The organism is Aeromonas sp. QDB14, assembly GCF_027707845.1.
GTDB classification, from domain to species: Bacteria; Pseudomonadota; Gammaproteobacteria; order Enterobacterales; family Aeromonadaceae; genus Aeromonas; species Aeromonas caviae.
On record NZ_JAPCJD010000003.1, the window covers coordinates 56,773 to 111,921 of the forward strand.

The 55,149-nt window shown below is 61.3% G+C and carries 54 protein-coding genes (2 of these 54 cut by a window edge); 33 read left to right on the forward strand and 21 right to left on the reverse strand.

The genetic code is table 11. From position 1 onward, the window contains the following. Positions 1–257: the 5' portion of a peptide deformylase gene (gene def, locus PG887_RS01675; RefSeq protein WP_010672507.1), read on the reverse strand. The gene continues 256 nt to the left of window position 1, outside the view; only the first 257 of its 513 coding nucleotides appear in the window; it begins with the start codon at positions 255–257; the stop codon falls past the left edge of the window. Positions 258–365: 108 nt separating this feature from the next. On the opposite strand from def, the gene PG887_RS01680 reads away from it, so the two are divergent. The 7 genes from PG887_RS01680 to aroE all read left to right on the forward strand — a co-directional run bounded on the left by PG887_RS01680 (position 366) and on the right by aroE (position 6,423). After that, positions 366–1,454, forward strand: coding sequence for a LysM peptidoglycan-binding domain-containing protein (locus tag PG887_RS01680; RefSeq protein WP_270821061.1), 1,089 nt, complete (start codon positions 366–368; stop codon positions 1,452–1,454). Between the two features lies 1 nt (position 1,455). Then, positions 1,456–2,571, forward strand: a complete 1,116-nt coding sequence (gene dprA / locus PG887_RS01685; RefSeq protein WP_270821062.1) for a DNA-processing protein DprA — start codon at positions 1,456–1,458, stop codon at positions 2,569–2,571. After that, positions 2,564–3,037, forward strand: a complete 474-nt coding sequence (locus PG887_RS01690; RefSeq protein ID WP_010672510.1) for a DUF494 family protein — start codon at positions 2,564–2,566, stop codon at positions 3,035–3,037. The genes dprA and PG887_RS01690 overlap by 8 nt, the downstream gene beginning before the upstream one ends. A 55-nt stretch (positions 3,038–3,092) precedes the next feature. Further along, positions 3,093–3,650: a DNA topoisomerase family protein gene (locus PG887_RS01695; RefSeq protein ID WP_042015238.1), complete on the forward strand. Its 558-nt coding sequence runs from the start codon at positions 3,093–3,095 to the stop codon at positions 3,648–3,650. Between the two features lie 278 nt (positions 3,651–3,928). After that, positions 3,929–4,489, forward strand: a complete 561-nt coding sequence (locus PG887_RS01700; protein ID WP_039039520.1) for a Sua5/YciO/YrdC/YwlC family protein — start codon at positions 3,929–3,931, stop codon at positions 4,487–4,489. A gap of 100 nt (positions 4,490–4,589) precedes the next feature. After that, complete coding sequence (gene hemF, locus PG887_RS01705; RefSeq protein WP_103244068.1) at positions 4,590–5,498, forward strand: oxygen-dependent coproporphyrinogen oxidase; 909 nt, start codon at positions 4,590–4,592, stop codon at positions 5,496–5,498. Positions 5,499–5,601: 103 nt separating this feature from the next. Beyond that, a complete protein-coding gene (gene aroE, locus PG887_RS01710) occupies positions 5,602–6,423 on the forward strand; it encodes a shikimate dehydrogenase (RefSeq protein WP_216944933.1) in 822 nt (273 codons plus the stop codon). Between the two features lie 981 nt (positions 6,424–7,404). On the opposite strand, the gene yihA is transcribed toward aroE, so the two are convergent. Further along, the gene (yihA, locus tag PG887_RS01715; RefSeq protein ID WP_041212162.1) at positions 7,405–8,058 is read right to left on the reverse strand and encodes a ribosome biogenesis GTP-binding protein YihA/YsxC; all 654 of its coding nucleotides are present in this window, start codon (positions 8,056–8,058) and stop codon (positions 7,405–7,407) included. A gap of 143 nt (positions 8,059–8,201) precedes the next feature. Here yihA and PG887_RS01720 point away from each other — a divergent pair, with 143 nt between their 5' ends. From PG887_RS01720 to hemN, 4 genes are all read left to right on the forward strand, one after another. Then, a complete protein-coding gene (locus PG887_RS01720) occupies positions 8,202–8,819 on the forward strand; it encodes a c-type cytochrome (protein ID WP_042882257.1) in 618 nt (205 codons plus the stop codon). Positions 8,820–9,620: 801 nt separating this feature from the next. Continuing rightward, entirely contained in the window at positions 9,621–10,202 is a 582-nt protein-coding gene (gene yihI / locus PG887_RS01725; RefSeq protein ID WP_161653470.1) for a Der GTPase-activating protein YihI, read from the forward strand. A gap of 11 nt (positions 10,203–10,213) precedes the next feature. Beyond that, positions 10,214–10,654, forward strand: coding sequence for a DUF2489 domain-containing protein (locus PG887_RS01730; protein ID WP_043153541.1), 441 nt, complete (start codon positions 10,214–10,216; stop codon positions 10,652–10,654). A gap of 28 nt (positions 10,655–10,682) precedes the next feature. Beyond that, positions 10,683–12,056, forward strand: a complete 1,374-nt coding sequence (gene hemN, locus PG887_RS01735; RefSeq protein ID WP_041212163.1) for an oxygen-independent coproporphyrinogen III oxidase — start codon at positions 10,683–10,685, stop codon at positions 12,054–12,056. A 69-nt stretch (positions 12,057–12,125) separates the two neighbouring features. Here hemN and add read toward each other — a convergent pair whose 3' ends face one another. From add to glnA, 5 genes are all read right to left on the reverse strand, one after another. Next, positions 12,126–13,127: an adenosine deaminase gene (gene add, locus PG887_RS01740; protein WP_270821063.1), complete on the reverse strand. Its 1,002-nt coding sequence runs from the start codon at positions 13,125–13,127 to the stop codon at positions 12,126–12,128. Between the two features lie 141 nt (positions 13,128–13,268). Next, on the reverse strand, positions 13,269–14,687 hold the full coding sequence (gene glnG, locus PG887_RS01745) for a nitrogen regulation protein NR(I) (protein ID WP_010672523.1): 1,419 nt from the start codon (positions 14,685–14,687) through the stop codon (positions 13,269–13,271). A gap of 9 nt (positions 14,688–14,696) precedes the next feature. Continuing rightward, positions 14,697–15,752, reverse strand: a complete 1,056-nt coding sequence (gene glnL / locus PG887_RS01750; protein ID WP_103858173.1) for a nitrogen regulation protein NR(II) — start codon at positions 15,750–15,752, stop codon at positions 14,697–14,699. An 86-nt stretch (positions 15,753–15,838) separates the two neighbouring features. Then, positions 15,839–16,408, reverse strand: coding sequence for a DUF4124 domain-containing protein (locus PG887_RS01755; protein ID WP_010672525.1), 570 nt, complete (start codon positions 16,406–16,408; stop codon positions 15,839–15,841). A 192-nt stretch (positions 16,409–16,600) separates the two neighbouring features. After that, the gene (gene glnA / locus PG887_RS01760) at positions 16,601–18,010 is read right to left on the reverse strand and encodes a glutamate--ammonia ligase (protein WP_010672526.1); all 1,410 of its coding nucleotides are present in this window, start codon (positions 18,008–18,010) and stop codon (positions 16,601–16,603) included. 350 nt (positions 18,011–18,360) lie between these two features. Here glnA and typA point away from each other — a divergent pair, with 350 nt between their 5' ends. From typA to dtd, 3 genes are all read left to right on the forward strand, one after another. Then, positions 18,361–20,172 (forward strand): translational GTPase TypA, encoded by a 1,812-nt coding sequence (gene typA / locus PG887_RS01765; RefSeq protein ID WP_039039512.1) that lies wholly within the window; start codon positions 18,361–18,363, stop codon positions 20,170–20,172. 177 nt (positions 20,173–20,349) lie between these two features. Then, entirely contained in the window at positions 20,350–21,222 is an 873-nt protein-coding gene (locus tag PG887_RS01770; RefSeq protein ID WP_039039511.1) for a virulence factor BrkB family protein, read from the forward strand. Between the two features lie 126 nt (positions 21,223–21,348). Further along, positions 21,349–21,786 (forward strand): D-aminoacyl-tRNA deacylase, encoded by a 438-nt coding sequence (gene dtd / locus PG887_RS01775; protein ID WP_039039510.1) that lies wholly within the window; start codon positions 21,349–21,351, stop codon positions 21,784–21,786. Positions 21,787–21,834: 48 nt separating this feature from the next. Here the strand turns inward: dtd and PG887_RS01780 are convergent, their stop codons facing one another. Beyond that, a complete protein-coding gene (locus PG887_RS01780) occupies positions 21,835–22,515 on the reverse strand; it encodes a methyltransferase domain-containing protein (protein WP_103259330.1) in 681 nt (226 codons plus the stop codon). 173 nt (positions 22,516–22,688) lie between these two features. Here PG887_RS01780 and PG887_RS01785 point away from each other — a divergent pair, with 173 nt between their 5' ends. Further along, positions 22,689–23,597, forward strand: coding sequence for a bifunctional GNAT family N-acetyltransferase/hotdog fold thioesterase (locus tag PG887_RS01785; RefSeq protein ID WP_010672532.1), 909 nt, complete (start codon positions 22,689–22,691; stop codon positions 23,595–23,597). A gap of 46 nt (positions 23,598–23,643) precedes the next feature. Here PG887_RS01785 and PG887_RS01790 read toward each other — a convergent pair whose 3' ends face one another. From PG887_RS01790 to PG887_RS01805, 4 genes are all read right to left on the reverse strand, one after another. Beyond that, on the reverse strand, positions 23,644–25,704 hold the full coding sequence (locus PG887_RS01790; protein WP_270821064.1) for an AsmA-like C-terminal region-containing protein: 2,061 nt from the start codon (positions 25,702–25,704) through the stop codon (positions 23,644–23,646). A gap of 254 nt (positions 25,705–25,958) precedes the next feature. Then, complete coding sequence (recG, locus tag PG887_RS01795; protein ID WP_270807214.1) at positions 25,959–28,028, reverse strand: ATP-dependent DNA helicase RecG; 2,070 nt, start codon at positions 28,026–28,028, stop codon at positions 25,959–25,961. Positions 28,029–28,204: 176 nt separating this feature from the next. Further along, positions 28,205–29,554: a CDP-diacylglycerol--serine O-phosphatidyltransferase gene (gene pssA, locus PG887_RS01800; RefSeq protein ID WP_042015252.1), complete on the reverse strand. Its 1,350-nt coding sequence runs from the start codon at positions 29,552–29,554 to the stop codon at positions 28,205–28,207. A 152-nt stretch (positions 29,555–29,706) separates the two neighbouring features. Further along, entirely contained in the window at positions 29,707–31,068 is a 1,362-nt protein-coding gene (locus PG887_RS01805) for a GntP family permease (protein ID WP_223916553.1), read from the reverse strand. Positions 31,069–31,233: 165 nt separating this feature from the next. On the opposite strand from PG887_RS01805, the gene PG887_RS01810 reads away from it, so the two are divergent. The 4 genes from PG887_RS01810 (at position 31,234) to PG887_RS01825 (ending at position 35,082) form a co-directional block, all read left to right on the forward strand. Continuing rightward, on the forward strand, positions 31,234–31,740 hold the full coding sequence (locus PG887_RS01810; RefSeq protein ID WP_266142617.1) for a gluconokinase: 507 nt from the start codon (positions 31,234–31,236) through the stop codon (positions 31,738–31,740). Between the two features lie 63 nt (positions 31,741–31,803). Then, positions 31,804–33,600: a phosphogluconate dehydratase gene (gene edd / locus PG887_RS01815; protein WP_270821065.1), complete on the forward strand. Its 1,797-nt coding sequence runs from the start codon at positions 31,804–31,806 to the stop codon at positions 33,598–33,600. Positions 33,601–33,609: 9 nt separating this feature from the next. Then, positions 33,610–34,251, forward strand: coding sequence for a bifunctional 4-hydroxy-2-oxoglutarate aldolase/2-dehydro-3-deoxy-phosphogluconate aldolase (locus tag PG887_RS01820; protein WP_039039502.1), 642 nt, complete (start codon positions 33,610–33,612; stop codon positions 34,249–34,251). Between the two features lie 138 nt (positions 34,252–34,389). Beyond that, the gene (locus tag PG887_RS01825) at positions 34,390–35,082 is read left to right on the forward strand and encodes a helix-turn-helix domain-containing protein (protein WP_270821066.1); all 693 of its coding nucleotides are present in this window, start codon (positions 34,390–34,392) and stop codon (positions 35,080–35,082) included. Between the two features lie 55 nt (positions 35,083–35,137). Here the strand turns inward: PG887_RS01825 and PG887_RS01830 are convergent, their stop codons facing one another. Both PG887_RS01830 and PG887_RS01835 read right to left on the reverse strand, forming a co-directional pair. After that, positions 35,138–35,527: a nuclear transport factor 2 family protein gene (locus PG887_RS01830; RefSeq protein WP_270821067.1), complete on the reverse strand. Its 390-nt coding sequence runs from the start codon at positions 35,525–35,527 to the stop codon at positions 35,138–35,140. A gap of 110 nt (positions 35,528–35,637) precedes the next feature. Continuing rightward, positions 35,638–36,645 carry a substrate-binding domain-containing protein gene (locus PG887_RS01835; protein ID WP_039039499.1) on the reverse strand — a complete coding sequence of 336 codons (1,008 nt, stop codon included), beginning with the start codon at positions 36,643–36,645 and terminating at the stop codon, positions 35,638–35,640. 88 nt (positions 36,646–36,733) lie between these two features. On the opposite strand from PG887_RS01835, the gene PG887_RS01840 reads away from it, so the two are divergent. After that, positions 36,734–37,384 (forward strand): Qnr family pentapeptide repeat protein, encoded by a 651-nt coding sequence (locus PG887_RS01840; protein ID WP_041214078.1) that lies wholly within the window; start codon positions 36,734–36,736, stop codon positions 37,382–37,384. 206 nt (positions 37,385–37,590) lie between these two features. On the opposite strand, the gene PG887_RS01845 is transcribed toward PG887_RS01840, so the two are convergent. Together PG887_RS01845 and gpmM are read right to left on the reverse strand one after the other, a co-directional pair. Beyond that, on the reverse strand, positions 37,591–38,994 hold the full coding sequence (locus tag PG887_RS01845) for a peptidoglycan DD-metalloendopeptidase family protein (protein ID WP_270821068.1): 1,404 nt from the start codon (positions 38,992–38,994) through the stop codon (positions 37,591–37,593). 9 nt (positions 38,995–39,003) lie between these two features. Then, positions 39,004–40,533: a 2,3-bisphosphoglycerate-independent phosphoglycerate mutase gene (gpmM, locus tag PG887_RS01850; RefSeq protein ID WP_039039496.1), complete on the reverse strand. Its 1,530-nt coding sequence runs from the start codon at positions 40,531–40,533 to the stop codon at positions 39,004–39,006. Between the two features lie 348 nt (positions 40,534–40,881). Here gpmM and PG887_RS01855 point away from each other — a divergent pair, with 348 nt between their 5' ends. The 3 genes from PG887_RS01855 to gpsA are packed head-to-tail and all read left to right on the forward strand — an operon-like array spanning position 40,882 to position 42,838. Further along, entirely contained in the window at positions 40,882–41,313 is a 432-nt protein-coding gene (locus PG887_RS01855; RefSeq protein WP_042864586.1) for a rhodanese-like domain-containing protein, read from the forward strand. 47 nt (positions 41,314–41,360) lie between these two features. After that, positions 41,361–41,831, forward strand: a complete 471-nt coding sequence (gene secB / locus PG887_RS01860) for a protein-export chaperone SecB (protein ID WP_010672547.1) — start codon at positions 41,361–41,363, stop codon at positions 41,829–41,831. A gap of 2 nt (positions 41,832–41,833) precedes the next feature. Then, positions 41,834–42,838 (forward strand): NAD(P)H-dependent glycerol-3-phosphate dehydrogenase, encoded by a 1,005-nt coding sequence (gpsA, locus tag PG887_RS01865; protein WP_010672548.1) that lies wholly within the window; start codon positions 41,834–41,836, stop codon positions 42,836–42,838. Positions 42,839–42,907: 69 nt separating this feature from the next. On the opposite strand, the gene nfuA is transcribed toward gpsA, so the two are convergent. Further along, positions 42,908–43,486, reverse strand: a complete 579-nt coding sequence (gene nfuA, locus PG887_RS01870) for a Fe-S biogenesis protein NfuA (protein WP_010672549.1) — start codon at positions 43,484–43,486, stop codon at positions 42,908–42,910. 148 nt (positions 43,487–43,634) lie between these two features. Then, a complete protein-coding gene (locus tag PG887_RS01875; protein ID WP_041212175.1) occupies positions 43,635–44,363 on the reverse strand; it encodes a ComF family protein in 729 nt (242 codons plus the stop codon). A gap of 38 nt (positions 44,364–44,401) precedes the next feature. On the opposite strand from PG887_RS01875, the gene bioH reads away from it, so the two are divergent. From bioH to PG887_RS01890, 3 genes are all read left to right on the forward strand, one after another. Further along, positions 44,402–45,166: a pimeloyl-ACP methyl ester esterase BioH gene (gene bioH, locus PG887_RS01880; protein WP_041212176.1), complete on the forward strand. Its 765-nt coding sequence runs from the start codon at positions 44,402–44,404 to the stop codon at positions 45,164–45,166. Between the two features lie 72 nt (positions 45,167–45,238). Next, a complete protein-coding gene (locus PG887_RS01885) occupies positions 45,239–45,472 on the forward strand; it encodes a flagellar biosynthesis protein FlgE (RefSeq protein WP_103858164.1) in 234 nt (77 codons plus the stop codon). Position 45,473: 1 nt separating this feature from the next. After that, positions 45,474–46,238, forward strand: coding sequence for a putative metalloprotease CJM1_0395 family protein (locus PG887_RS01890; RefSeq protein WP_104455102.1), 765 nt, complete (start codon positions 45,474–45,476; stop codon positions 46,236–46,238). Between the two features lie 58 nt (positions 46,239–46,296). On the opposite strand, the gene PG887_RS01895 is transcribed toward PG887_RS01890, so the two are convergent. Together PG887_RS01895 and greB are read right to left on the reverse strand one after the other, a co-directional pair. After that, a complete protein-coding gene (locus PG887_RS01895; protein WP_104455103.1) occupies positions 46,297–48,603 on the reverse strand; it encodes a Tex family protein in 2,307 nt (768 codons plus the stop codon). A 267-nt stretch (positions 48,604–48,870) separates the two neighbouring features. Further along, the gene (gene greB / locus PG887_RS01900; RefSeq protein WP_104455104.1) at positions 48,871–49,344 is read right to left on the reverse strand and encodes a transcription elongation factor GreB; all 474 of its coding nucleotides are present in this window, start codon (positions 49,342–49,344) and stop codon (positions 48,871–48,873) included. 202 nt (positions 49,345–49,546) lie between these two features. On the opposite strand from greB, the gene ompR reads away from it, so the two are divergent. Then, positions 49,547–50,266, forward strand: coding sequence for an osmolarity response regulator transcription factor OmpR (gene ompR, locus PG887_RS01905; protein ID WP_010672556.1), 720 nt, complete (start codon positions 49,547–49,549; stop codon positions 50,264–50,266). Continuing rightward, complete coding sequence (envZ, locus tag PG887_RS01910; RefSeq protein ID WP_010672557.1) at positions 50,263–51,573, forward strand: two-component system sensor histidine kinase EnvZ; 1,311 nt, start codon at positions 50,263–50,265, stop codon at positions 51,571–51,573. The genes ompR and envZ overlap by 4 nt, the downstream gene beginning before the upstream one ends. A gap of 35 nt (positions 51,574–51,608) precedes the next feature. Here the strand turns inward: envZ and PG887_RS01915 are convergent, their stop codons facing one another. Next, complete coding sequence (locus PG887_RS01915) at positions 51,609–52,523, reverse strand: DMT family transporter (RefSeq protein WP_104452026.1); 915 nt, start codon at positions 52,521–52,523, stop codon at positions 51,609–51,611. Positions 52,524–52,878: 355 nt separating this feature from the next. Between PG887_RS01915 and rpsJ the strand changes: the two genes are divergently transcribed. The 5 genes in view from rpsJ to rplB are tightly spaced (at most 22 nt apart) and all read left to right on the forward strand, a layout consistent with a single transcriptional unit that may run on beyond the window. Next, the gene (gene rpsJ / locus PG887_RS01920) at positions 52,879–53,190 is read left to right on the forward strand and encodes a 30S ribosomal protein S10 (protein WP_005307944.1); all 312 of its coding nucleotides are present in this window, start codon (positions 52,879–52,881) and stop codon (positions 53,188–53,190) included. 22 nt (positions 53,191–53,212) lie between these two features. Then, positions 53,213–53,845, forward strand: coding sequence for a 50S ribosomal protein L3 (gene rplC, locus PG887_RS01925; RefSeq protein ID WP_010672559.1), 633 nt, complete (start codon positions 53,213–53,215; stop codon positions 53,843–53,845). Between the two features lie 17 nt (positions 53,846–53,862). Continuing rightward, complete coding sequence (gene rplD / locus PG887_RS01930) at positions 53,863–54,468, forward strand: 50S ribosomal protein L4 (protein ID WP_005340616.1); 606 nt, start codon at positions 53,863–53,865, stop codon at positions 54,466–54,468. Next, positions 54,465–54,767, forward strand: coding sequence for a 50S ribosomal protein L23 (gene rplW / locus PG887_RS01935; protein WP_005307955.1), 303 nt, complete (start codon positions 54,465–54,467; stop codon positions 54,765–54,767). The genes rplD and rplW overlap by 4 nt, the downstream gene beginning before the upstream one ends. 15 nt (positions 54,768–54,782) lie before the next feature. Next, on the forward strand, positions 54,783–55,149 hold the 5' portion of the coding sequence (gene rplB, locus PG887_RS01940) for a 50S ribosomal protein L2 (protein ID WP_010672560.1). 455 nt of this gene lie beyond the right edge of the window; 367 of the gene's 822 nt are visible here — the first part of the coding sequence; it begins with the start codon at positions 54,783–54,785; the stop codon falls past the right edge of the window.

The following is a 55,149-nucleotide window of genomic DNA, read 5'->3' on the forward strand; positions in this document are numbered from 1 at the left end:
CCGGTGCTGCCGGACTGCTCCAGGATCTCCGGATTGATCAACACCAGCTGTTCTTCGCGGTTCTCGGAGACATCGATGACGATGATGCGCTGATGAATGTCGACCTGGGTCGCGGCCAGGCCGATGCCTTCCTCCGCGTACATGGTTTCGAACATATCATCTACAATGTGTTGTAACTCGGGTGTAAAGGCTTCGACAGGGGCCGCGACTGTGCGCAGACGCTCATCGGGGAAACGCAATACATCTAGAATGGCCATAATTTTTTCTTTAGTTTCATATAAACGCAGTCAATATTGACGTAATTCTAGTCATTTACGCCGACAAAAAACAGCAACACTTTGCGTGCAGAAGTAACAGGGAGTGTTATGTATCTGAAGCAAATCGTCGTCGCCTGCCTGGCGACAGCCCTGGCCGGTGGCGCCATGGCACAGCAGTTGACGCTCAAATCCGGTTACCCCGAGACTTATGTGGTGCAAAAAGGGGACACCCTCTGGGACATCTCGGGCCAGTATCTGGCCGAACCCTGGCTCTGGCCACGCCTCTGGAACATCAATCCGCAGATCGCCAATCCCCACTGGATCTATCCCGGTGACGTGCTGCACCTGAGCTGGGTCAATGGTGAGCCTCGGCTCGGCAAAGCCAGTCAGGGTGGCAAGCAGGTCATCCGTCTCTCGCCCAAGAACCGCTATGAAAACAAGGCCAATCCCATACCGACCCTGCCTCTGAGCGAGATAGCGCCCTTCCTGCAGACCGACCACATTCTGGCCAACAGCCAGCAGAGCAAGGACCTGCCCTATGTGCTCGGCAACAATGACAAGCATGTCGGGATGCTGGAGGGCGACATTCTCTATGTGAAAGGAGCCCTGAACCCGGGCCAGAGTTATGGCCTCTATCGCCCGGGGGTGGCATACAAGGACAAGCATACCGGCGAGTCGCTCGGTCAGGAGGCATTTTTTGTCGGCACGGTGCGGGCAGAGGAGTATCTTGCCCACGACACCACCAAAGTGACGCTGACCCATAACCGGCGTGAGGTGTATCAGGGCGACAAGGTGATGCCGCTGCCGTCGCAGGAGAGCATCTCTGCCGTGTTCATGCCAAAGGCGGCACCTTCCATTTCCCCCGGCTATGTGATCGAGCTGCCGAGCAAGGTACATGGTGGGGGCAAGTTTGATGTGGTACTCATCAACAAGGGGGAGCGTGATCAGGTGGCCCCGGGCGATGTGCTCGAGATCCTGCGCCCGGGAGCCGAGATGGTGGACAAGAATGGCAAGGTGTCATACCGGGAATATTCATCCGTCTATGACAAGGCGTTCTATTCTGCCGGCAAGTCATCGCTGCCTGCCGAGGCCGTTGCCAGAGTCATGCTGTTCAAGGTCTACGACAAATTGAGTTACGGTCTTATCCTGCAGAGTCAGGATCTGGTCGGCTCTGGTTATCAGGTCAGTAATTTCTGACGTGTCCTTGCCACTGGAGCGGTTGTCGCTATGGCTGACGCTGGATGCCGTTACAGGCATAGGCCCGGTCACCGCCGCTCGCCTGTTGGCGCATGTGGGTGGTGACATCACAACTCTGTTTGACTCAGACGATGGCGCCCTGCGAGCTCTTGGTCTGCAGAGTGCCCAGATTCAGCAGATGAGATGGCCTCTTCCTGTCGTGGAGCAGGGATTGAGCTGGGCCGCCGAGCCCGGCAATCACCTCCTCTGTCCCGATGACCCCGCATATCCTGCCCTGCTCAAAGAGATCCCCGGCGCCCCGCTCTTGCTCTACTGCCGCGGGAACGTCTCATCCCTCTCCCTTCCACAGTTGGCGATGGTGGGTACCCGCCACCCCACCTATGCCGGCAAAGACAATGCGACACGTTTGTGTGCCGAGTTGGTGGGCTGTGGTCTGGCGATCACCTCCGGCCTCGCGTTGGGCATCGATGGCGTTTGCCATCAGCAGGCGCTGGCATCGGGCGGAATCACCCTGGCGGTGCTCGGGTCCGGTCTGGATTGTCTCTACCCCAAGCGTCATCAGGGGTTGGCGATGCAGATCCTCGAGCAGGAAGGTCTGCTTGTTTCCGAGTTGACGCCCCAGCAAGGCCCCCTGGCTGAACACTTCCCTCGCCGCAACCGTATCATCAGTGGCCTGTCGCTGGGGACACTGGTGGTGGAAGCGGCAGAACAGAGTGGTTCGCTCATCACGGCCCGTTATGCGCTGGAGCAGGGCCGCGAGGTCTTTGCCGTTCCCGGCGCTCCGCAAAATGCACAGGCAGCAGGGTGCAACCGTCTGCTTCAACAGGGTGCCAAGCTGGTCTTGAATGCCGCCGATATCCTGGAAGAGTTTCCAAGGCTGGTCTTGCCCCCTGGACCCGCCAACGGTTCTTCCGAGGCGCAGCATAATAGCGAATTGCCTTATGCCGATTTGTTGGATAACGTAGATTATGAGACCACGAGCGTGGATACCGTTGCCGAACGGGCCCGGCTTCCTGTCGATATCGTACTGGGCAGGTTGGTAGAGCTGGAGCTGGTTGGTGCAGTGATGGCGGTAGCCGGTGGATACGTCAGAGCGAGGAGGGCGAATCATGTTTGATGTATTGATGTACCTTTTCGAGACCTACATCCACAGCGATGCAGATGTGATGGTCGAGCAGGATGAACTCACCGACGAACTGAGCCGGGCCGGTTTCGACAAGGACGAGATCGAGAAAGCGCTCAACTGGCTGGAGCGACTGGCCAACCTGCACGACAGCGAGCGGGAAGTCTATGTCACCGCAAGCCAGCAGGGCTCTATGCGGATCTATGCGCCGCAGGAGCTTGTTCGCCTCAGTACTGAATGTCGCGGTTTCCTGCTGTTCCTGGAGCAGGCGCAAGTGCTGAATGCCGAAACCCGTGAAATCTGCATCGAACGGTTGCTCGAGCTGGACAAGCCGGACATCGAGCTGGACGATCTGAAGTGGGTCGTCATGATGGTGCTGTTCAATGTGCCAGGCAGCGAAAACGCCTACCAGCAGATGGAAGAGCTGGTGTTTGACGAGTCGGACGGCGTCATCCACTGACAGCCCGGTGCCGCGCTGGTAGAATTCAGGCCATCTGGATTTCAAGGCGCGGCCCATGTCAAAGATCGATCACCACCTCTTCTCTGCCCACGAACATGCCTTCGAGCGCGAGCCGTGCCCGCAGTGTGGTGCTGAACTGGTGATCCGCCAGGGCAAGCACGGTCCCTTCCTTGGTTGTTCAGCCTATCCCGCTTGCGATTACATTCGCTCCCTCACGCCCTCTGGCCGCGACATAGAGAAAGTGCTCGAGGGGTCGTCCTGTCCGGATTGTGGCCATCCACTGGCCATCAAGAAGGGTCGTTACGGTCTGTTTGTGGGATGTACCCAGTACCCGGCCTGTCAGCATATCGAATCCCTTCAGGAGAGTGACGATACCCAAATCCTCTGCCCGGAGTGTGGCAAAGGTCATCTGGTGAGCCGCACGTCCCGTTATGGCAAACAGTTCTACTCGTGTGACGCCTATCCTCACTGCAAGTATGTGGTGAATGACAAGCCGGTTCCCATGCCCTGTCCCGAGTGTGGCTGGGGCATCATGATCGAGAAGAAGGTGCGGGGAAACCTGCGCTGGGTCTGCCCGCAAAAGAAATGCTCCCACCAGATTGAGCGGGTATAATCTCGCCGCCCATGATCAGGCAGGCGGATTGCTGGTCAGCGTGAGGTTGTGAGCCGATGCACATCGCCCAACTTGCCCTGATCCTGACCTGATCGCCATCTCAAGCTCCCTGCGGTTGCTCGGTTCACTGATGCACGCAAGCGTCTGAACCGAAATGCATGACTGAAGAGGAGCAGGGATATAGCCCATATCGCAGCAGTGATGGCCCCGATGCCGTCATGTCGGTTCAACATACAATCCAGTGATGAGAGGCGGCAGCGTGGCTGTCGCATGTGCTTATGCCAAATGAATTTGAACAAGCGGTTGCCGCCCTTCAAGGAGAAGGGGTTATCGCCTATGCCACCGAAGCCGTGTTTGGTCTGGGGTGTGATCCTGATTCCGAAGCCGCCGTGCAGCGGCTGCTGGCCATCAAGCAGCGGCCGGTGGAGAAGGGATTGATCCTGATCGCGGCAGATCTGGCGCAATTGCAGGACTACATCGACCTGAGCCAGCTCAGCGATGAGCAGCTTGCTCGCGTGCAGGCGAGCTGGCCTGGTCCCTTCACCTGGATCATGCCCGCTCGCGCGACGACGCCGTCCTGGTTGACCGGTCAGTTCGAGACCCTGGCGGTGCGGGTCACAGGCCATCCCCAGGTGCAAGGGCTTTGCCGGGCATTTGGCAAACCGCTGGTGTCCACCAGTGCCAATCTCACCGGTGAGGAACCCGCTCGCCGGGTGGCTGATATTGGCGATCTGCTGGCAAGCCAGCTGGCTTACATTCTGCCCGGCGAAGTCGGGGGGCAAGCCAACCCGTCCGAAATCAAGGACGCCCGCACCGGGGCCATCATTCGCCCATCCTGAGTTGGGCACGGCCCGGTTTCATGCAGGTTGTGCGATGAGGTCATGACAATACGAGAAGTGCAGGCAGTGCATGCATGATGCCTGTCTGACAGGAGATAAAATGAGCAAACCGGATGTGGCCCAGGTAAAAGCCTTCCTGCTGCAATTGCAGGATGATATCTGCCGTGGCCTGGAGCAGGCCGATGGATGCGGGCGCTTTGTGGAAGATGCCTGGAGTCGCGAAGGTGGTGGTGGCGGTAGAACACGGGTGCTGCGCCAGGGGGCGGTGATCGAGCAAGGTGGGGTCAACTTCTCCCATGTCTATGGCGATGCCATGCCGGCATCCGCGACCGCACATCGTCCCGAACTGGCTGGCCGCAGGTTTGAGGCCATGGGGGTGTCGCTGGTGATCCACCCGCATAATCCCTATGTACCGACCAGCCATGCGAATGTGCGGTTCTTCATCGCCGAGAAAGAGGGGGAGGAGCCGATCTGGTGGTTTGGTGGCGGCTTCGACCTGACGCCCTTCTATCCGTTCGAAGAGGATGTGAGGCATTGGCATCAGGTCTCCCATGAGCTCTGTCAGCCGTTCGGCACCGACATTTATCCCGAGTTCAAATCCTGGTGCGATCGTTACTTCTTCCTCAAGCATCGGGGCGAGACGCGCGGGGTGGGTGGTCTTTTCTTCGATGACCTGAACCGCTGGCCCTTTGCCGACTGCTTTGCCTTCATGCGTGCAGTGGGTGAGGGTTACCTGGCGGCCTACTTGCCGATTGTCGAGCGACGCAAGGAGCTTGCTTATGGGGAGCGGGAACGGGCGTTCCAGCTTTATCGCCGTGGCCGTTACGTGGAGTTCAATCTGGTCTACGACCGCGGGACCCTGTTCGGACTGCAGACGGGGGGGCGCACCGAATCCATCCTGATGTCGATGCCGCCGCTGGCGCGCTGGGAGTACGACTGGCAGCCGGAGGCTGGCAGCCCGGAGGCATTGCTCTACAGCGACTACCTCAAACCGCGCGAGTGGTTGTGACCAGAGGGGCCATGATGGCCTCTTCTTATTGGCCGATATTCGGCTTGTTCCTTCATGAGAAAACCCGTTAAATCGGGATATTGCTCTCAAAAGGAACGCCTTGATGGATCGTTATCTGGTTTTTGGCCACCCCGTGCGCCACAGCAAATCTCCCTTCATTCATACCCTGTTTGCCAGGCAGACCCAGCAAGCGCTGGAGTATGGTCTGGCAGAACCTGCTGTCGATGAGTTTGCCAGCGCTCTGAACCACTTCTTCGCCGAAGGAGGGAAGGGGTGCAACGTGACCGTACCTTTCAAGGAGCAAGCCTTCGGGCTGGTGGAGCGGCTGAGCCCCAGGGCCAAGCGGGCGGGAGCGGTCAACACCATCAAACTGACTGATGATGGTGTGCTGCTGGGTGACAATACCGACGGCGCCGGGCTGGTCGCCGATCTCAAGGCTCACGGAGTGAACCTTGCCGGTAGCAGGATCCTGCTTCTGGGGGCCGGTGGCGCAGCTCGTGGCGCCCTGGCCCCTCTGCTGGCGGAAGCGCCGGGCGAGATCGTCGTGGTCAACCGTACCCATGCCAAGGCGGAACAGCTGGCTGTGGAGTTCAGGGATCTGGGCAGCATCACTGCTCAATCCTATGAACCGCTGGTGGGGCCGTTCGATCTCATCATCAATTCCACCTCAGCCAGTCTGCAAGGTGAGTTGCCACCTTTGGCTCCAACCCTCATCCACCCGGACATCGCGATCTACGACATGATGTATGGCGCAACGGATACAGCCTTCATCGGCTGGGCCAAGCAACATGGTGCGCGCCATACCATGGATGGATTGGGCATGCTGGTCGAGCAGGCTGCTGAGGCCTTTACCGTATGGCGAGGGATCCGGCCCGGCACCAAGCAGGTATTGAGAGAGTTGCAGCGCAATCTGGGCGTCGTGTGAACCGGCTAGTGCGCTCTATTGGGCGGTCGGCAGATCTGATGTAGAGATTTTGCATCTCTGGATAAGGGCATCCCTCGTGATGCGGCACGGCACGTGTGATGTGAAACGGTCGTTCTGCGGTGGGTGTGTGGCAGAACAGGTGCCATTTTTATAAAACCATTGCGTAACAATAAGTTACTTTTACTTTGCCGTCACTCGCAGTATTTTTTTGAGTTTTTTCTCAAAGCAGCGGAACTTCTGTAACGGACTGCTGACTAACTGGATAGTTGAGGAAGTGCTAGCTAGTCACCTTTATAACTCCCCGGTATTCGTACTGGGGATTTTTTTATCTGCATGAAAATTATGAATATTTTTTCTTTTTTCTACCATTGAAACTAAATTACATAAATTACTTTCACTTTCTGCTGCTTTGCTGTACAGTTGTCGGCGTAGGGTACAGAGGTAAGATGTTCTATCTTTCAGACCTTTTATTTCACGTAATTGAATGTGGCTGAATAGCAGCCCCGATGAGTCATCGTCGGGGCGTTTTTTTATGAGCAACGTTTAGAGTAAATGCTTTAATTGTTGCCGTTCTTTGTTAGAATGAAGGCGTTTCTTGAGGAAAACCAATCGTCTTTGTTCTCGAGAACTCGCTTTTTCCCAAATTTTTGAACTCTTTTCTTCAGGCCGGTTTGCAATGGCAAGACCGGCCTCATTTTTATCCCTATATTGGCTCATCGTGTAATTAAATTTCAGTTTCGTTTGTTACAGCCTTCAATTTTGATTTTTTACTCGATATCCATGAAAACGGTATCATGTTGATGATTAGTTAATTCTTTTCGCGTCGAAATAGGCTATCAGTATGATTTAAATATATTTTTTGAGATTATTCTTCAGAGATGGCGAAGGCGGGGAGGAAGGGCTCGGAGATGGGGGGATCATGAAAGCCTTTCAATCAGCGGAGGTCCAACTCCGCCAATTGCAGCCAGGGAGAGGAGTCGTTTACTCCTCGTTCTGATGATCTTCGTCGTCTGCCTGGGCGTTGTCTGCTTCGGATAGATACCAGCCGCTTAGGGTCTGGGCCAGCTTCTCGACGCCGATATTGGTCAGAGAAGAGAATGCTTCAACCTGGATCTGCGGGCCCAGTTCTGCCACCGCCTGACGAACCTTGATCACCTGGTTGTTGCGGGGCCCCGGGCTTAACTTGTCCGCCTTGGTCAGCAACAGCATCACCGGCAGTTCACGGTGTGAACTCCATTCCAGCATGTTCATGTCGGTTTCCTTGAGCGGATGGCGGATGTCCATCAGGATCACCAGCCCTTTCAGGGACTCCCGTCGCTGCAGGTATTCAGCCAGTGACTTTTGCCACTTGAGCTTCATTTCCAGCGGAACCTGGGCATATCCATAGCCAGGCAAGTCAACCAGGCGTTTGCCCGGCTCCAGCTCAAACAGGTTGATCAGCTGAGTACGGCCAGGGGTCTTACTGGTACGCGCCAGGTTCTTGTGTTTGGTCAAGGTATTCAATGCAGACGATTTGCCAGCGTTGGAACGACCGGCAAACGCAATCTCGACACCCCCATCATTTGGCAGGTGGCGGATGTCGGGTGCGCTGGTCACAAAATGCACCTTATTGAAATTCAGAGTTTGTGTATCCAACGTAAATTCCCCATAGAGATAGAGGGTTATAGAGTTACTTTTTTGTGAAATAGTGTAAAATGGCGTCGCTTGAACGCGTTTATTTTAACATGCCTTCAGCGGCATGGGATCTGGAAGCCTAATAACGAGAAAGTTGGAACGCCATGAAGAACCTAGTCATTACACTTGCTCTGATGGTTGGCGTAACTGGGATGGCACAAGCCAAGGGCGATGCCGCTGCGGGACAAACCAAGGCTGCCGTCTGTGCGGCCTGTCATGGACCGGACGGCAACAGCCCAGTCGACATGTATCCCAAGATTGCTGGTCAGCACGCATCATATATCAAAAAACAATTAGTTGAACTGAAGGCTGCAGCTTCTGGCCAAACTGGTCGGGTTGCGCCCGTCATGGGACCCATGGCGTTGCCGTTGTCCGAGCAGGATATGGACGATCTTGCCGCCTATTTCTCCAGCCAGAAGGTGACGCCGGTTGCCGTGCCCGATGATGTGGTTGCCGCAGGCAAGGCGCTTTATATGGGGGGAGACATGGAGCGAGGCCTGGCCGCCTGTACCGCCTGTCATGGCCCACGGGGTTCCGGCGTCGAGCAAGCGAAGTATCCCAGCCTGTCAGGGCAGCATCCCGCCTATATCAAGGCCCAGCTCACCGCTTTTCGTTCGGCGACCCGCGACAACGATCCCAATGGCATGATGCGGGATGTGGCCAAGAAGCTGACGGATCAGGACATCGAGGCGCTCTCCAAGTATGTGGCGGGGCTTCACTGATATAGACTGTTAGTTATCTTGTTGAAAAGAACAGGGAACCATTGTGTTCCCTGTTCTTTTTTGAGGTTGTAGCGATCGCCCGTAAACAGCCTGCATTGCTGTAAGAGATCTTCTATATACGGGGCTGGTCGTGTCTGAAAGATTGCTCACGTATATTATTTTATTTTTTTGTTTTTCAATGAATTAAGAAATAGAACATTACTTTGTACCAGTTCGAAATGTGCTTTGGTTGATTGAGTCATCCAGCGAAGAAGTTACAGTAGGCAATCAGGATTGGCCGGAGAGAGGGTGCAAGACCCGTCTTCGGTTTGACAGGATGTCGGCTCGGAGCATGCGATGAGCAATAGATGCAAAAAGCCAGGATGGTGACCGCCAGGGATGAGCGGGGCTGCGGGAGGCAACCACCCCGATGGGAGGCAGGATGTCGCCGGTTTGGGTTAGACAAACAAACACACACACACTCAGGACTGGTCAATAAGGATCAGGATGATCCAACGAAATGATGCGCCGTGGTTCGCCCAGGGATAAGGCGATTGGCTACCAGGGAATGGCACTCGCATGATGGAAAAAGGCAGCTTCGGCTGCCTTTTTTCTATTGGGTCATTAACCCGCCAAGACATTCTGTGTCAAAATACCAGCAACATGCCCAGAGGATGCCGATCCTGCGGTGTTCAGCGGCCCAAAGTGGTCGAATTGGTGCGGGATCCCACTCTTGTTCCATATTTACTGTTCCCCGCTTCAGCATCCTCCCCGGACGACACGCTCCGGGGGTTTCCATTCAGTTATTTGTCGGAGTCATTCATGTCGGCCAAACAACCCAACCGCAAGCCTACCGGCAAGCGCAAAGAATCAGATGCCAGTGCCCAGGAAGGTCGTGAGCGCAAGCGCGCCGCCAAGCGCAAGGGCCTGAAGGCGGGCTCCCGCCAACAGGTCGAGCAGGCGGGCAAAAAGAGCGGCTCCAAGCAGGCCAAGGATCCACGCATCGGCTCTCGCAAGCCCATCGCGCTGATTGCCGACGAGAAGGGCAGCAAGCCGGTGGCGACCAAGCCTGCGAAAGAGAAGCGGGTGGTGATGACCCCCGAGCAGGAGCTGGCGTCCATCGAGAATGATGATCGCCTCAATGTCTTGCTGGATCGTCTGGATGCCGGTGAAACCCTGGAGGCCGCAGAGCAGGCATGGGTCGATCAGCGGGTTGACCGTTATCAGGAGCTGATGGACGAGCTCGGTATCATCGACAACGACGATGACGAAGATGGCGACATGGATTTTGATGATGCCGATTTTGACGAGCCGAGTCAGCCTGCCTCCGAAGAGGAGCTGTGGGAGCGTTTCTCTCAGGCAGACTACCAGCCTGAAGCCAAACCCGAGCCGAAGAAAAAGTGATGAGTGGATGGATGCTGGCCGCCCTGTTGGGTGGCCTGATTTTGCTGGGGCTTGCCGTCTATGCCGGCACCCTGATGGCGCGTCTCAAACGCCAGCAAGAGATGCAGCAGCATGCCATTACGGCCCGCAACGAGCGGATCCTGGAGAGTGTCAGGGTGATCGCCCACGCGGTACGAGATGGTCAGTGCGACTACTCAGAAGGTGCCATCCGGCTGACCAATCTGCTGGATGCCTTGCAAATAAAGGGGGGCCGCGCCTTTGCCACCGAGTTCCCGGGGCTCTACGGCCTCTATGAGAAGGTGAAAGAGATGCCGACCCATGAGGCGAGGCGGGCACTCAAGCGCAATGAAGTGATGAAGATGGATCTCGAACGCAGCGGCTACGAGGCCGAGCTGGAGGCGCAGATCCTTGAGGATGTCGCCAGACTGAAGGATTTTCAGTTAAGCCGGTGAGCCCATGACAAAGACAGAGGAAGCAAGCGTGCAAGCAGAACAGATTGTGTGGGATCAGGCCCTGATCGAAAAATACAACTACAGTGGTCCGCGTTACACCTCCTATCCCACTGCGCTGGAGTTCAACGAGGGATTCGGCTATCCGGACTTTGTCCAGGCAGCGGGCCAGTATCCTGCACGCAATCTGTCGCTCTACGTGCATATCCCCTTCTGTCACAAGCTCTGCTACTACTGCGGTTGCAACAAGGTCATTACCCGGCACCAGCACAAGGCAGATCAATACCTCGACTACCTCGAACAGGAGATCAAGGCCCAGGCCCCCCTGTTCAAGGAGAGACTGGTCACCCAGCTGCACTGGGGTGGCGGCACACCCACATATCTGAGCGAACCCCAGACTCGTCGCCTGATGGCCATGTTGCGGGAGCACTTCCACTTCGCCGAGGAGGGGGAGATCAGCATCGAGGTGGATCCCCGCGAGATCGAATTGTCCATGCTGGATGTGCTGCGGGAGCTCGGTTTCAACCGCATCAGCCTTGGCGTTCAGGACTTCAACAAGGCGGTCCAGGTCGCGGTCAATCGGGAGCAGGACAACGACTTCATCCGCGCCATGCTGGTCCGTGCCCGCGAGCTGGGGTTCCGCTCCACCAATCTGGATCTCATCTACGGTCTGCCGCACCAGAACCGGGAGAGCTTCCATCACACCCTGGAAGAGGTGCTCAAGACCGACCCGGCTCGCCTCTCCATCTTCAATTATGCCCACCTGCCGAGTCGTTTTGCCGCCCAGCACAAGCTGAAAGAAGCGGACATGCCGGCGCCGCAGGAGAAGCTGGCCATGCTGCAGGACACCATTGCCTTCCTGACCGGCCAGGGTTATCAGTTCATCGGCATGGACCACTTTGCCAAGCCCGATGACGAGCTGGCCGTCGCCCAGCGCGAGGGCAAGCTGCATCGCAACTTCCAGGGCTATACCACCCAGGGGGATTGCGATCTGCTGGGGCTGGGGGTCTCTTCCATCAGCATGATGGGGGATGCCTATTCCCAGAACCAGAAGGATCTCAAAACCTACTACGCCCAGGTCGAGTCACTGGGCCATGCCCAGTGGAAGGGGTGCTCCCTCAATCGGGACGATCTGATCCGTCGTGAGGTGATCAAGCGCCTCATCTGCGATTTTTCCCTGAACTTCGCCGCTGTGGAACAGGCCCACGGTCTGGTGTTCAAGGAGTATTTTGCCGAGGATCTCAAGCTGTTGCAGACCTTCATCGACGACGGTCTGGTGCGCATGACCGAAGAGGGGCTGGAGGTGGTCTCCACCGGTCAGCTGCTGATCCGCAACATCTGCATGTGCTTCGATGTCTACCTGCGCAACAAGGCGCGCCAGCAGCAGTTCTCCCGGGTGATCTAGGCCGGGCAATGTCGTTGGACAATAAAAAAACCGCCTTTCGGCGGTTTTTTTATTGGGTTTTACCCCTGCTCAGCGTTGAGCCGCACGGGCACTCAGCTCGGCCTTCTCGGCTTCGCTCAGGAAGGCCAGGGTCAGGCCGTTCTGCTGGGCGGTGCGGATCTCGCTCACCGTCATGCCGGCAGCCGGGGCCGCCACCTCGTATTCGTGAGGCAGGTCGATCCCCTCCACCGCCGGATCGTCGGTATTGAGGCAGGCCAGCACGCCGGCTGCCAAGAACTGGCGGATCGGGTGATCGGCCAGACTCGCCACCGTGGTGGTCTGGAGGTTGGAGGTGAGGCAGGACTCGATGCCGATGCGGTGTTCGGCCAGATAGGCCATCAGGGCCGGATCCTGGATGGCCTTGACCCCGTGGCCGATGCGCTCGGCTCCCAGCTCGCGAATGGCCTGCCACATGCTCTCGGGGCCGGCGGCTTCACCGGCGTGCACGGTGACCCGCATGCCTGCATCCCGCACCCGGCGGAAGTGGTCGGTGAAGAGATCGCCCGGGAAGCCCAGTTCGTCGCCGGCCAGATCGATGGCGACCAGGCGATCGCGATGAGCCAGACAGGCATCCAGCTCCTGCTTGCACTGCTCGGTGCCGAAGGTACGGCTCATGATGCCGATGAGATTGGTCTTGATGCCAAAGTCACGGCTGCCTGCGGCCACGCCGTCGATGATGGCTTCGACCACGCCCTGCGGGTGCAGTTTGTGGGTCATCGCCATGTAGGCCGGGCTGAAGCGCAGTTCGGCATAGTCGATCCCGGCACACAGCAGATCTTCCACGTTTTCGTAGGCGACCCGGCGGCAGGCATCGTAGTCGGCCAGCACGGCCACGCCCCAGTCCAGTTTCTTCAGGAAGGCCACCAGACTCGGCTCGTTCTCGACGATCTGCACGTGCGGGCGCAGGGCTTCCAGCTCATCGGCCGGCAGTCGGATGTTGTGCTGACGTCCCAGCTCGAGAATGGTCTGCGGGCGGATGTTGCCATCCAGATGGCGATGCAGGTCGGTCAGGGGGAGGGATCTGTCAATCATGGGGCACCTTCTGCGAGTCGGGTTGGAAAGCCTGCCATTCTAGGCGGGACGCCTGAAAAAGATACCCCGTTTGCAAGCAAACGGGGTGTGATTGGTCAGGCTTTCCCTCAAGGCGTGATGGGAATCGTTTTTCCCGCAGGCTCAGGGAATGTCGAGCTCCTTGAGCTTGCGGGTCAGGGTATTGCGGCCCCAGCCGAGCAGGCGGGCAGCCTCCTGCTTGTGACCGTGGGTGTGATCCAGTGCCGTCTCCAGCATGATCCGTTCGAACTGTGGCATGGCATCCGCGAGGATATCGGTCTCCCCCAGGGCCAGCTTGGCGGCCACCCAGTCCTGCAACTGCTGCTGCCAGCCACCGGTCAGGGCGGGCTGGCCCGGCTCGGCGGTGCTAGTGATGGGAGTCAGCAGCTCGGTGGGCAGATCGCCTACCAGCACCTCCTGGCCCGAGGCCATCACCGTCAGCCAGCGGCAGACGTTCTCCAGCTGGCGCACGTTGCCCGGCCAGGGCAGGCGGCTGATGTAGGTCTGGGTATCCGGGTGCAGGCTCTTGGCCTCCACGTTCAGCTCCTTGGCGGCTCGCAGCAGGAAGTGCTGGGCCAGCTGGGGGATGTCCTCCCGGCGCTCCTTGAGGGCCGGAATATGGATGCGGATGACGTTGAGGCGGTGGAACAGGTCTTCCCGAAACTCGCCGTCGGCGACCCGTTTCTCCAGATTCTGGTGGGTGGCGGCAATGATCCGCACATCCACCTGCACCGGTTGGTGGCCACCAACCCGGTAGAACTGCCCGTCCGCCAGAACCCGCAGCAACCGGGTCTGCACGTCCAGCGGCATGTCGCCTATTTCGTCGAGAAACAGGGTGCCACCATCGGCCTGTTCGAAGCGGCCGTGACGAATGTTGTTGGCGCCGGTGAAGGCTCCCTTCTCATGACCGAACAGCTCGGATTCGATGAGATCTTTCGGGATGGCCGCCATGTTGAGGGCGATGAAGTTCTTGTGGGCCCGGGGGCTGTGCTTGTGCAGGGCATGGGCAACCAGCTCCTTGCCGGTACCGCTTTGACCGTTGATGAGCACCGAGATGCTGGAGCGCGACAGCCGGCCGATGGCGCGGAACACCTCCTGCATGGCAGGGGCTTCGCCGATGATCTCCGGGGTGGTGGTGGCTTCCTGCTGGCGAGCCTTGCGCTTGGTCCGCTGCTCCTTGAGGTGGTTCTCGGCCCGGCGTACCAGGGTGACCGCTTCGTCGATGTCGAACGGCTTGGGCAGGTATTCGAAGGCACCTCGCTGGTAGGCGTTGACTGCGGAGTCGAGGTCCGAGTGGGCCGTCATGATGATGATGGGCAGATCGGCTTGGCGGCGATGGATCTGCTCCAGCAGGCTCAGGCCGTCGATGCCCGGCATGCGAATATCCGAGAGGATCACGTCCGGTGAGCGCATCTCCAGTGAACTCAGCAGGGCCTCGCCGTCGGCGAAACTTTCGCATTCGAAGCCTTCGCTGCCAAGGGTGCGCTCCAGAACCCACCGGATGGAGCTGTCGTCATCGACGATCCACACTTTTGCTGTCATGAGGTTCCCTTACTTGCGAAGTGGTAAATAAATGGTGAATTCGGTGTGGCCCGGCCAGCTGATGCAGTCGATGCGCCCCTTGTGCTGATCGATCAGGTTCTGGGCGATGGAGAGGCCCAGGCCCGTTCCCCCGTCCTTGCCGGTGATCATGGGATAGAAGAGGGTGTCGCGAATGGCGTCGGGAATGCCGGGGCCGTTGTCGATGATCTTGATTTCGGCCGCCAGGCGATAGCGCTGGCCATGGATGGTGATCTGGAAGGCGGTGCGCGTCTTGATGCGGATGAGGCCGTCCTGATCCCCAAGGGCCTCGGCGGCGTTGCGCACTATGTTCAGGAACGCCTGTTGCAGCTGGTCCGATTCCATCTCGAATTCGGGGATGCTGGGGTCGTAGTCCCGCTCGATGCGGATCTGCGGCGGCAGCTCCAGGTCCACCAGACGGCGCACCTGCTCCAGCACGGAGTGAACGTTGTGCATCTGGTGACGGCCGGGACGCTGGGGACCGAGCAACCTGTCGACCAGCACCCGCAGGCGATCGGCCTGCTCGATGATGATGCCGGTATATTCACGCAAGGCCGGGTCGGGCAACTCCTTTTGCAGCAGTTGAGCCGCGCCGCGCAATCCCCCCAGGGGGTTCTTGATCTCGTGCGCCAGGCCGCGCACCAGCTCCTTGGCGGCCTGCTGCTGGGCGTGTTGCTGCAGCTCCTGGCTGATCTTCTTCTGCTGATCGATCTTGCGCAGTTCTACCACCATCAGTCGCTGTTCATGATCGGCCATGGGGCTGACGCTGATCTCCACCAGCCTGGGCTCCCCCTCCACCACCAGGGTGACTTCGCTGTCGGTGAAGCCCTGCCCCGAAATGAGGCACTGTTTGAAACGCTGTAGATCGAGAGAGATGTGTTCCAGCAGGTGGGGCAGTTCGATGCCGATCAGTCGTCGTTCGCTGAGGGAAAGCAGCTGCTCTGCCGCCGGGTTGACGAATTGAATGCAGAGACGTTCATCCATGAGAATGACGGCGGTCAGCAGGTTGTCCAAGAGTGTCTTGGCGTTGTCCGAGCGGGTTGGCACAGGTTTCTCCCTAAAACGGTGCTGTACACCTAGAATGCACCAATGTAGTGCATCAAGTTTACCCGCATCGGTGCGTCACATCACCCCTAATTGGCCTTGGGGGCGGCTCTGGGAGCCTGATTCACCGACGCCCTGTGCAGGTAAAAGGTGGTTGGCTTAGATTTAGCAAGGATCGTACCGTCTTTGGCGAGCAACTCGAGCCGTGCCTCATAGGCGCCTCTATCGAGGTTTTCCACCCGTATGGCCAGGCTGTTGTGAACCAGGGGCACCGCCTTGCCGTTCAGGATCAGGCGCACATCGTATTGCACCGGGACCTGGGGAGAGATCTCGCCCTGGAAGACGATGTTGCCGGTATTGTCGCGCAATGTACTGCCCGGTTCCGGAGAGATGAGGTCGATCTCCAGAGGGGCGGCTTCCAGGGCTTTCCTGGCATCGACACCGGTCAGGCTGTTGAAGTTGTCCACCTGGACCGAGTGGGGGGCTGTGCCGATGAGCGGCGAGACCCGCAGGTCCACCTCTTTTGCGCTCTTGCCGGGAGGGGGGGCATCGGTGTAGTGGGTCACCCCCTGGGGATCGACCCAGGAGTAGACGCGGGCGGCCTGTGCGGAACAGGAGGCCATCAGCAGGAGGCTCAGCAGCCAGGGTACAGTGTTCATCCATCTCTCCTTGACGGGGTTCACCTTAATCCTATCAGAGAAAAACCATGGGGTCGGGGTGTGAACAGCCGAGGGTGGTACGGCTCCGTGAACGGGATCATCTTTCTGCACGATCGTGCCCGTTTGGCGGTATTTCCGTTGCCAGAATGAAAAAAAACCCGCCAGATGGCGGGTTTGTCATGGGAAAGCGGATTAGACGGAGTAGTACAGCTCGAACTCCAGCGGGTGCGGAGTCATGCGCACGCGGTCAACATCCTGCTGTTTCAGTTCCAGGTAGGAGTTGATGAAGTCATCGCTGAACACGCCACCACGGGTCAGGAACTCACGGTCTGCATCCAGTGCGGACAGCGCTTCGTCCAGGGAACCGGCAACGGTCGGCACTTCAGCGGCTTCTTCCGGCGGCAGATCGTACAGGTTCTTGTCCATGGCATCGCCCGGATGGATCTTGTTGATGATGCCGTCCAGACCGGCCATCAGCTGGGCAGCGAAGGCCAGGTACGGGTTGGCAGCCGGATCCGGGAAGCGTACTTCGATGCGGCGGGCTTTCGGGCTCGGCACGACCGGGATACGGATGGAGGCAGAACGGTTGCGGGCGGAGTAGGCCAGCATGACCGGTGCTTCATAGCCCGGCACCAGACGCTTGTAGGAGTTGGTGGTTGGGTTGGCGAAGGCGTTGATGGCCTTGGCGTGCTTGATGATGCCGCCGATGTAGTGCAGTGCCATCTCGGACAGACCGCCGTACAGGTCGCCTGCGAACAGGTTGACGCCGTCTTTGGCCAGGGACTGGTGGCAGTGCATGCCGGAGCCGTTGTCACCGAACATGGGTTTCGGCATGAAGGTGACGGTCTTGTTGTAGGCGTGGGCCACGTTGTGGATCACGTACTTCAGGACCTGTACTTCGTCAGCCTTCAGGGTGAGGGTGTTGAAGCGGGTTGCGATCTCGTTCTGACCGGCGGTCGCCACTTCGTGGTGGTGAGCTTCGACGACCTGGCCCATCTCTTCCAGCACCAGGCACATGGCGGCACGGATGTCCTGGGAGGAGTCAACCGGGGCAACCGGGAAGTAACCACCCTTGACGAATGGACGGTGACCCTTGTTGCCGTGCTCGTAGTCGGTACCGGAGTTCCAGGCAGCTTCTTCGGATTCGATCTTCACGAAGCTGTGGCCCATGGTGTTGGAGAAGGTGATGTTGTCGAACATGAAGAATTCCGGCTCCGGCCCGAACAGCACGGTGTCAGCGATGCCGCTGGACTTCAGGAAATCTTCGGCACGCTTGGCGATGGAGCGCGGATCGCGGTCATAGCCTTGCATGGTGGCGGGTTCAAGCACGTCACAGACGATGTTCAGAGTGGTCTCTTCGGTGAACGGGTCCAGTTTGGCGGAAGCCGGGTCCGGCATCAGCACCATGTCAGACTCGTTGATGCCCTTCCAGCCGCCGATGGAGGAACCATCGAACATCTTGCCGTCTTCGAAGAAGTCTTCGTCAACCTGGTGGGAAGGGATGGATACGTGCTGCTCTTTACCCTTGGTGTCGGTAAAACGCAGATCAACAAACTTGACTTCGTGTTCCTGGATCAGGGCCAAAACGTTCTGGGCTGACATGCTAAGTAACCTCCGGTGTTAAAACTCTTTGGGTGAATGCGTCGTCACATTCACATAAGCCAGTATCGTGCCAAGTTTGTGACAGCTTGATTTCAGGGCACTTGCACCGTTTCAGGCTGTCGAGAAACCCGTTCTCATGCCGGTTGCTGCATTAAAGTGGTGCAACCTTGGATCTTTTTGGTGCACCGAGATGGTGCGCCAGCGTATCCAGGCCATCTAAGCAGCCTTTTGCTGCGGGGTCCATGATCCTGATCCTTTGTTGTGCGTGAATGTGTTGCAATTCTGCTAGGCAGATCACAAAGGCGAGAGTACAATTAGCGCCCAATTTTACCCGGTGATTTGAGGCGAGAATGTTAGAGAATTTACGCAATATTGCGATTATTGCGCACGTTGACCACGGCAAAACGACTCTGGTTGATAAGCTGCTGCAGCAATCCGGCACTCTGGATCGCACCAGCGAAGGTCAGGAACGGATCATGGACTCCAATGATCTGGAACGGGAACGTGGCATCACCATTCTCGCCAAGAACACTGCGATCCGCTGGAACGACTACCGCATCAACATCGTGGATACCCCGGGTCACGCCGACTTCGGTGGTGAAGTTGAGCGCGTACTCTCCATGGTTGACTCCGTGCTGCTGCTGGTCGACGCCGTTGACGGCCCGATGCCGCAGACCCGTTTCGTGACCCAGAAGGCGTTCGCCCAGGGTCTGAAGCCCATCGTGGTCATCAACAAGATCGACCGTCCGGGTGCTCGTCCTGACTGGGTAATGGATCAGGTCTTTGATCTGTTCGACAACTTGGGTGCCACCGATGAGCAACTGGACTTCAAGGTTGTTTACGCCTCTGCACTGAACGGTTGGGCCACCCTGGATCAGGACGTCCCATCCGAGAACATGGAACCTCTGTTCCAGGCCATCGTCGACAACGTGGAAGCCCCGAAGGGCGACGTTGACGGTGCCTTCCAGATGCAAATCTCCCAGCTGGACTACAACTCCTACGTGGGCGTCATCGGTATCGGCCGCATCACTCGTGGTCGCGTCAAGACCAACCAGCAGGTCACCATCGTCGGTGCCAACGGCAAACCGCGTACCGGCAAGGTCGGTCAGGTGCTGGGCTACCTGGGCCTGTCCCGTACCGAAGTGACCGACGCGCAAGCGGGCGACATCATCGCCATCACCGGTCTGGGCGAGCTGAAGATCTCCGACACCATCTGTGACAACAGTGCCGTCGAAGCCCTGCCGCCGCTCTCCGTTGACGAGCCGACCGTGAACATGACCTTCCAGGTCAACACCTCGCCGTTCGCCGGTAAAGAAGGCAAGTTCGTCACCTCCCGCAACATTCTGGAGCGTCTGAACCAGGAACTGGTCCACAACGTGGCCCTGCGCGTGGAAGAGACCGAAGATCCGGACAAGTTCCGCGTCTCCGGCCGTGGTGAACTGCACCTCTCCATCCTGATCGAAAACATGCGTCGCGAAGGTTACGAACTGGCGGTATCCCGTCCGGAAGTTATCCTGCGTACCGTGGATGGCGAACTGCAAGAACCGTTCGAAACCGTCACTGTGGACGTGGAAGAAGCGCATCAGGGTTCCGTGATGGAGCAGCTCGGCCTGCGTAAAGGCGAGATGACCAACATGACCCCGGATGGCAAGGGTCGCGTCCGTCTGGACTTCATCATCCCGAGCCGTGGCCTGATCGGCTTCCAGACCGAGTTCCTGACCATGACCTCTGGTACCGGTCTGCTGTACCACACCTTCGACCACTACGGTCCGCACAAGGGTGGCAGCATCGGTGAGCGTCAGAACGGCGTGCTGATCTCCAACGCCACCGGCAAGGCCCTGACCTTCGCCCTGTTCGGTCTGCAAGACCGTGGTCGTCTGTTCATCGGTCACGCGACCGAAGTGTACGAAGGCCAGGTGATCGGGATCCACTCCCGCTCCAACGACCTGACCGTCAACTGCCTGAAAGGCAAGCAGCTGACCAACATGCGTGCCTCCGGTACCGACGAAGCCCAGGTGCTGACTCCGCCGATCCGCATGACCCTGGAGCAGGCTCTCGAGTTCATCGACAACGATGAGCTGGTGGAGATCACCCCCAAGGCCATCCGTATCCGTAAAAAGCTGCTGACCGAACTGGATCGCAAGCGCGCCGGTCGTGCTTGATCGATAGCTGTTCATCGACAGACCAAAGAGAGGCCTTATGGCCTCTTTTTTTATGGGCTCGACATGAGGGCGCATGGGGCCTGAGCTCGATGGAGGCGCATCCGGCCGGTCTGCGGGTGGCCAAATGACCACCCTATCTGACACAATGTCTGCATGATCACGCTTACGAGAAACAAGATGCAGCAGCAGATCCGCGGCCGTCTGGCCCATGCACTCTCCTTCTTGCGCCACGATGGTGCCCACTTCGCCCAGTTTGTCTGGGGCCGCTTCCAGCAGGACAGATTGACGGTGACCGCCGGTTACCTGGCCTATGTCACCCTGCTCTCCCTGGTGCCCATGATCGCCGTGGTGTTCGGCATGATGTCGGCCTTTCCGGTGTTCCAGAGCCTGAAGCAGGCGATGGAGCAGTTCGTCTATCACAACTTCGTCCCCACCGCAGGGGAGATGCTCAAGGAGTACATCGACGGCTTCGTGGCCAACGCCACCAACACCACGGCCGTCGGTATCGGTGCCCTGATCGTGGTGGCCCTGATGCTCATCTCGGCCATCGACAAGAACCTCAACTACATCTGGCGGTCCACCCGAAGCCGGCCCTTGGCCCAGGCATTCGCCATGTACTGGATGATCCTGACCCTGGGCCCCGTGCTCATCGGTGCCAGCATCGCCATCTCCTCCTACATTCTCTCGCTCAGGTTGTTCGCGGCTGACAGCCTGTTCGGTATCGGCTATCTGCTGCTGCGCAGCCTGCCGTTCCTCTTCTCCGTGCTCACCTTCCTGCTGATCTATACCGTGGTGCCCAACTGCCGCGTGCGGCTGACCCACGCCTTCATCGGTGCCCTGGTGGCGGCCACCCTGTTCGAGCTGGCCAAGCGCGGCTTTGCCATCTACATCACCAACTTCCCCTCCTACCAGGCCATCTATGGCGCCCTGGCGACCATTCCCATCCTGTTCGTCTGGGTGTATCTGAGCTGGCTGGTGGTGTTGCTGGGGGCCGAGACCACCGCCTGCCTAGGGGAGTACGAGAAGCCCGGTGCAGAGGAGCTGGCCTGACGCCGGCCGGCCATCACACCGGATCCCGACACAAAGGCGTTGGCCCGGGCAGGGCATTTATTGGTAGCATCGACGACCGCTCATCCCGCAGGATGGGTGGTCGTGCTGTTTTGAGAGGAGAGGGATGTGATTGCACTGATTCAGCGGGTCAGCGAGGCCAGCGTAACGGTAGAGGGAGAGGTGACCGGGGCCATCGGCCAGGGGTTGCTGGTGCTGCTCGGGGTGGAGCAGGGGGATGACGAGGCCAAGGCGGACAAGCTGCTGCACAAGGTGAGCGGTTATCGCATCTTCTCGGACGAGAACGGCAAGATGAACCTCAACGTCAGCCAGGTGGGTGGCAGCCTGCTGGTGGTCTCCCAGTTCACCCTGGCGGCGGATACCGGCAAGGGGATGAGACCCAGCTTCTCCGGTGGCGCCCATCCCGCAGATGCCGAGCGACTCTATGAGTACTTCGTGGCCCGCGCCAGGGAGAGCGGCGTGCCGACCGAAACCGGCCGCTTCGCCGCCGACATGAAGGTCAGGTTGCTCAACGACGGCCCCGTCACCTTCTGGCTGCAGGTATAAGGGTGGCAGGCAGGGCAGGACGCGATGCCTGCACACTTCGCAGGTTCTTCACCCTGCCGGTGCTCGCCCGCCCTGGCCATGCTGACGGGTCGCGTGCAGGATGACGTTGCGGTAGCCGGGCACGTCGTGGACGTGGGTCGGGCCTATCCACTCCTCTGCCAGTCGCAGAGCCTGTGCCTGTTCGAGCCGGGTGCGGGGCAGCAGATTGATGATGAGGGTGCCGCTCAGGCGTTTAGCCAGCGCCTGATAGAGCGGAGCCTGGAACAGCAGCAGGGGGTTGCCGTCCTGGCTGAACAAATCCAGCAGCACCAGATCGTAGCTCTCCTGGCTCTGGTGCAGGAAATGCAGCGCATCGGCGTGATGCAGCCGAGGCGAGCCCCCTGACGAGGGGAGGAAGAACTGCTGGAACAGGGTGAGGATCTCGGCATCCAGATCCACGCAGTCGTGGTGGGCATCGGGCCAGCGTGCCGCCAGGTGACGGGTGAGATCCCCTCCGCCCAGCCCCAGCTCCAGGATCCTGCTTGCCTGCTTTGGCAACTGCTCCGCGATGCTCCGTTGATGAGGCAGACAGAGGCGGGCCGGCTGGTGGAGGCTCATGGCGGATTGCACCACGCCGTCCATTTCCAGCCAGCGATGACGGGCATTTTCAAGCACCGAAACGCGGCGTTCGGGTTTGGCACTGAGGTGCAATAAGTGATCGGCTTGGTACGCTTGCAGATTGAAGTCCATGAATTTGCACGGCAAGATGGCTTTCGACCAGTGTAACTCAAGGATGTTGTTATGTACCGGGTGGTCACCCCCCAAACGGCAGCCGAGCTGGATACCTACTACAGGCTGCGCCGGGAGAAATGGTTGCGTCAGTCCTTCCATCTGCCAGTCGGCGCACACTCAAGGATCGCTTTATGTACCGGGTAGTCACCCCAGAAACACCAGCGGAGCTGGATGCTTACTATCAGTTGCGCTGGGAACTACTGCGCAAACCCTTCAATCTGCCCCTTGGCTCCGAGCGTGACGAGTACGATACCGTCGCCATTCACCGGCTGATGCTCTCACCCGACGGAACGCCCATCGCCGTGGGTCGCCTCTTTGTGGGCGGCGATGAAGCCCAAATCCGCTTTATGGCGCTGCGACCCGAATTTCGCGGCCAGGGGCTGGGCGCCCGCATGGTGGAAGATCTCGAGCAGCTTGCCCGCGACGAGAAGGTAAAACGGCTGGTGATGAACGCCCGCCAGGAGGCGGTGGAGTTCTATCGCCGCTGCGGCTTCCTCGAGGTAGGGGAAGGCCCCGTCTCCTTCGGCCGCATCCCTCACCGCCAGATGATCAAGTCCCTGAGTCCCATGCAGACCATCCAGTACCGTCCGGAGTGGTGCCAGGATCTCACCACCCGCTGGTCGCGGGGCATTCCCATCAGCGAGAAGATGGGGGTGCACATCACCCACTACGATGGCCAGACCTTCCACCTCAAGGCCAACCTGGCGGCCAATCTCAACGTCCACGACACCATGTTCGCCGGCAGCATCTACAGCCAGTGCGTGCTGGCGGGCTGGGGTCTCATCTGGTTGCAGCTCAAGGAGGCAGGGCTGGGAGGGGATACCGTGCTGGCCGAGGGCAACATCAAGTATTACCGGCCGGTGAGCGAAGAACCGGAGGCGCGGGTGGCCCGGGAGGGCATGCCCGCCGTGCTCGAGCCGCTGAGGGGCGGAGAGTCCGCCAAATTCAGCCTGCGGGTGCAGCTGTTCAGCGGCCGCAAGCTGGCGGTGGAGTTTGTCGGTCAGTACGTGGTACTGCCCATCAAGCGCGGCGCACGCTGATCCCTGATGTTCACAGCAACAAGGCCTCTTCGCGAGGCCTTGTTCGTTATTGGGCGGCCGGTGGCCGTGGGCGCCAGAGCGGGCCGCTTCGTCCCTGGGCGGGGTAGCGCACACCCGCCTCCCAGCCACAGGCGTCCTGTCCCGTGGGGAAACTCCAGCCCAGGTCGGGCGCATTGAGGGGGCCGCGCCAGCGGGCGAGCAGCTCGGCGCAGCGCCCCTTGTTCAGGACCCCGAGGTCGAGCTGCCACTGGTCTGCGGCCAGGTCGACACCCCCTTGCAGTGCCAGCAGGTGGGTGATGGTGGAGGCACCGCCTTGCTCGATCCGCACCTTGCCCTGCTCCGCCCTGGCATCCAGCCTGATCTGATAGAAGGGGGTGTCTCCGCGTTGCATCGCCTGCCACAGCATCTGCGGTGTCAGATCGGGGGGGGTCTGCTCCCTGAACCAGTCATCCAGCAAGGGGTCGATGCCGACCTTGTCCCAGAAGGGATCCTTGCTCTCCAGGCTCAGGCTGCCCTGAAGGGTCCGGCGCCAGTTGGCCGTCTGCGCGCCGGGCTGCCCGTTGAGGTCGGCCTGCAGATCTGCCGCCAGATCCACCTTGCCCGCGAAGGAGACGGGGGAGTGCAGCAACTTGCCCCACTGCTCCAGATCCAGCTGCTTGCCCTGCAACTGCAGGCGGCTCTCCTGCCCGGGCGTCCTGCCCCACTGGCCGCTCAGGTTGAGGGAGCCCTCGTCGGGCAGGGAGGTGGCGAGGGTGTTGAGCTGCCAGGAGCTGGGGGTCAGCTCGCCATCCAGGGTGCCGTTGCGAGCACTGAGACCGTCCCACACCAGCTCGAACCACTTGCTCTCGATGCGGGCGCGCCCCAGCAGGGGGCCTGGCTGGTTGCCCCGCAGGGCGAGATCGTTCAGGTAGAGTTGCCAGCCGGTCAGGGAGAGGGGCAGGGTGTCGTCGAAAGAGAGCACCTTGAGCTTGTCGAAGGCCAGTTTGCGGATGTCGATCTGTTGCGGGCGCCAGCCCTGCCAATCCTGCCACCACCCCTGGGGCAAACTGATGTCCATGCCGCTCAGGGCCAGATCCTTCAGGGTGAGCTTCTGCTGCTGGGTGTCGAGGGCCAGCTCGACGTTGAACTCCCCTTCGTATGCTTTGCCCCGCAGCTCGGCATCCAGCTGCCGGGAGGAGAAGGCGAGCTTGCCCTCGACGGCCTCAAGCTGGAACAAGCCGCGGCCCATGTCGCCTAGGGTGCCCGCCAGATAGCCGCTGGGCTGGCTGCCCGCCTGCCAGTCGAAGGCGGTGAGCTGGCCGTTGAAGTTGTTGAGGGAGAGCTCCTGATCGATGGCATTGATGCTCACCTGGGCAAGCTGACCCCTGTCCAGGGTGATGCGGCGCAGGGGGAACTCGCCAGGGGGGATGTCACCAAGCTCGAGTCGCATGGCGCGGGCCTTGAGATCGTGCAGTTGCAGGCTGCGCTCTGGCCAGTTCATCACCATGCCGGTCTCGAGCAGGCCGTCGAACAGGTTGGTGGTCAGTCTGTCGGTGCTGAGCACCTGCCCCTCCAGCCGCCCCTTGAGGCTGAGACGGGCCAGGGTGAACATGGGGGTCTCCAGCTGGTTGATGCCCAGGGTGAGGTTGGCCTGGGGCTGGCGTCTCGGGTCGATCAGTTCCCAGTCACTCAGGGATGCACTGAGGCCGCGCAGGGTCAGGGCCTCGCTCTGCAGGTTCAGGTTGTCGATGGTGCTGTCGCTGATGGTGAGGGAGTGAACCGGCAGGCTTGGCAACTGGTTGGGGAGCGGCAGCTTGATGACGGGACGGATGAGGTCCAGGTGGGCGATGCGCACATCCCGGTTCAACCAGTCGATGTGCTCGATCTCCAGATAGAGTTTTTCCAGCTGTACCGCATCCCCATAGCGCACCTGTTCCGCCAGCAGGGTGTAGGGGTGCAGCGGATTGAACACCAGCCGGCCTATGGTGACGGGCACCCCGGTCTGCTGGCTGAGCCAGTTGGCGATGGGGCCTTTGGCGCGCTCGGCATCGAACAGGCCGAGACCGACCCAGACAAAGAGCAGCAGGAAGGCAAAGGTGTAGAGCAGGCCGCGGAGCCAGGAATTCATCAGTGCTTTCCTCCTGTTTCTGTTGCTTGGTCAGGCATTCGAGTAGTGATCCCGTAGACCGAGCCAGTATCGTATCAAGGGTTCGACATGGCTCGGGGGTTTATCCATCAGGCAAGGTGACCATTTTCTGCATCTGCCTTGGTCAAGCATTGGAGTAGTGGTCTCGCAGGCCCAGCCAGCGGCGGATCAGGGGCTCGACATGGCTCGGGTGTTTATCCATCAGGCAAGTTGACCCTCTTCTGCATCTGCCTTGGTCAAGCATTGGAGTAGTGGTCTCGCAGGCCCAGCCAGCGGCGGATCAGGGGCTCGACATGAGCCGGGTGTTTGTCCATCAGGAAGCGCGCCATCTTCTGCACCTGGGGAATGAGCGGCTGGTCGCGCACCAGATCGGCGATCTTGAGATCGGCCAGACCGGTCTGGCGGGTACCGAGCAGCTCGCCTGGGCCACGCAGCTCCAGATCCCGCTGGGCGATGAGAAAGCCGTCGTTGGTCTCCCGCAGCACCCCGAGGCGGCTCTGGGCCGTCTTGGACAAGGGGGCATGATAGAGCAGCACGCAGTGGGAGGCCACCGAGCCACGCCCGACCCGGCCGCGCAGCTGGTGCAGCTGCGCCAGCCCCAGCCGCTCCGGGTTCTCGATGATCATCAGGCTGGCGTTGGGCACGTCCACCCCCACCTCGATGACGGTGGTGGCGACCAGCAGTTGCAGTATGCCCGCCTTGAACTCCTCCATCACCCGCTGTTTCTCGACCGGTCGCATCCGGCCGTGCACCAGCCCGATGTGCAGGCCGGGTAGCAGATTTTGCAGCTCGGCGGCGGTGTCCTCGGCGGCCTGGCACTCCAGCACCTCCGACTCCTCGATCAGGGTGCAGACCCAGTAGGCCTGCTTGCCCTCCTCGCAGGCGAGTCTGACCCGTTCGATCACGTCCTGGCGGCGGCTGTCGGGCAGTGCCACCGTGGTGATGGGGGTGCGGCCCGGTGGCAGCTCGTCGATGATGGAGGTATCGAGGTCGGCATAGGCGGTCATCGCCAGGGTACGGGGGATGGGGGTGGCGGTCATGATGAGCTGGTGGGGATGCACCCCTTCCCGCTCTCCTTTTTCTCGCAGGGCGAGACGCTGATGCACGCCGAACCTGTGCTGTTCATCGATGATGACCAGGGCGAGGCGCTGGAATACCACCTGCTCCTGGAAGATGGCGTGGGTGCCCACCACCATCTTGACGCTGCCGTCCGCGATGGCGGCCAGCGCCTCTTCCCGCGCCTTGCCCTTCTGCTTGCCCGCCAGCCAGCCCACCTTGATGCCGAGCGGCTCCAGCCACCTGGCGAAGTTGATGGCGTGCTGCTCGGCAAGCAGCTCGGTCGGGGCCATCAGCCCCACCTGGCAGCCGTTGCCGATGGCCTGCAGGGCGGCCAGTGCCGCGACCAGCGTTTTACCTGAGCCCACGTCCCCCTGCACCAGCCGCATCATGGGGTGGCTCTGTTGCAGATCCCTGGCTATCTCCGCCACCACCCGGCTCTGGGCGCCGGTGGGGGTGAACGGCAGGGCGCCGAGCAGCTGCCGGACCAGCTCGGGAGCGGGTTTGAGGGCACGGGCCAGCTGGGTCTGTGCCTGGGCGCGTACCTTCAAGACCGAGAGGTTGTGGGCCAGCAGCTCTTCCAGTACCAGCCGCTGCTGTGCCGGGTGCTGGCCGCTCTCGAGCAGGGCCAGCGCCACCGAGGGAGGCGGGCGGTGCAGCAGCTTCAGGGCCGCGGCCAGATCGATCTGCTGGGGATAGAGGCCGGCAGGCAGCAGCTCCTCGACCCCGTAGAGGTCGAGCTGGGCCAGGGCCTGATCCGTGAGGCTGCGCAGGGTGAGCTGGCGCAGCCCCTCTGTGGTGGGGTAGACGGGGGTGAGGGCCTCTTCGGTCTGGCCGGCCTGCTCCTCGCCGAGCAGCTTGTACTCGGGGTGGGCCATCTCCAGGCCGTACTTGCCGGGACGTGTCTCGCCGAAGCAGCGGATAAGGCGGCCTTGGGCCAGGCTGTTTTTCTGGGCAGCGGTGAAATTGAAGAAGCGCAGGGTCAGGCTGCCGGTGCCGTCGCTGATACGGCACACCAGCATGCGGCGGCGCCCCATCACCAGCTGGGTGTCCTGGATCTCGCCCTCGACGGCACCGTGCAGGCCGGGCGGCAGATCGCCGATGGGCCACACCTGGGTGCGGTCCTCGTAGCGTAGGGGGAGGTGGAACAGCAGATCCTGCACCGTGGCCAGCCCCAGCCGCTCGAGTTTCTCCAGCATCTTGCTGCCGACACCCTTGAGGCTGTCGAGGGAGATTTTATCCAATTTCATCAATTAGATGCCCGAAAACACTGTAAATATGTCCAGATGATAGGGGTTGTTGCGGCCTCGATGCAAGCCGCGTTGTGCCGTTCCGGGCTGGTGGGCAAGGGAGCGGGGTGAGGGTCATCCATGAAAAAGGCCTGCCGGAAACGGCAGGCCTTTTCACTGACGGGGCGCCCTGGCGGTCAGATGATGCGCTTGAGCAGCAGGTGAGCCTTGACCCTGTGGATCCGGGCCAGCAGCTTGCGCACCTGATCCGGGTAATCCTTGATCTGCTCTATCTGGTCGAAGTGACTGATGCGGCGGGTGTGGGCCAGGATGTTCTCCCGCTCCGCACTGAACTGCTCGCGCAGGTGATGGTGCTGGTCGTGTACCAGCAGGCCGTTCTCCAGATCCAGCGCCCAGGCTCGGGGATTGAGGTTGTTGCCGGTGAGCAGGGCCCACTCCTCATCCACGAAGATCCCCTTGAGGTGATAGGAGTTCTTCTCGCAGCACCAGAGCATGAGGTTGAGCCGGCCGTTGTCGATGTGGTGCTGGTTGCGCTCGGCAAACTTGCGCAGGTTGGTCTCGTAGAGATAGGGCAGACCGCCGATGGTGGAGAACTTCTCCTCCGGGGGGATAAAGAAGTCGTTGGCGGTCTTGTCGCCCACGACGATGGTCACCTTGCAGCCGCGTTTGAGCAGCGCCTCCACGTCCTTGTTCAACTCCTTGGGGGGGTTGAAGTAGGGGGTGCAGATGAAGATCTCCCGCTCGGTGGCCCGCACCAGGTTGCGGATCATCCGGTTGAGCTGGTTGCCCCGCTTGCCCAGGCCCACCATGGGGGTCACGGCGATCTCCCGATCGTTGGGCTTGATGCTCTCGAAGCGGTACTGGCAGAGGCGCAGGCGCTGCTTGAAGCGGCGGATCGGTCCCTTGAGCTGCTTGGCGCCGGGGATGCCGGTGCGATCCAGCCGCTGGACGGCCTCGCTGCCGAGGAAGACGTCATCCACGTAGTTGACCATGCTGCGGGTCAGTGCCGGGCTGTGGATCTGGTGATAGCGATCGAAGCGGTAGCGCTCCTGCTGGTGCAGGTAGATGTCGTTGAGGCTGGCGCCGGAGTAAAGCAGGGTGTCGTCGAAGATGAAGCCCTTGAGGTGCAGCACCCCGAGCAGCTCGCGGCCCTTGACCGGCACGCCGTAGATCTCGATCTGGTGTTGGTGGCTGGCGGCCATGGCCTGGTACATCAGGTGGTTGCCCCCCTGCTTGCCCTTGCCGATCAGGCCGCGCTGGGCGCGGTGGAAGTCGACGAACACCTTGATGTCGAGAGAGGGATTGCGCTGCTTGGCGGCATAGAGGGCGGAGAGGATCTCCCGTCCCGCCTCGTCATCCTGCAGATAGAGCGCGATCAGATAGATGCGCTGGGTCGCATGGGCGATGAGCGACAGGATCCGGCTCTTGAAGTCTTTGGCGCTGCTGAGTATCTGGAACTGATCCGCGGCAACCGCGATCTGGGGTAAGCGGGTCAGCAACTGTCGATAATGTGCCGATGAATGCATAGAGAAGCCTGAAATCACGGGATGAAGCGTTCCACTCGGGGCGAAGAATAGGCAATTCTAGCAATCTGTGGCGATGGGCCCAAGCAAGAATCCGTAAAAAGTCGGTGCAATATCACATCGGGGCCGACGGATGCGGCCCCGATGTGTTTCCGTCAGAGGATGGCGCTGGCCGTGGCCACGATGAGGAAGGCGATGGTGCCGAGCAGGGTCTCCATCACGGTCCAGGTCTTGAGGGTGGTCTTCTCGTCCATGTTGAGGAAGCGGCTGACCAGCCAGAAGCCGGAGTCATTGAAGTGGGAGAGCACGGTGGCGCCCCCGGCGATGGCGATGACGATGAAGGTCAGGTCCAGCTCGCTCAGGCCGGTGGTGGCGGCCACGGTCGGCGCCATCAGGGCGGCGGTAGTGGTCAGGGCCACGGTGGCGGAACCCTGGGCGACCCGCAGCGCGGCGGACACCAGGAAGGCTGCCAGGATCACCGGCATGCCGGTATCGGAGAGCACGTCGGCCAGGGCAGTGCCGATGCCGCTCGCCCGCAATACGCCGCCGAACATGCCGCCGGCACCGGTGACCAGGATGACGGCGCAGACCGGGGCCAGGGCGTCGTTGCAGAACTTCTCGAGCTGCACCTTGCCCTGGCTCTGGCGGAACATCCAGAGGGCGTACAGCACGGTGATGAGCAGGGCGACCGGGGTCTTGCCGACCATGCGCAGCACGTTGACCCAGTCCGCACCCTTGTCGATGACGCCCATGACGCTCAGGGTATTGAGGCCGGTATCCATGAAGATGAGCACCAGCGGCAGCAGCAGGATGGAGATCACCTGGCCGAAGCTCGGCGCCTTGTCGGAGAGCTGCTCGGCACTGGCAGTGAAGCTCGGGGGCAGGGGCAGCTCAAACTTCTTGCCGGACCAGAGCCCGAACAGGTAGGCACCCAGATACCAGGTGGGCAGCGCGACCAGCAGACCCACGACGGTGAGCAGACCGATGTTGGCACCCAGCAGCTCGCTGGCGGCCACCGGGCCCGGGTGGGGCGGCAGGAAGGCGTGCATCACCGCAAAGGCACCGGCGGAGGGCAGGGCATACTTGAGGACGGAGCCGCCGAACTGCTTCGCCACGCTGAAGATGATGGGCAGCATGACGATGAGGCCGGCGTCGAAGAAGATCGGGAAGCCGAACAGCAGGGAGGCCACACCCAGCGCGAAGGGGGCGCGGTGGGAGCCGAAGCGGTTGATCAGGGTATCGGCCAGTACCTTGGCGCCCCCCGTCATCTCCAGGATCCTGCCTATCATGGCGCCGAGGCCGACCAGCAGCGCGACCGAGGCCAGGGTGCCGCCGAAACCGGTCAGCATGGTGGGGATCACCTGGTCATAGGTGACCCCGGTGGCCAGGGCCGTCAGCATGCTGACCAGGGTCAATGCCACGAAGGCATGTACCTTGAATCGCATGATCAGCACCAGCAACATGACAATGGCTCCGCCCGCTACCGAGAGCAGATAGGCGACATCGGGTGTGTTCATTGCTCCGTCCATAAAATTGTCCTCAAATGGTTCTAGTTGTTGTTCTGCACATTTCTGTGCTGCACTTCACATTGCGAAAAGTTACCGGTAACATGTTACCGGTAACGTGGTAGCTTAGAACCCATCAGGCGAACGTTTTTTGAAAAGTGAGAGAGAGGTCAAATAATGGCGGGCAAGTGCATTATCGTGATGGGTGTGTGTGGCAGCGGCAAGTCCAGCATCGGCCTCAAGGTGGCCAATGCCCTGGGGGCCAAGTTCATCGACGGCGATGATCTGCACCCTCGCGCGAACATCCAGAAGATGGCGGCGGGCAACCCGCTCAACGACGAAGACAGGGCCCCCTGGCTGGAGCGGATCCGCGATGCGGCCTACAGCCTGGAGCGCAAGAACGAGCTCGGCGTCATCGTCTGCTCGGCCCTCAAGAAGCAGTACCGCGACCAGATCCGCGAGGGTAACGACTCGGTGAGTTTCCTGTTTCTGGATGGCAGCCAGTCCCTCATTCTCGAACGGATGCGGGCACGGCAGGGCCACTTCATGCGCGAAGCCATGGTACAAAGCCAGTTTGATACCCTGGAGCGACCGGATGGCGAGCCCGGCGTGTTTCGCATCGATATCGACGGGACCTTCGAACAGGTGGTCGACCGTGCCGTCACCGCGCTGACGCAGGCGTAATGAGCCATGTCGCGCGCCCGGCTGCGGCCGACCGCGCCCGTATATAGAGTTGGAGAGAAAGCTATGACCCATCCCGTGATCACCCAGGTGACCAACCGCATCCGCGAGCGCAGCACCGCCCGCCGTGCCCGCTTCCTGGCCCGCATCCAGCGCCAGGCCGATCAGGGCAAGACCCGCGCCTCCCTCTCCTGCGGCAACCTGGCCCACGCCGTGGCCGCCTCGAGCTGTGACGAGAAGGGGCGCATCCTCGACATGACCCGCGCCAACGTGGCCATCGTCACCGCCTACAACGACATGCTGAGTGCCCATCAGCCCTATCAGAGCTACCCGGACATCATCAAGGGCGCCCTGGCGGAGCTCGGCCACAGCGCCCAGGTCGCCGGCGGCGTGCCCGCCATGTGCGACGGCGTGACCCAGGGCCAGCCGGGGATGGACATGTCCCTCTTCTCCCGGGATCTCATCGCCCAGGCCACCGCGGTCTCCCTCTCCCACAACACCTTCGACGCCACCCTGCTGCTCGGCATCTGCGACAAGATTGCCCCGGGCCAGATCATGGGGGCGCTTTCCCACGCCCACCTGCCCACCGCCTTCGTGCCTGCCGGCCCCATGGCGAGCGGCATCAGCAACGACGAGAAGGTAAAGGTGCGCCAGCAGTACGCTGCCGGTGAAGTGGGCCGCGACGCCCTGCTCAAGATGGAGTGCGGCGCCTACCACGCGGCGGGCACCTGCACCTTCTACGGCACCGCCAACACCAACCAGCTGGTGTTCGAAGCCATGGGTCTGATGCTGCCGGGCTCCGCCTTCGTGCATCCGCACAGCGAGCTGCGCCACGCCCTCACCGAGGAAGCGGCCCGCCGCATCAGCGCAATGATCCCGGGCTCCCCGGCCTATCGCCCCCTGAGTGCGGTGATCGACGAGCGCGCCCTGGTCAACGGCCTGGTGGCCCTGCTCGCCTCCGGCGGCAGCACCAACCACAGCATTCACATGGTGGCGCTGGCCCGCGCCGCCGGGCTTGAGCTGACCTGGGACGACCTGAGCGATCTCTCCGACGTGGTGCCGCTCCTGGTGCGCATGTACCCGAACGGCCCGGCGGACGTCAACGCCTTCGAACAGGCGGGGGGCGTGCCCGGCCTGATGCGTCGTCTGGCCGAAGAGGGGCTGATCCACCTGGATGCCACCCCGGTCTTCGGCGAGATGCAGGATTACCTCAGCCGTCCGGCACTGGTGGATGGCAAGCTGGTGTGGCAACCGGTGGGCGAGAGCGGGGATCCGAGCGTGCTCTCTCCCTCTGGCAGCGAGTTCCAGGCCACCGGCGGCACCAAGCTGCTGGCGGGCAACCTGGGCCGCGCCGTGGTCAAGGTTTCCGCCGTCGCGCCCGAGTATCGGGTCATCGAGGCCCCGGCCCGGGTCTTCTCCTCCCAGCATGCGGTGGAGGCGGCCTACAAGGCCGGTGAGTTGAACCAGGACGCCGTCATCGTGGTGCGCCACAACGGCCCGGCCGCCAACGGCATGCCGGAGCTGCACAAGCTGATGCCGGTGCTTGGCAACCTGCAGAAGGCGGGTCACAAGGTGGCCCTGGTCACCGACGGCCGCCTCTCCGGCGCCTCCGGCAAGATCCCGGCCGCCATCCACGTCACCCCGGAAGCGCTGCACGGCGGGGCCATCGGCCTGCTCGCCGATGGCGACCTGCTGCGGGTGGATGCCGAGTCCGGCCGCCTCGACTGCCTGACCGATTTGAGTGGCCGTACCCAGGCCGAGATCGACCTCACCCTGGAACAAGAGGGGTGGGGCCGTGAACTGTTCAGCGTGATGCGTCGCGCGGTATCGAGCGCCGAGTGCGGCGCCACCATCTTTGACTAAGGAAGAGCTATGCAGAACTGGAAAGTGACCCCTGCCGAGGTGTTTGCCGCCTCCCCCCTGGTACCCGTGATGGTCATCAACGACCTGGAGCAGGCCCTGCCCATGGCCAAGGCCCTGCTGGATGGCGGCATCTCGGTGTTCGAGATCACCCTGCGCACCCCGGTGGCGCTGGACGCGATTGCCCTCATCGCCAAGGCGATGCCGGATGCCATGGTCGGTGCCGGTACCGTGCTCAACTGCGCGCAGTTTGATGCCGCCGTCGCTGCCGGTGCCCGCTTCGTCATCTCCCCGGGCATGACCCCGGCCCTGCTGGCCCACGCGGCCAAGAGCACGGCGCCGCTGATCCCGGGGGTGGCCACCCCGTCCGAGGTGATGCAGGCGCTGGAAGCAGGCTACGACCACCTCAAATTCTTCCCGGCCGAGGCGAACGGCGGCACCAAGGCACTCTCCGCCATCGCGGCGCCCCTGCCCCAGGTGAAATTCTGCCCCACCGGCGGCATCGGCCCGAAAAACGTGGCCGACTACCTGGCGCTGAAATGTGTGGCCACCGTCGGCGGCTCCTGGATGCTGCCGGCAGACGCCGTCAAGAGCGGCAACTGGGAGGAGGTGACCCGCCTCTCCCGGGAAGCGGTTGAATTGGTTAAACGCTAAGCAAATATCGTTTAGAAAAATTAAACAGGCCACCCCCGGGTGGCCTGCTGTTTTTCCGCCCCGGGAGGGGGTGGGCCGTTTGCTTCCGGCCTCGCCCTGGCTTAAGGTCGGGGGCCGCCCCTCTCCCCTGGAGCCTTCATGTCCTGTCTGCATCCATCCTACCCGCAAGGGCACTTCACCGCGCTGCACTGCCACCCCCATGCCCAATACTGCTATCTGCACGACGGGGGCGGCATCATCACGGGGCGAGGGGAGGGAGAACTGCTGGTGGCGGGCCAGATCTGCTTTATTCCAGCGGGGTGGGAGCACGAGTTTCGCGTGCTGCGCCGCTCCCGGCTCTCCCTCCTCTATGTGCCGACGTCGGCCCGCACCGCCTTCGGCCCCTTGCTGGCCAGCCCGCTGCTGGCGGGCCTCTTCGCCCGCCTGCCCGAGCTGGCCGAGGAGGAGGTGAAAGGGGCCTATCTGACGGTGCTTGGCCAGGAGCTGGAGCGCGCCGACCCGCTCGCGGCGCGCATTCCCCTCACCGGTGAGCTGGACCCGCGCCTGCTGCGGGTGCTGGACAAGGTGTGCCAGGCACCCGCCATCCATCTGACGCTGACGGCGCTGGCGGCAGATTGCGGCGCCTCGGTGCGCACCCTCAACCGGCTCTTCCTCCAGCAGCTGGGGTGCAGCTTTCGCCAGTGGCGGGAGCAGGTGGTGCTGGGACGGGCGCGCCAGTTGCAGCACCGGGGGCTCACGCTGGCCCAGATCGCCGATCGGCTCGGCTACGAGGATCCCGGCGCCTTGTCCCGCGCCCTCCAGCGCCTTGCCCGGCGCGAACCGGCGGCCTGAGGGCCCGTCGTCTGCCTTCCTGCCCGCCATGGCGGTGTCTGCGGGTTGCCGGCAGTCAGCACCGCGAGCCGATATCCGCATCCTCCTTGCTGCCTGCCAGCAGACAGGTCACCTCGTCGGTGTGGCAGATCCGATCGCCGCGAAAGGTGAAGAGGCCGCTCACCTTGCAGACCAGGGTGCCGCCGTCCTGGCGGGTGGCCCGTACCACATGGGTCGAGTGCACCCGCTCCCCCTGCGCCAGGGTGGCGACAAACTCGATGCTCGCCCCGGCCAGATGGCGGCGCAGTGTGGCGATGTGCTGGTGAAACGCCGGGTAGTCGAGCCGCTCGCCGTTCACCTCCTGGCAGTAGTCGGGGGTGAACCAGTCGTCGAGCTCCGCCATGGGGAAGGCGGGATCGCAGATGACGCGCTGCAGGCAGGCTTTCAATCGTTCGGTGTGGTGCATGGTCTGCTCCTGACAGGGGGGATGGAGGAGCCAGCATAGGCCAGGGGACGGCGAGGGGAGAGGGGAGAAGGCGCCATCATGGCGGTCGAACGCGCCATGATGGCCGGGGATCAGCCGAGGCTTTCCCCCTCATAGAGGGAGAAGCCGATGTCCTTGCACCTGGTCGCCAGCGGCTGGCCGCCGAGGCGGGCCAGCAGCATGATGGCGGCTTCGCGACCTATGGTCTCGCGGGGGGTGACGATACTGGCGAGCTTGGGGGTCATGGCGTGGCCGATGTCGAGGGCGTTGCTGCCGGCGATGGCCACCTGCTGGGGCACCGGGATCCACCTGGCCTGGCATTGCAGCAGGGCCCCCACCGCCAGGTCGTCGTTGGTGCAGAACAGGCCGTCGAGATCGGGGAAGCGCGCCATGGCCTGGGCCAGCAGCTCTCCCCCCAGGGTGAAGCTGGAGGATTGCTCCGTCAGCAGGTGCTGGCCGGTCAGACCGAAATCGGCCATCGCCTGGTAGTAGCCTTCCATTCGCAGCTGGGTGCGCACGTCGAGCCGGGCACCGAGGTAGATCACCTTGCGCCGTCCCCGGCGCAGCATCTCTGTTACCATGGCCCGGGCGGCGGCCCGGTGATCCATGCCCACCACCATGTCGATGGGGGAGAGGGGCAGATCCATGGTCTCCACCACCGGGATGCCGGCGGTGGCGATCATCTTGCGGGTGCGCTCGGTGTGCTGGGTGTCCGAGAGGATGAGCCCGTCCACGTTGTAGGAGAGGAGCGAGGCGACCTGCTCCTCCTCCCGCTCCGGGCTGTAGCCGTAGTGGGCGAGCAGGGTCTGGTAGCCGGCGGGCCGGGTCACCGCCTCGATGCCGTGGATCACCGCCGAGAAGACCTGGTTGGAGAGGGAGGGGATCAGGATGCCGATCGCCTTGCTGGTGGCGTTCGACAGCATGTCCGGCGCCCGGTTCGGGATGTAGCCGAGCTCCTCTACCGCGGCGGCGATGCGCTCGCGGGTCCCTTCGGCCACGGCGGACGGGTCGCGCAGGTAGCGGCTGACGGTCATCTTGGTGACACCGGTCAGGTCGGCAATGTCCTGCAGGGTAGGGCGGCGCTTGCGGGTGTCGTTCATCTGGGGATCCGGCAAAAAATGTTACACGTAACATTACCGTTTTTGCACGGCAATGTCAGCATATGACGCCATCAACAGGGGGCAGGGGATGATCAAGGGCAGGTGTTTCGAGGGGATCCACTTCGAGCAGCAGGAGGTGGAGGGGGAGCAGTTCCAGGGGTGCCGCTTCATCGGCTGTCACTTCTCCTGGCTCGATCTCGGGGAGTGCCGCTTCGTCGACTGCAGCTTCTATGACAGGGAACGGGAGCTGGGATGCCTGTTTCAGGGCTGCGATCTGAGGGAGGCGAGCTTCCTGCGCTGCGATCTCACCCTGGCGGACTTCGGCCGCAGCCAGTGTCTTGGGCTGGAGATGCGCGACTGCCAGGCCATGGGGATCAACTTCGCCCATGCCAGCTTCGCCAACCGGATCACTGCCAAAAGCTATTTCTGCGAGGCCCACCTCACCGGCAACAACTTCAGCTACGCCAACTTCGAAAGCTGTCTGCTGGAGCGATGCGAGCTTGCCGGCAACCGCTGGCAGGGGGCCAACCTGCTTGGCGCCTCCCTGGCGGGCTCGGATCTCAGCGGCTCCGAGTTCGGGCAAATCGACTGGACCAGCTTCAACCTGCAAGGCTGCGATCTGCGCCAGTGCGATCTGCCCGGCCTGGATCTGCGCCGGGTCAACCTCGCCGGGGTGCAGATCACTGAAGATCAGCAGCAGGGGCTGCTGGAGCAGATCGGGCTGGTGGTCTTCCCCTGAGCGGGGTGGAAAAGAGGTAAGTTTTCATCATCGGGGCGGGCGGTGTGGTGCCTCCCCTGCCAAGCAAAAAGCCTGCGCGATGCAGACTTTTTGTCAGGTGAAGTGGTAAACGACGCGGTGTTGCTGTCTTTTGCTCCCTGCTCCCCTCGCGGGAGAAGGGCTGGAGATGAGGTAGCGGACTCCACTCGGGCACCGCCAAGGCGGGCTTAGCGTCTGGCCAGCCACTTGGTCGGGTTGATGGCCTCGCCCTGATAGCGGATCTCGAAGTAGAGGCCGGAGCGCTCCTGTCCGCCGCTGTCGCCGACCAGGGCCACGGGTTCCCCTTGCTCCACCTTTTGTCCCACCTGGCGCAGCAGCGACTGGTTGTGGCCGTAGAGGCTCATGTAACCCTTGCCGTGGTCGATGACCAGCAGCATGCCGAAGCCGTCGAGCCAGTCGGCGTAGACCACCTGGCCCGGTGCCACCGCCTTGACCTGGGTCCCTTCACTGGCGCCGATCAGGGTGCCCTTCCACTTCAGCTCGGCGGTACGCGGCGAGCCGTAGGAGATGAGGATGGGGCCCTGCACCGGCCAGCGCAGGTTGCCACCTGTGCTCAGACCGCCGTAGCCGTTGCTGCTTGCCTTGGCGCTGTTGCGGGCGGCCGCTTGCTGCTGCGCCACCTTGGCCTGCTGTTCGGCGACGCGTTGCTGCTGGGCCGCCAGCCGCTGCTGTTCGCCGACCTGGCGCTGCTGGGCCGCGATCCGCTGCTGCTCCTCGATGCGCTTCTGCTCGGCTGCCAGGCGCTGGGCCTCCAGACGGCGCTGGCGCTCCTGCTCGGCCTTGATCTTGGCGAGGCGCTCCCGCTCGGCCCGTTCGCGGCGTTCCTTTTCTTCCTGCTGGCGACGCAGCTCTTCCAGCCGTGCCTTGAGCGCCTTCTCCGCCTTGACCAGCTTGTCGAGCTTCTGCTCGTCGGCCTGCACCGATTGCTGCAACTGGTTGCGCACCTTGGCACGGCTCTGCTGGCTGGCCAGCAGGCTCTGGTGATGCTCCTGCTGCTCGCCGAGCAGGGTCTGGAGGCGGCTCTCGGTCTCCCTGGTGGCCTGCTGGTTCTTGGCCAGCTTGTCACGGGTGGCGCGCAGGGCTTCAATGGCCTCGATACGGGCCTTGTTGAGGTAGTCGAAATAGTCGAGGGCGCGGCTCAGTTTGGCCGGATCCTGCTGGTTGAGCAGCAGTTTGAGGTAATCGTGGTTGCCCGCCTGGAAGGCGCTTTCCGCCTGCTTGGCCAGCAACTGCTTCTGGTGTTTCGCTTGTTGCTCCAGTGCCAGCTTGTCCTGCTGCAGGGACGCCAGCTTCTGCTGGTTCTGCCGGAGTTGCTGTCTGGTCTGCTCGAGTTTGGCGGCGGCAGCCGAAATGGCCTGCTCGTCAGCCTTGAGCTGGGTGTTGAGCTTGGCAAGCTCCTGCTTGCTGAGCTTGAGGGTCTGTTGCTGTTCCTTGATCTGGGACTGCATGGCCCCCAACTGCTGGTTCGCAGCCTGGGCTGTGCCGGTAACGCCGATCAGGCAAAAAAACAGCGCGCCGGCCAACAGGCCGACGCGACTGGTTTTCTGTGAAATAATTTCGCATCCCCGCATGGGGCAAGATTATTTCAGAATCATCAGGGGCTTGCCAGTCATTTCCGGCGGCACCGGCAGACCCATCAGGGTCAGCATGGTGGGGGCCAGATCGGACAGTTTGCCACCTTCGGCGACCTCGGCTTTACGACCGAAGTAGATGAGGGGAACCGGCAGATTGGTGTGGGCGGTGTGGGCCTGACCAGTCTCTTCGTCCATCATCTTCTCGGCGTTGCCATGGTCGGCGGTGATGAGGCACTCGCCACCCACTTCCGCCAGGGCGTCGGTGACGCGACCGATGCAGTGGTCGACCGCTTCACAGGCTTTGACGGCCGCATCGAACACGCCGGTGTGGCCGACCATGTCGCCGTTCGGGTAGTTGCAGATGATGACGTCGTACTTGCCGCTCTTGATGGCCGCAACCAGCTTGTCGGTCAGCTCTTCGGAGCTCATCTCCGGCTGCAGGTCATAGGTAGCCACTTTCGGGCTCGCCACGATTTCGCGATCTTCGCCGCTGAAGCAGGCCTCTTCGCCACCGTTGAAGAAGAAGGTGACGTGGGCGTACTTCTCGGTCTCGGAGATGCGCAGCTGGGTCTTGCCCTGCTTGGCCAGCCACTCACCCAGGGTGTTGACCAGGGCGGTGGGCGGATAGGCGCAGGCGGTTTTGATGTCGGCCGCGTATTCGGTCAGCATCACGAAGTGCAGGGCCGGGGTGGCGGTGCGGGCGAAGCCGGTGAAGTCGGTATCGACGAAGGCGCGGGTGATTTCGCGAGCGCGGTCGGCACGGAAGTTCATGAAGATCAGCGCATCGCCGTCGATCATCGGTACTGCGTCGCCGATGCGGGTGGCCTTGACGAACTCGTCGTTCTCGTCGCGGGCATAGGCGGCGGCCAGCGCGTCGGTGGCGTTGTCGGCGGTGAATTCGCCCTTGCCCTGGGTCATCAGGTCATAGGCCTGCTGCACGCGATCCCAGCGGTTGTCGCGGTCCATGGCGTAGTAACGACCGATCATGGAGGCGAAACGGCCCTTGCCCAGTCGGGCAAACAGGGCGTCGAACAGCTCGATGGAGGACTGGGCACTGCGCGGCGGGACGTCGCGGCCATCCAGGAAGGCGTGGAAGTAGATCTGCTCGGCGCCACGCTTGGCGGCCATCTCGATCATGCCCATGATGTGCTCTTCGTGGCTGTGTACGCCACCCGGGGACATCAGACCCATGATGTGCACGGCCTTGCCCTTGGTCACGGCAGCGTCGACAGCCTTGGCCAGCTCGACGTTCTGGAAGAAGTCGCCGTCCTGGATGTCCTTGGATATGCGGGTCAGCTCCTGATAGACGACGCGACCGGCACCGATGTTGGTGTGGCCCACTTCGGAGTTGCCCATCTGGCCGTCCGGCAGACCCACGTCCAGGCCGGAGCCGGAGATCAGGGTGCTGGTGTAGTCACGGGCCAGGCGATCCAGATTGGGGGTCTTGGCAGCAGCAACGGCGTTGTACTCTTGCTTGGTGCTGTAGCCCCAACCGTCCATGATGACCAGAACCAGCGGTTTCTTAGCTGTTGACATAAGGCTATGTCCTCTCGGATAGGAATGAATTGCGGGAAGTGAAACTAGCGTAATATTACTACATCTGCCGAAATAGTCACCTGATAGCCAAGTCCCTCTCCAGCCTCGCTTTTTAACTGTTATCCCGCTGTTTTAGGCATGTTGCCGGCTTGTCTGCCGCGGCGGGTTTTCCTCTGTTCCCCCCCTCTTTTCGGCATGGCGCATCCTCTCGTTCTGCCCGGTTGGAGGAGGAAGAATCGGCAGCCATCCCTGATGGGAGCTTGCTCTCGCTTTGCCGCCAAGATGGCTGATCTTATGCAGGGCCCCATGTATACTCGGGCCCTTGTCTTGGTCCCTGGATAGTAGAAGATGCAAGAGTATTTGGATTTCGCGGCCCGCAATCCGCTGCTGACCGCAGCCTGGTTGGGCCTGGCAGGCACCCTGGTGTATACCACTGTGCGTGCTCGTTTTTCTCCGGTGAAGGCGGTCAACAACCACGCCGCTACCCTGCTTATCAACCGTGAAAATGCCACCGTCGTGGACATTCGCAGTCAGGATGAATTTGCCAAGGGTCATCTGGCCGGGGCCCATCACCTGCCGCTCGCCCAGATTCAGGCGAATAATATGGGTCCGGTTGAAAAGCACAAGGATGCCCCCATCATAGTGGTGTGCGAGTCGGGGATGACCGCTGGTGGCGCGGGTCGCCAACTGAGCAAGGCCGGTTTCAAGCAGGTGTATGTGCTCAGCGGTGGCATGGCCCAATGGCGTGCAGACAATCTGCCGGTGACCAAAAAACGCTGATTTAAGGGCCTGCGCCCACTCATTATCTTAAAAAGGAATCAAACGAAATGGCTGACGAAATCAACAACCAGGAAGTGCAACCGGAATTCCACATCCAGCGTGTCTACACCAAGGATGTCTCCTTCGAAGCCCCGAATACCCCGCACATCTTCCAGAAAGAGTGGCAGCCGGACGTCAAGCTGGACATGGACACCAAGACCAATGTCCTGGCCGACAGCGTCTATGAAGTGGTGCTGACCCTGACTGTCACCTGCAAGCTGGAAACCGAGACCGCCTTCCTGTGCGAAGTGCAGCAAGCCGGCATCTTCACCATCGGCAACCTGCCTGAGCCGCAACTGGCCCACTGCCTGGCGGCCTTCTGCCCGAACATCCTGTTCCCGTATGCCCGCGAAGCGGTGTCCAACCTGGTGAGCAAGGGTTCCTTCCCGCAGCTGAACCTGGCACCGGTCAACTTCGACGCCCTGTTCGCCCAGCACATGGCGCAGGTACAGGCCCAGCAGGCGACTGCGGAAGCCTGATAATGGCCGACCAGATCGCAATCTCGGTCCTGGGGGCGGGGTCTTATGGCTCCGCCCTTGCCATTTCTCTGGCGCGCAATGGTCATCCGACCCTGCTGTGGGGTCACGACCCTGCCCATGTCGCCGAGCTGGAACAGGATCGCTGCAACAAGGCATTCTTGCCGGATGTCCCCTTCCCGGCCGATCTGCAACTGACGTCGGATCTGCAGGCGGCGGTGCAAGCCGCTCCCGTGCTGCTGCTGGTGGTGCCGAGCCATGTGTTCGGCCAGGTACTGGCCCGGGTCAAACCCTTCCTGCGCCCGGATACCCGGATTGCCTGGGCCACCAAGGGGCTGGAGCCGGACAGCGGCCGTCTGCTGCAAGAGGTGGCGCGGGAGGTGCTGGGGGATGCCATTCCACTGGCGGTCATCTCGGGCCCGACTTTCGCCCGCGAGCTGGCTGCCGGTCTGCCGACCGCCATCTCGGTGGCCTCCACCCACGACGACTTTGCCGACGATCTCTCCCACCTGCTGCACTGCGGCCGCTCGTTCCGGGTCTATACCAATCCGGACTTCATCGGTCTGCAGCTGGGCGGGGCGGTCAAGAACGTCATCGCCATCGGTGCCGGTCTCTCTGACGGACTCGGCTTTGGCGCCAACGCCAGAACTGCGCTCATCACTCGGGGCCTGGTGGAGATGCAGCGCCTCGGCGCCGCCCTCGGGGCCGACGCCAAGACCTTCATGGGGATGGCGGGGCTCGGGGATCTGGTGCTGACCTGTACCGACAACCAGTCGCGCAACCGCCGTTTCGGTCTGGCGCTGGGAGCGGGCAAGTCGGTTGACACCGCCATGGCCGAGATAGGCCAGGTGGTGGAAGGCTATCGCAACACCAAGGAAGTGCATCTGCTGGCGGCCCGCTGTGGCGTCGAGATGCCCATCTGCGAACAGATCTTCAAGGTGCTCTACGAGGGCAAGAACCCGAAAGAGGCGGCCATCGCCCTGCTGTCGCGAGACAAGAAGGACGAGTGATCCGCCCGCTGCAGAATGCAAAAGGCCCCGCCAGCTGGCGGGGCCTTTTCTTTGCCGCAAGGGGGCAAATCAGTAGTAGGAGTGGTCGCCACGCTGGTGCTCGGTGGCATCCTTGACGCCGTTGAGCTCGCCCGGGAATTTCTCCAGCAGCTGCTTCTCGATCCCCTCTTTCAGGGTGTAGTCGACCATGGAGCAACCGTTGCAACCGCCGCCAAACTGCAGGATGGCCAGTTTGTCGTCGGTCAGCTCGACCAGGGTGACCTTGCCGCCGTGACCGGCCAGCATGGGGTTCACCTCGGACATCAACACGTACTCGATGCGGTCGATCAGCGGGGCGTCGTCGGCCACCTTGCGCATCTTGGCGTTGGGGGCTTTCAGGGTGAGCTGAGAGCCCATCTGATCGGTGACGAAGTCGATGGTGGCATCCACCAGGAAGGGGGCGCTCAGGGGATCGACCAGGCAGTCGAAGCCGCTGAAGGGCAGGTGCTGATCTTCCGGATCGACCGCGTCGGGTGGGCAATAGGATACGCCGCACTCGGCATTCTGGGTTCCCGGATTGACCACAAACACCCGGATGTTGGTGCCATCAGGCTGCTTCTCCAGCAACTTGCGGAAGTGGGCCTGGGCGGTGTCGGAAATGCTGATCATCACTATCCTCATAAACCTGAGTGTACGACTAGGGTATTCATGATAACTCGCTTGGCGGGGCTTGGGTAGCGTGCCGATGGCGAGCCTGTGAGCCCGGGCGTATCGGAATCATGCCGCCAGCGGCCTCCCGGGCCGGATCCCTGCCCGGTTATTTCAGGTGTCGGAGGGTACGGCAGATGGCCCACACCTCTACCGTGGTGACGCCGTGCTCATGAAGCAACCGGGTGAGCTGACCTGCGGTGGCGCCCGTGGTGACCACATCATCGAGCAGTGCCACATGCCGGTAGTGGTGAGGTTCTATTTCGAAGGCGCCACGCAGATTGCGTCGCCGCTGGCCGGCACTGAGCCGGGTCTGTTGCGGGGTCGACCTTGTCCGGCGCAGTACGCGGGTGTCGCAAGGAATGCCGGTGAGTGCGCTCAGGGCCTGGCCGATTTCTTCTGCCTGATTGAAGCCGCGCCACCACTGGCGCCACCAGTGCAGGGGAACCGGAATGATGACCTGCGGCGGATTGGCGAGGTCCAGATGGTCTGCCAGCAGGCGGGCAAGCAGCGGCGCGAGCAGGATCTGACCGGAATACTTCAGCCGGGGGATGAGTTGGGCATAAGGTGCCTGATAATCGCCGATCACCTGCAAACGCTCCCAGGGAGCGGGTCTGCGCTGGCAGCGTCCGCACAGCAGTTCGCTCTCGCGATGTTGCTCCGGCAGCGGTGCTGCACACATCAGGCATCGTCTGTCGTGTTGGCGCTGGGCGTGGCGGCACCAGGAGCACAACAAAGGCGTCTCGTCACAGGGTTGGCGACAGAGCAGGCACAGACCGAGCCAGTCGGACTGGGTGCCAAGGATCGGACTTGCTTTGGCGAGCAGCCGCTTTAACATGCAGGCTCCAAGCAGATAAACAGGGATCTTGAGTCTAGATGAGCGTATCGGTTGAGCGGTTTGGCCAGGGCCCGGACCTGGTGTTGTTGCATGGCTGGGGCATGAACGGGGCCGTCTGGCACGGTATTGCCCAAGAACTGGCTGCCCACTATCGGCTGCATCTGGTGGACCTGCCCGGCTTTGGCAACAGCCCCCTGCAAGCAGGAACAGACTACACCCTGCCCTGGCTGGCAGAGCAGGTGGCGGCCATATTGCCTGAAAAATGCCATCTGCTCGGCTGGTCCCTCGGTGGTCTGGTGGCGAGTCAGTTGGCGCTGACCATGCCTGAACGCCTTCACTCTCTCATTACCGTAGCCAGTTCTCCCTGCTTCATGGCCCGCGACGAGTGGCCCGGGATTGCCCCCAAGGTGCTGGCGGGGTTCAACCAGATGCTGGCCGGCGACTTCATGCAGACCATAGAGCGCTTCCTCGCGATCCAGGCCATGGGCAGCGAGCACGCCAGAAACGACATTCGCCAGTTGCGTCACTGGCTGGCGGAGCGACCCGCTCCCCGGCTTGCGGCCTTGGAGGCTGGTCTGGGCCTGCTGGCCGAGGTCGATCTGCGGGATGAACTGATCGGCCTGGATCTGCCCTGGCTGCGTCTTTACGGCAGGCTGGATACCCTGGTGCCGAAGGCCGCCATTCCCTTGCTGGATGCGCGTTACCCTGCCAGCCACAGTCTGGTGCTGGAGAAGGCATCCCATGCCCCCTTCATCTCCCATCCAGAGCAGTTCATCACCCTCCTGCGGCAGTTCATTGACTGAGATTTGAGCGGCAGGCTTCAATAACTCGTCAGGTTGATGGATAATTAGCCAACCCTATAGAGGAGTGTGCCAATGCGTATCGAATCAGCCATGACGGCGGGCGTGAAGGGGTTCCAACGGGCCGAGCAGTTAGCGGGCCAGGCGTCCAGCCAGATCGCCCGTCTCAATACGCCAGCGGGTGATCAGGTGCAGTTGCCGGATGAACTGGTGAATCTCAAGGTGGCCGAGCTGCATGCCGGGGCATCCGCCAAGGTGATCCAGACGGCCAGCGACATGCTGGGCACCCTGATCGATATCCGGGTGTGACATGAACATCAACGTCAGTCTGCCGACCATCATTCCGAATCAACTGCAGCCGCAGACGGAATCGGCGCAGACTGACAACCGCCGTGCAGAACTGGTGCCCCCCAGCCGCCAGAGCGAAGCGTCCAACGCCGAGTCCGGTGTCGGTTCCCAGAAAGAGAGATCCCGGGCCGCCCAGGCCAATCCCGCCACCCCATCCTCGTCCACGAAAGAGAACGGCCAGACCGGCCCCGTGATGGTGGCGCACCGTTTTGTCGAGGCAACGGGGGAGGAGGGGGAGCGTCGACAACGTCAGGAGGGTGAACAGCAGGAGCAGCAAAAGCAGCAGCAGCGTCAGGTGGCTGCGCTGGTCGAACGGGATCTCGAAGTTCGCAAGCATGAGCAGGCTCACCAGGCAGCCGGCGGCGAGCATGCGGGGAGCCCTACCTACCAGTTTTCCCGTGGGCCGGATGGCAAGCGTTATGCCACCGGGGGGGAGGTGGTCATCGACATGGGGACCATTCCCGGGGATCCCGCCGCGACCATCGCCAAGATGCAGCAGGTGCGTGCCGCCGCACTGGCTCCCGATGAACCATCATCACAAGACATGAGTGTGGCCCGTGCCGCCTCTGGCAAGGAGGCACAGGCCCGCAAGGATCTGATGACCCTCAGGCAGGAAACCACAGGCCCGCTCGGTGCTTATATGGACAATCGAAACCAGGTGATTGCCAGGCACTATCAGCAAGCGGTGAGGCCAGCCTCCCCGCATAGCCTGAGTCAGGACGTTTGATCCCGCTCCGTGCAGGCATGAAAAAGCCCCTTTCGGGGCTTTTTTGCATTCTGGGGGCTTATTTCTTCAGTTTCGACAGGGCAGCCGCGAAGGCGTTGCCCATGGCACCCTCGGTCGGAGCGCTCTGACGGGGCGCCTGTTTCGGTCGGGCGTTGCCGGTGTGACGCGGCTCGGCCGGTTTGCGTGCAGGCTGGCCGGCTTTTTCATCCAGACGCATGGTCAGACTGATGCGTTTGCGCGGTACGTCGACTTCCAGCACCTTGACCCGGACGATGTCACCGGCCTTGACCACCTCGCGGGGATCCTTGACGAAGCGATCGGTGAGGGAAGAAATGTGCACCAGCCCGTCCTGATGGACGCCGATGTCGACGAAGGCGCCGAAGTTGGTGACGTTGGTGACCACACCCTCCAGCACCATCTCGGGCACCAGATCGCTGATTTTCTCCACCCCTTCCTTGAAGGTGGCGGTCTTGAACTCGGGACGCGGGTCGCGGCCAGGCTTGTCCAGTTCGCCGATGATGTCGGTGACGGTAGGCACCCCGAACTGCTCGTCGGTGTAGTCGGTGGGCTTGAGGGTGCGCAGCAGGCTGCTGTTGCCGAGCAGGCTGTCCACGGTCTGCTCCAGCTTGGCGAGGATCCGCTCCACCACCGGGTAGGATTCCGGGTGCACCGCCGAGCCGTCCAGCGGGTTGCTGCCGCCCCGAATGCGCAGGAAGCCGGCGCACTGCTCGAATGCCTTGGGCCCGAGTCGGCTTACTTTCAGCAGCTGCTGACGATGCTGGAAGGCGCCGTTCTCGTCGCGGTAGGCGACGATGTTCTGGGCCAGGGTCTGGGAGAGGCCGGAAACCCGGTTGAGCAGGGCGACCGAGGCGGTATTCACATCCACCCCCACCGCGTTCACGCAATCCTCGACCACCGCGTCGAGGCGGCGGGCCAGCTGGCTCTGGCCGACGTCGTGCTGGTACTGGCCCACACCTATGCTCTTGGGATCGATCTTGACCAGCTCTGCCAGGGGATCCTGGAGACGGCGGGCGATGGAGACAGCGCCACGAATGGAGACGTCGAGATCCGGGAATTCCTGGGAGGCGAGCTCGGAGGCGGAGTAGACCGATGCCCCCGCTTCACTGACCACGATTTTCTGCGCCTTGGTGGCCGGGTAGCGCTCGAACAGATCGCTCACCAGGCGGTCGGTTTCCCGGGATGCGGTGCCGTTGCCGATGCTGATGAGCTCGACCTTGTGCTTCTGGCACAGCTCGTTCAGGGTCTTGAGGCTCTGATCCACATGACGCTTTGGTTCGAACGGATAGATGGTCGCGGTATCGACCAGCTTGCCGGTGGCATCCACCACCGCCACCTTGACCCCGGTGCGGATGCCGGGATCCAGCCCCATGGTGCAGCGCATGCCAGCCGGTGCCGCCATCAGCAGATCCTTGAGGTTCATGGCGAACACCTTGATCGCTTCCTCCTCTGCTGACTCGCGGATGCGGCCGATCAGCTCGGTTTCCATCTGCAAGGAGAGCTTGATCTTCCAGGTCCAGCTCACCACCCCCTGCAGCCACTTGTCGGCCGGGCGGTGTTGCAGATTGAGTCTGAGGTGATGGGCGATGATCCCTTCGCAGGGGCTGGTACCCTCATCCTCGCCGGTGACCAGCGCCAGGTTGAGGATCCCCTCGTTGCGACCGCGCAACATGGCCAGCACCCGGTGGGAGGGGGCCTTGTGCAGGGGTTCGTCGTGTTCGAAGTAGTCCTTGAACTTGGCCCCTTCCTGCTCCTTGCCGGCCACCACGCGGGCACGCAGGGTGGCGTTCTGCCACAGGTAGTCCCGCAGCTTCTCGAGGAGATCCGCCTGCTCGGCGAAACGCTCCATCAGGATGTAACGGGCACCGTCGAGGGCGGCCTTGCCGTCGGTGATCCCCTGCTCGGCATTGAGGAAGCGAACCGCCTCCTGTTCGGGATCCTTCATGGGGTCACCCAGCAGCAAATCCGCCAGTGGCTCCAGCCCCGCCTCGATGGCCATCTGTCCCTTGGTGCGGCGCTTGGGCTTGTAGGGGAGGTAGAGGTCTTCCAGACGGGTCTTGCTGTCGGCCTCGTTCAGCTCGCGGGCCAGCTCGGGGGTCAGTTTGCCCTGCTCTTCGATGGAGCGCAGGATCACCTGGCGGCGATCCGCCAGTTCACGCAGGTAGCCGAGGCGGCTCTCCAGGGTACGCAGCTGGCTGTCGTCCAGACCGCCGGTCACCTCTTTGCGGTAACGGGCGATGAAGGGAACGGTCGCGCCTTCGTCCAGCAGGCGAACGGCTGCCTGCACCTGTTCCGGGCGGGCATTCAGCTCACCGGCGATCTGATGTTCTATTACGTGGCTTTGCATGGAGGGTCTCTTGGTCGGGTCCTGTCTAACTGGCCAGCGTGGGGCTATGTCGCCGAACAGGGGGTCTGTCCTGGCGATACTTTAGATACCTGCCAGGCCACTGCCGCGCGGGCCGGTTGGCGCCGCAAGGCGCCGGGTGTGAGCACTATATGGGGTCGGGCAGCGGGATGCCACCCTGGCCGACAAGGCTGGGAGGGGGTCTTCAGCTCGCCGGGTTGGCTCTCCTGCCCGCCCTGGGCGGTGACCGCCGGTATGACGGTGGCTGGCTCATTGGGAATAGCTGATCTCATTGACGTACCAGCAGGCGTCACCCACTGGCGTTCGCACCATGGCTTCATCGCCCACCTCTTTCTTGAGCAGGGCACGGGCCATGGGGGAGTCGATGGAGATGTAATCCTTGCGGCCGAAGATCTCGTCATAGCCGACAATGCGAAAGCGCTTGGTCTCACCCTCGTCGTTTTCCACCTCTACCCAGGCGCCGAAGAAGACCTTGCCCTCCTGGGAGGGGGAGTAGTCGACTATGGTCAGCTCTTCCAGGCACTTGCGCAGGTAGCGAACCCGGCGGTCGATCTCCCGCAGGCGTTTCTTGTTGTACTGGTAATCGGCATTCTCGCTGCGATCACCCAGGCTCGCCGCCCAGGCCACTTTTTTGGTGACATCGGGCCTCTCCTCCCGCCAGAGCATGTCGTGCTCCTGCCGGAGCCTGGTGTAGCCTTCACGGGTAATGAGTTTGGTTTTCATGGAGTTATCACTCCCTCGCCAATTGCATCCGGTTGCTCGGGATCTTAGTCATTGTCGCCGCGCTGTCGAGCAAAAAGCAGAGCTGGCCATCCATCCTTCCCGGCTCCGGGGCCGAATGAGGGCAATAACCGGTAACATATTTATGCTTTGTGGTTGCAGGGGGCGGCTCTAGTATGAGGGGAGACAGAAAAGAGAGGTGGCAATGAGTCAGCAATACAAGGTCCTGGTGGTGGACGACGATCTGAAACTGCGTTCCTTGCTGGAGCGCTACCTCACCGAGCAGGGGTTTGTAGTGCGAGGTGTCGCCAACGGGGAGCAGGCCGATCGCCTGCTGACGCGTGAAAACTTCAGCCTGATGGTGCTTGATCTGATGCTGCCGGGGGAAGACGGCCTCTCCATCTGCCGCCGCCTGCGCGAGGCCGGCAACCAGATCCCTGTCTTGATGCTCACCGCCAAGGGGGACGAAGTGGATCGCATCGTCGGTCTGGAGATGGGTGCCGACGATTATCTGCCCAAGCCGTTCAACCCCCGTGAGCTGCTGGCCCGGATCCGCGCCGTGCTGCGCCGCCATACCGTGGAGCTGCCCGGCGCCCCTTCCGCGGCGGAGAAGATGGTGAGTTTTGGGGCCTACCAGCTCAATCTGGCGACCCGTGAACTGAGCCGTGATGGCGAACCGGTTGCCCTGACCAGCGGGGAGTTCGCCGTGCTCAAGGTGCTGGTGAGTCATCCTCGCGAACCGCTCTCCCGTGACAAGCTGATGAACCTGGCCCGTGGTCGCGAGTACACGGCCACCGAGCGCAGCATTGATGTGCAGGTCTCCCGCCTGCGCCGCCTGCTGGAACAGGACCCGGCCCAGCCTCGCTATCTGCAGACCGTCTGGGGTCTGGGGTATGTGTTCGTACCGGACGGTGAGAACGCATGAAGAAAGTGGGCAGCATGTTCTCCCGCATGCTCTGGTTTCTGGCTGCCGTGCTGGTGGTCTATCAAGTCGTCTCCTACGTTACCTTCTACAACTACCTGCTGGCGCCGACCGTCAAGCAGATCAGCCACCTGCTGGCAAACCAGGTCAAGCTCATCTTTCCGGTGGACAACAACCAGCTGGCGCTCAGTGAAGATGCCGAGGCGCTGGTCTATGTGACCACTGGCAGCGACATCTATACCCAGAGCGAGGCGGAGCAGCACGGGCTGAATGATTCCAAGCCCTACCCCTATCTGGAGCAGAGCATCAGCCGCGAATTGAAAGGGGATACCAGGGTCAGAGTTGAAATCCAGGATCACTACATCATCTGGATCCAGCCTCCCCAGGCCAGCCAGATGTGGGTGCGCATTCCCCTGACTGAAATTGAAGATGACGACATTGAACCGCTCATCCTCTATATGAGCGTCTTGCTGGTGGTGACCCTGTTTGCAGCCTGGCGTTTTGCCCGTCAGCTGGTGCGACCGCTGGAGGATCTGGAAGCGGGGGCCGTGGCGGTGGCGCGCGGCAACTTTCCCGATGCCCTGGGGGAGCAGGGCTCGCGGGAGGTGCGCCGCCTGACCCGCACCTTCAACCACATGTCGAGCTCCATCAAAGGGCTGATCGAGGAGCGCAACCTGATGATGGCCGGGGTATCCCACGATTTGCGCACCCCTCTCACCCGCATTCGTCTCGCGACCGAGATGATGTCCTCGGGGGATGAGTACCTCAAGGAGAGCATCAATGCGGACATCGATGAGTCGAACGGTATCATTGATCAGTTCATCGACTACATTCGCCCGAACGAGGGGCTCGATGCCCGGCCCGTCGACCTGACCCAGCTCATTCACGATGCGTTGCTGATGCAGACCGATCAGGGACTGGAAGTGGAGCTGCTCCTGCCGGAGGAGGCGGTGCGTGTGGCCTGCCATCCCATCAGCATTCGCCGTATCCTCAACAATCTGTCGGGCAACTCCCTGCGCTATGGCGCGACCCGGTTGCAGGCCGAGCTCAGGGATGATGGCCACTGGGTGCGGCTGCGACTCTCCGACAATGGCCCGGGGATCGCAGAAGAGGACTACTCCCGGGTGCTCAAGCCCTTCACCCAGGGCAATGTGGCGCGCACCGGTGGCGGGAGTGGGCTGGGGCTGGCCATCGTTGCCAAGATAGTCTCCCAGCATCACGGCACCATCAGGCTGGGGCGCTCCGAACTGGGGGGCTTGCAGGTGGAGATCCGGCTACCCAAGAACCAGCCGCTGGAGTGGATGGATTGAAAGCAGGGCGTATCGAGGGATACGCCCTTTGTCTGTCAGGGGTGGGGGTCGCTCACCTTGCGGTAGCGCTTGCCATATTTGAGTTGCTGGATAAGCAGGGCGGCGACGATGAGAACCAGCCCGATGGGGGTTGCCGGGTGAATGGTTTCGCCGATCAACAGGTTGAGCAGCACCAGAGAGGCAAACGGCGAGATGAAGATAAGGTTGCTGATGGGGGCCGTGTTGGTGGCGTGGCGCAGGGCCATCAGCCAGAGCACGAAACCGAAACCCATCTCGAACAGCCCCACATAGATGGCGCCAGCCCATCCCTGCCAGGCAGTCATGGCAAAGTCCGAGAGCAACCAGGTCGCCACGATGATGAAGGGCAGGCTGATGAGGAAGCCGAGCAGCAGGCTGACGACGGGATCCCCCTGATTGCGGGTGTTGAGGATCCAGTAACCGGCCCAGATCAGGGTCGACACCAGCGCCAGCGTGACGCCGAGCGGACTGTCGAACTGCAGACCGAACACGTTCCCCCTGGTGGCGATCACCAGGGCGCCGAAATAGCCGAGCACGATGGCGACGCCATCGCGGCGGCGCAGCTTTTGACCGAGGAAGGGAACGGCCAGCAGGCTGAGGGTGATGGCCCAGGTGTAGTTGAGAGTCTGCGCCTGCTGGGCGGGCAGCAGATCATATGCCTTGAACAGCAGCAGGTAATAGAGAAAGGGGTTCAGGACCCCGAGAGCGAGGTAGTAGAGGGGGCGACTCTTGATGTAGTCGAGCAGTAGCGGCAGTTTGCCCTGACAGGCCACGATGCACCCCAGGGTCAGGGTCGAGGTGCAGGCCGCGACCAGCAGCAGCTGTACCGGTTCAAAGTAGGCGAGGGAGATCTTGAAGGCGCTGGCCACCGTGGACCAGAGGGCGACGGCACAGAGCCCGTACTGGTAGGCTTTCTTCTGATTCTTGAGCATGGGATGGGTTCCGCAGACAGGGGCGAGGGCGCAGTCTATCAGCCTGTTTGCAACATTGTCGTTACCCCTGCCAGGCAAGGGCTTGCCCAGCCGTTGGCGAGATCCATCTGTCACATAAAATTGCGCACAATCTGTCCGCCTTCACTTGCGTGAGTGGAAAAAATCCGTATAATCCTCTCCGCTTGCCCGTGAGGCAGCCAGACGATATGTCTGCTTGCTGAGCTTCCCGTTTACGAGTTGCCAGCCATACAGTCCTCCCGATATGGGAGGAAACGTGAAAAATCACACCTCTGGCGGGAGTAATCCCGGTCGGGCGGTGTTGATTTATGTTCTTTTATCTATTGGAGCTCTGTCAATGCAGAACCAAAGAATCCGTATCCGCCTGAAGGCTTTTGATCATCGCCTGATCGATCAATCCACTGCGGAAATCGTTGAAACTGCTAAGCGCACTGGCGCGCAGGTTCGCGGTCCTATCCCGCTGCCGACTCGCAAAGAGCGTTTCACCGTTCTGATCTCCCCGCACGTCAACAAAGACGCGCGTGATCAGTACGAGATCCGCACTCACAAGCGTCTGGTAGACATCGTTGAACCGACTGACAAGACCGTTGACGCTCTGATGCGTCTGGATCTGGCAGCTGGTGTAGACGTCCAGATCAGCCTGGGTTAATTACGGAAAGAGGTTGATAACAATGACAATCGGTCTTGTAGGTCGCAAAGTGGGTATGACTCGCATCTTCACTGAAGATGGCGTTTCTATCCCGGTGACTGTTATCGAAGTTGAAGCTAACCGTGTAACTCAGGTCAAATCTGTAGAAACCGACGGCTACAACGCTATTCAGGTTACCACTGGCGCCAAGAAAGCCAGCCGCGTAACCAAGCCGGAAGCTGGCCACTTCGCCAAAGCTGGTGTAGAAGCCGGTCGCGGTCTGTGGGAATTCCGCCTGAACAACGGTGAAACTTTCACTGTTGGTAGCGAGCTGAAAGTAGATCTTCTCGCTGACGTTAAGCTGGTAGACGTTACCGGCACATCCAAGGGTAAAGGTTTTGCCGGTACTGTTAAGCGCTGGAACTTCCGTACCCAGGATATGACCCACGGTAACTCCCTGTCCCACCGTGTACCTGGCTCCATCGGTCAAAACCAGACCCCGGGCCGTGTATTCAAGGGCAAGAAGATGGCTGGTCACATGGGTGCTGAGCGTGTAACGACTCAGAACCTGGAACTGGTTCGTGTTGACGCTGAACGCAACCTGCTGCTCATCAAAGGCGCAGTACCGGGTGCAACCAACGGCAACGTGATCGTCAAACCTGCCGTCAAAGCGTAACGTCTGAGGAGATAGTAATGGAATTGGTAATGAAAGACGCCAAGAGCGCTCTTGAAGTTTCCGAGACTACCTTCGGGCGCGAATTCAACGAAGCTCTGGTTCACCAGGTTGTCGTTGCATATGCCGCTGGTGCCCGTCAGGGTACTCGTGCGCAGCTGACTCGCTCTGAAGTGTCTGGTGGCGGCAAAAAGCCGTGGCGTCAGAAGGGTACTGGTCGTGCCCGTGCTGGCTCCATCCGTTCGCCCATCTGGCGTTCCGGTGGTGTGACCTTTGCTGCTAAGCCGCAAGATCACAGCCAGAAAGTAAACAAGAAGATGTACCGCGGCGCTATCCGTAGCATCCTGTCCGAGCTGGTACGTCAAGAGCGCCTGATCGTTGTTGAGAAGTTCGGCATCGAAGCGCCGAAGACCAAAGAACTGATCGCCAAGCTGAAAGAAATGGAACTGACTGACGTTCTAATCGTGACTGCTGAAGTCGATGAGAACCTGTTCCTGGCTGCTCGTAACCTGTACAAAGTTGACGTGCGTGACGTTGCCGGTATCGACCCGGTCAGCCTGATCGCTTTCGACAAGGTTCTGATGACTGCTGACGCAGTTAAGCAAATCGAGGAGATGCTGGCATGATCCGTGAAGAGCGTCTGCTGAAAGTTCTGAAGGCTCCGCACATCTCTGAAAAGAGCACCATGGTCGCAGAAAAGCAGAACACTATCGTGTTCAAAGTTGCTGTTGATGCCACCAAGGCGGAAGTCAAAGCTGCAGTTGCGAAACTGTTCGAGGTCGAAGTTGAGACCGTCCGTACCCTGAACATGAAGGGTAAGACCAAGCGCGCAGGTGCACGCGTAGGCCGTCGTTCCGATTGGAAAAAGGCTTATGTGACCCTGAAAGCTGGTCAGGACATCGACTTCATGGGCGCAGCCGAGTAAGAGGAGTTCTGAAAAATGGCAATCGTTAAGTGCAAGCCTACTTCTCCGGGCCGCCGCCACGTCGTCAAGATCGTCAACCAAGAGCTGTACAAGGGCAAGCCCTTCGCCGCTCTGCTGGACAGCAAAAGCAAGTCCGGTGGCCGTAACAACAACGGTCGTATCACCACTCGTCACATCGGTGGTGGTCACAAGCAACACTACCGTCTGATCGACTTCAAGCGCGACAAAGACGGCATTCCGGCCAAAGTTGAGCGTCTGGAATACGATCCTAACCGTACCGCAAACATCGCCCTGGTGCTGTATGCAGACGGTGAGCGTCGTTACATCCTGGCTCCGAAAGGCCTGAAAGCTGGTGATGCAATCGCCTCTGGTGCTGATGCTG

What these genes read in the sequence shown, in the direction of transcription:
- PG887_RS01695 (WP_042015238.1), top strand. Translation starts at nt 3,093, where the DNA reads ATGTCAAAGATCGATCACCACCTCTTCTCTGCCCACGAACATGCCTTC.
- PG887_RS01820 (WP_039039502.1), top strand. Translation starts at nt 33,610, where the DNA reads ATGCAGAACTGGAAAGTGACCCCTGCCGAGGTGTTTGCCGCCTCCCCC.
- PG887_RS01720 (WP_042882257.1), top strand. Translation starts at nt 8,202, where the DNA reads ATGAAGAACCTAGTCATTACACTTGCTCTGATGGTTGGCGTAACTGGG.
- PG887_RS01780 (WP_103259330.1), bottom strand. Translation starts at nt 22,515, where the DNA reads ATGGACTTCAATCTGCAAGCGTACCAAGCCGATCACTTATTGCACCTC.
- bioH (WP_041212176.1), top strand. Translation starts at nt 44,402, where the DNA reads ATGAGCGTATCGGTTGAGCGGTTTGGCCAGGGCCCGGACCTGGTGTTG.
- add (WP_270821063.1), bottom strand. Translation starts at nt 13,127, where the DNA reads ATGATTGACAGATCCCTCCCCCTGACCGACCTGCATCGCCATCTGGAT.
- pssA (WP_042015252.1), bottom strand. Translation starts at nt 29,554, where the DNA reads ATGCATTCATCGGCACATTATCGACAGTTGCTGACCCGCTTACCCCAG.
- recG (WP_270807214.1), bottom strand. Translation starts at nt 28,028, where the DNA reads ATGAAATTGGATAAAATCTCCCTCGACAGCCTCAAGGGTGTCGGCAGC.
- rplW (WP_005307955.1), top strand. Translation starts at nt 54,465, where the DNA reads ATGATCCGTGAAGAGCGTCTGCTGAAAGTTCTGAAGGCTCCGCACATC.
- ompR (WP_010672556.1), top strand. Translation starts at nt 49,547, where the DNA reads ATGAGTCAGCAATACAAGGTCCTGGTGGTGGACGACGATCTGAAACTG.
- PG887_RS01700 (WP_039039520.1), top strand. Translation starts at nt 3,929, where the DNA reads ATGCCAAATGAATTTGAACAAGCGGTTGCCGCCCTTCAAGGAGAAGGG.
- yihI (WP_161653470.1), top strand. Translation starts at nt 9,621, where the DNA reads ATGTCGGCCAAACAACCCAACCGCAAGCCTACCGGCAAGCGCAAAGAA.
- rplC (WP_010672559.1), top strand. Translation starts at nt 53,213, where the DNA reads ATGACAATCGGTCTTGTAGGTCGCAAAGTGGGTATGACTCGCATCTTC.
- glnA (WP_010672526.1), bottom strand. Translation starts at nt 18,010, where the DNA reads ATGTCAGCCCAGAACGTTTTGGCCCTGATCCAGGAACACGAAGTCAAG.
- PG887_RS01805 (WP_223916553.1), bottom strand. Translation starts at nt 31,068, where the DNA reads ATGAACACACCCGATGTCGCCTATCTGCTCTCGGTAGCGGGCGGAGCC.
- PG887_RS01755 (WP_010672525.1), bottom strand. Translation starts at nt 16,408, where the DNA reads ATGAACACTGTACCCTGGCTGCTGAGCCTCCTGCTGATGGCCTCCTGT.
- PG887_RS01830 (WP_270821067.1), bottom strand. Translation starts at nt 35,527, where the DNA reads ATGCACCACACCGAACGATTGAAAGCCTGCCTGCAGCGCGTCATCTGC.
- PG887_RS01770 (WP_039039511.1), top strand. Translation starts at nt 20,350, where the DNA reads ATGCAGCAGCAGATCCGCGGCCGTCTGGCCCATGCACTCTCCTTCTTG.
- aroE (WP_216944933.1), top strand. Translation starts at nt 5,602, where the DNA reads ATGGATCGTTATCTGGTTTTTGGCCACCCCGTGCGCCACAGCAAATCT.
- hemF (WP_103244068.1), top strand. Translation starts at nt 4,590, where the DNA reads ATGAGCAAACCGGATGTGGCCCAGGTAAAAGCCTTCCTGCTGCAATTG.
- PG887_RS01790 (WP_270821064.1), bottom strand. Translation starts at nt 25,704, where the DNA reads ATGAATTCCTGGCTCCGCGGCCTGCTCTACACCTTTGCCTTCCTGCTG.
- PG887_RS01855 (WP_042864586.1), top strand. Translation starts at nt 40,882, where the DNA reads ATGCAAGAGTATTTGGATTTCGCGGCCCGCAATCCGCTGCTGACCGCA.
- PG887_RS01915 (WP_104452026.1), bottom strand. Translation starts at nt 52,523, where the DNA reads ATGCTCAAGAATCAGAAGAAAGCCTACCAGTACGGGCTCTGTGCCGTC.
- PG887_RS01835 (WP_039039499.1), bottom strand. Translation starts at nt 36,645, where the DNA reads ATGAACGACACCCGCAAGCGCCGCCCTACCCTGCAGGACATTGCCGAC.
- glnG (WP_010672523.1), bottom strand. Translation starts at nt 14,687, where the DNA reads ATGACAGCAAAAGTGTGGATCGTCGATGACGACAGCTCCATCCGGTGG.
- PG887_RS01875 (WP_041212175.1), bottom strand. Translation starts at nt 44,363, where the DNA reads ATGTTAAAGCGGCTGCTCGCCAAAGCAAGTCCGATCCTTGGCACCCAG.
- PG887_RS01825 (WP_270821066.1), top strand. Translation starts at nt 34,390, where the DNA reads ATGTCCTGTCTGCATCCATCCTACCCGCAAGGGCACTTCACCGCGCTG.
- rpsJ (WP_005307944.1), top strand. Translation starts at nt 52,879, where the DNA reads ATGCAGAACCAAAGAATCCGTATCCGCCTGAAGGCTTTTGATCATCGC.
- secB (WP_010672547.1), top strand. Translation starts at nt 41,361, where the DNA reads ATGGCTGACGAAATCAACAACCAGGAAGTGCAACCGGAATTCCACATC.
- typA (WP_039039512.1), top strand. Translation starts at nt 18,361, where the DNA reads ATGTTAGAGAATTTACGCAATATTGCGATTATTGCGCACGTTGACCAC.
- greB (WP_104455104.1), bottom strand. Translation starts at nt 49,344, where the DNA reads ATGAAAACCAAACTCATTACCCGTGAAGGCTACACCAGGCTCCGGCAG.
- PG887_RS01730 (WP_043153541.1), top strand. Translation starts at nt 10,214, where the DNA reads ATGCTGGCCGCCCTGTTGGGTGGCCTGATTTTGCTGGGGCTTGCCGTC.
- gpsA (WP_010672548.1), top strand. Translation starts at nt 41,834, where the DNA reads ATGGCCGACCAGATCGCAATCTCGGTCCTGGGGGCGGGGTCTTATGGC.
- edd (WP_270821065.1), top strand. Translation starts at nt 31,804, where the DNA reads ATGACCCATCCCGTGATCACCCAGGTGACCAACCGCATCCGCGAGCGC.
- envZ (WP_010672557.1), top strand. Translation starts at nt 50,263, where the DNA reads ATGAAGAAAGTGGGCAGCATGTTCTCCCGCATGCTCTGGTTTCTGGCT.
- PG887_RS01890 (WP_104455102.1), top strand. Translation starts at nt 45,474, where the DNA reads ATGAACATCAACGTCAGTCTGCCGACCATCATTCCGAATCAACTGCAG.
- gpmM (WP_039039496.1), bottom strand. Translation starts at nt 40,533, where the DNA reads ATGTCAACAGCTAAGAAACCGCTGGTTCTGGTCATCATGGACGGTTGG.
- PG887_RS01885 (WP_103858164.1), top strand. Translation starts at nt 45,239, where the DNA reads ATGCGTATCGAATCAGCCATGACGGCGGGCGTGAAGGGGTTCCAACGG.
- PG887_RS01680 (WP_270821061.1), top strand. Translation starts at nt 366, where the DNA reads ATGTATCTGAAGCAAATCGTCGTCGCCTGCCTGGCGACAGCCCTGGCC.
- PG887_RS01840 (WP_041214078.1), top strand. Translation starts at nt 36,734, where the DNA reads ATGATCAAGGGCAGGTGTTTCGAGGGGATCCACTTCGAGCAGCAGGAG.
- PG887_RS01785 (WP_010672532.1), top strand. Translation starts at nt 22,689, where the DNA reads ATGTACCGGGTAGTCACCCCAGAAACACCAGCGGAGCTGGATGCTTAC.
- PG887_RS01810 (WP_266142617.1), top strand. Translation starts at nt 31,234, where the DNA reads ATGGCGGGCAAGTGCATTATCGTGATGGGTGTGTGTGGCAGCGGCAAG.
- nfuA (WP_010672549.1), bottom strand. Translation starts at nt 43,486, where the DNA reads ATGATCAGCATTTCCGACACCGCCCAGGCCCACTTCCGCAAGTTGCTG.
- rplD (WP_005340616.1), top strand. Translation starts at nt 53,863, where the DNA reads ATGGAATTGGTAATGAAAGACGCCAAGAGCGCTCTTGAAGTTTCCGAG.
- PG887_RS01690 (WP_010672510.1), top strand. Translation starts at nt 2,564, where the DNA reads ATGTTTGATGTATTGATGTACCTTTTCGAGACCTACATCCACAGCGAT.
- PG887_RS01845 (WP_270821068.1), bottom strand. Translation starts at nt 38,994, where the DNA reads ATGCGGGGATGCGAAATTATTTCACAGAAAACCAGTCGCGTCGGCCTG.
- PG887_RS01895 (WP_104455103.1), bottom strand. Translation starts at nt 48,603, where the DNA reads ATGCAAAGCCACGTAATAGAACATCAGATCGCCGGTGAGCTGAATGCC.